At 52.4% G+C, this 57,671-nt stretch carries 45 protein-coding genes and 2 riboswitches (1 of these 47 running past the window's edge); of the genes, 34 read left to right on the top strand and 11 right to left on the bottom strand.

The features are described 5' to 3' along the window. Positions 1 to 64 carry the start of an AAA family ATPase gene (locus tag AC0LWT_RS29165; RefSeq protein WP_474684810.1) on the bottom strand. The gene continues 4,328 nt to the left of window position 1, outside the view, so 64 of the gene's 4,392 nt are visible here — the first part of the coding sequence; its start codon is at positions 62 to 64; its stop codon lies beyond the left edge, outside the window. A gap of 460 nt (positions 65 to 524) precedes the next feature. On the opposite strand from AC0LWT_RS29165, the gene AC0LWT_RS29160 reads away from it, so the two are divergent. The 20 genes from AC0LWT_RS29160 to AC0LWT_RS29065 all read left to right on the top strand — a co-directional run bounded on the left by AC0LWT_RS29160 (position 525) and on the right by AC0LWT_RS29065 (position 28,516). Next, a complete protein-coding gene (locus AC0LWT_RS29160) occupies positions 525 to 6,065 on the top strand; it encodes an invasin domain 3-containing protein (RefSeq protein ID WP_474684809.1) in 5,541 nt (1,846 codons plus the stop codon). Between the two features lie 168 nt (positions 6,066 to 6,233). Continuing rightward, the gene (locus AC0LWT_RS29155) at positions 6,234 to 8,003 is read left to right on the top strand and encodes a sensor histidine kinase (protein ID WP_474684808.1); all 1,770 of its coding nucleotides are present in this window, start codon (positions 6,234 to 6,236) and stop codon (positions 8,001 to 8,003) included. Then, positions 7,996 to 9,609, top strand: coding sequence for a response regulator (locus tag AC0LWT_RS29150; protein ID WP_474684807.1), 1,614 nt, complete (start codon positions 7,996 to 7,998; stop codon positions 9,607 to 9,609). Before AC0LWT_RS29155 ends, AC0LWT_RS29150 begins: the two co-directional genes overlap by 8 nt. Before the next feature lie 120 nt (positions 9,610 to 9,729). Next, positions 9,730 to 11,076, top strand: a complete 1,347-nt coding sequence (locus tag AC0LWT_RS29145; RefSeq protein ID WP_474684806.1) for an ABC transporter substrate-binding protein — start codon at positions 9,730 to 9,732, stop codon at positions 11,074 to 11,076. Positions 11,077 to 11,142: 66 nt separating this feature from the next. Then, positions 11,143 to 12,015 (top strand): carbohydrate ABC transporter permease, encoded by an 873-nt coding sequence (locus AC0LWT_RS29140; protein ID WP_474684805.1) that lies wholly within the window; start codon positions 11,143 to 11,145, stop codon positions 12,013 to 12,015. Beyond that, positions 12,016 to 12,834, top strand: coding sequence for a carbohydrate ABC transporter permease (locus AC0LWT_RS29135; protein ID WP_474684804.1), 819 nt, complete (start codon positions 12,016 to 12,018; stop codon positions 12,832 to 12,834). It begins immediately after the preceding gene. 209 nt (positions 12,835 to 13,043) lie between these two features. Continuing rightward, a complete protein-coding gene (locus AC0LWT_RS29130) occupies positions 13,044 to 14,201 on the top strand; it encodes an ABC transporter substrate-binding protein (protein ID WP_474684803.1) in 1,158 nt (385 codons plus the stop codon). Positions 14,202 to 14,304: 103 nt separating this feature from the next. After that, positions 14,305 to 15,159, top strand: coding sequence for an ABC transporter permease (locus AC0LWT_RS29125; RefSeq protein ID WP_474684802.1), 855 nt, complete (start codon positions 14,305 to 14,307; stop codon positions 15,157 to 15,159). Beyond that, positions 15,156 to 15,983, top strand: coding sequence for an ABC transporter permease (locus AC0LWT_RS29120; protein ID WP_474684801.1), 828 nt, complete (start codon positions 15,156 to 15,158; stop codon positions 15,981 to 15,983). Before AC0LWT_RS29125 ends, AC0LWT_RS29120 begins: the two co-directional genes overlap by 4 nt. A 1-nt stretch (position 15,984) precedes the next feature. Continuing rightward, on the top strand, positions 15,985 to 17,025 hold the full coding sequence (locus AC0LWT_RS29115) for an ABC transporter ATP-binding protein (protein ID WP_474684800.1): 1,041 nt from the start codon (positions 15,985 to 15,987) through the stop codon (positions 17,023 to 17,025). 2 nt (positions 17,026 to 17,027) lie between these two features. Further along, positions 17,028 to 17,846 (top strand): DeoR/GlpR family DNA-binding transcription regulator, encoded by an 819-nt coding sequence (locus tag AC0LWT_RS29110; RefSeq protein WP_474684799.1) that lies wholly within the window; start codon positions 17,028 to 17,030, stop codon positions 17,844 to 17,846. Beyond that, positions 17,843 to 18,673 carry an alkaline phosphatase family protein gene (locus tag AC0LWT_RS29105; RefSeq protein ID WP_474684798.1) on the top strand — a complete coding sequence of 277 codons (831 nt, stop codon included), beginning with the start codon at positions 17,843 to 17,845 and terminating at the stop codon, positions 18,671 to 18,673. The genes AC0LWT_RS29110 and AC0LWT_RS29105 overlap by 4 nt, the downstream gene beginning before the upstream one ends. 32 nt (positions 18,674 to 18,705) lie before the next feature. Beyond that, positions 18,706 to 19,698 carry a PHP domain-containing protein gene (locus AC0LWT_RS29100; RefSeq protein WP_474684797.1) on the top strand — a complete coding sequence of 331 codons (993 nt, stop codon included), beginning with the start codon at positions 18,706 to 18,708 and terminating at the stop codon, positions 19,696 to 19,698. Between the two features lie 775 nt (positions 19,699 to 20,473). Then, the gene (locus AC0LWT_RS29095; RefSeq protein ID WP_474684796.1) at positions 20,474 to 21,256 is read left to right on the top strand and encodes an inositol monophosphatase family protein; all 783 of its coding nucleotides are present in this window, start codon (positions 20,474 to 20,476) and stop codon (positions 21,254 to 21,256) included. Positions 21,257 to 21,436: 180 nt separating this feature from the next. Continuing rightward, on the top strand, positions 21,437 to 22,234 hold the full coding sequence (locus tag AC0LWT_RS29090) for a helix-turn-helix domain-containing protein (RefSeq protein ID WP_474684795.1): 798 nt from the start codon (positions 21,437 to 21,439) through the stop codon (positions 22,232 to 22,234). Between the two features lie 396 nt (positions 22,235 to 22,630). After that, entirely contained in the window at positions 22,631 to 23,758 is a 1,128-nt protein-coding gene (locus AC0LWT_RS29085; protein ID WP_474684794.1) for a GntR family transcriptional regulator, read from the top strand. Between the two features lie 96 nt (positions 23,759 to 23,854). Next, on the top strand, positions 23,855 to 25,147 hold the full coding sequence (locus AC0LWT_RS29080) for a glycoside hydrolase family 125 protein (protein ID WP_474684793.1): 1,293 nt from the start codon (positions 23,855 to 23,857) through the stop codon (positions 25,145 to 25,147). A gap of 140 nt (positions 25,148 to 25,287) precedes the next feature. Beyond that, complete coding sequence (locus AC0LWT_RS29075) at positions 25,288 to 26,682, top strand: extracellular solute-binding protein (RefSeq protein ID WP_474684792.1); 1,395 nt, start codon at positions 25,288 to 25,290, stop codon at positions 26,680 to 26,682. A 69-nt stretch (positions 26,683 to 26,751) separates the two neighbouring features. Further along, positions 26,752 to 27,669 carry a carbohydrate ABC transporter permease gene (locus AC0LWT_RS29070; protein ID WP_474684791.1) on the top strand — a complete coding sequence of 306 codons (918 nt, stop codon included), beginning with the start codon at positions 26,752 to 26,754 and terminating at the stop codon, positions 27,667 to 27,669. 19 nt (positions 27,670 to 27,688) lie between these two features. Further along, entirely contained in the window at positions 27,689 to 28,516 is an 828-nt protein-coding gene (locus tag AC0LWT_RS29065; protein WP_474684790.1) for a carbohydrate ABC transporter permease, read from the top strand. Positions 28,517 to 29,722: 1,206 nt separating this feature from the next. Here the strand turns inward: AC0LWT_RS29065 and AC0LWT_RS29060 are convergent. The 7 genes from AC0LWT_RS29060 to AC0LWT_RS29030 form a co-directional block, all read right to left on the bottom strand. Then, positions 29,723 to 30,643: a BadF/BadG/BcrA/BcrD ATPase family protein gene (locus AC0LWT_RS29060; protein ID WP_474684789.1), complete on the bottom strand. Its 921-nt coding sequence runs from the start codon at positions 30,641 to 30,643 to the stop codon at positions 29,723 to 29,725. A gap of 12 nt (positions 30,644 to 30,655) precedes the next feature. Next, entirely contained in the window at positions 30,656 to 31,573 is a 918-nt protein-coding gene (gene murQ / locus AC0LWT_RS29055; RefSeq protein ID WP_474684788.1) for an N-acetylmuramic acid 6-phosphate etherase, read from the bottom strand. A 36-nt stretch (positions 31,574 to 31,609) separates the two neighbouring features. Further along, complete coding sequence (locus tag AC0LWT_RS29050) at positions 31,610 to 32,434, bottom strand: carbohydrate ABC transporter permease (RefSeq protein ID WP_474684787.1); 825 nt, start codon at positions 32,432 to 32,434, stop codon at positions 31,610 to 31,612. Continuing rightward, positions 32,431 to 33,354, bottom strand: coding sequence for a carbohydrate ABC transporter permease (locus AC0LWT_RS29045; RefSeq protein WP_474684786.1), 924 nt, complete (start codon positions 33,352 to 33,354; stop codon positions 32,431 to 32,433). Before AC0LWT_RS29045 ends, AC0LWT_RS29050 begins: the two co-directional genes overlap by 4 nt. Before the next feature lie 144 nt (positions 33,355 to 33,498). Continuing rightward, entirely contained in the window at positions 33,499 to 34,800 is a 1,302-nt protein-coding gene (locus AC0LWT_RS29040; protein ID WP_474684785.1) for an ABC transporter substrate-binding protein, read from the bottom strand. A gap of 34 nt (positions 34,801 to 34,834) precedes the next feature. Beyond that, positions 34,835 to 35,824 (bottom strand): serine hydrolase domain-containing protein, encoded by a 990-nt coding sequence (locus AC0LWT_RS29035; protein ID WP_474684784.1) that lies wholly within the window; start codon positions 35,822 to 35,824, stop codon positions 34,835 to 34,837. Continuing rightward, entirely contained in the window at positions 35,808 to 36,689 is an 882-nt protein-coding gene (locus AC0LWT_RS29030; RefSeq protein WP_474684783.1) for a MurR/RpiR family transcriptional regulator, read from the bottom strand. Before AC0LWT_RS29030 ends, AC0LWT_RS29035 begins: the two co-directional genes overlap by 17 nt. Positions 36,690 to 37,026: 337 nt before the next feature. Between AC0LWT_RS29030 and AC0LWT_RS29025 the strand changes: the two genes are divergently transcribed. From AC0LWT_RS29025 to AC0LWT_RS29015, 3 genes are all read left to right on the top strand, one after another. Continuing rightward, positions 37,027 to 38,310, top strand: coding sequence for an ArsB/NhaD family transporter (locus tag AC0LWT_RS29025; RefSeq protein WP_474684782.1), 1,284 nt, complete (start codon positions 37,027 to 37,029; stop codon positions 38,308 to 38,310). A 164-nt stretch (positions 38,311 to 38,474) separates the two neighbouring features. Then, positions 38,475 to 38,705: a hypothetical protein gene (locus AC0LWT_RS29020; RefSeq protein WP_474684781.1), complete on the top strand. Its 231-nt coding sequence runs from the start codon at positions 38,475 to 38,477 to the stop codon at positions 38,703 to 38,705. A gap of 2 nt (positions 38,706 to 38,707) precedes the next feature. Continuing rightward, positions 38,708 to 39,466, top strand: a complete 759-nt coding sequence (locus AC0LWT_RS29015; RefSeq protein ID WP_474684780.1) for a type II toxin-antitoxin system VapC family toxin — start codon at positions 38,708 to 38,710, stop codon at positions 39,464 to 39,466. A 388-nt stretch (positions 39,467 to 39,854) separates the two neighbouring features. Here AC0LWT_RS29015 and AC0LWT_RS29010 read toward each other — a convergent pair whose 3' ends face one another. The 3 genes from AC0LWT_RS29010 to AC0LWT_RS29000 form a co-directional block, all read right to left on the bottom strand. Continuing rightward, positions 39,855 to 40,733 (bottom strand): haloalkane dehalogenase, encoded by an 879-nt coding sequence (locus AC0LWT_RS29010; RefSeq protein ID WP_474684779.1) that lies wholly within the window; start codon positions 40,731 to 40,733, stop codon positions 39,855 to 39,857. Between the two features lie 15 nt (positions 40,734 to 40,748). Further along, complete coding sequence (locus AC0LWT_RS29005; protein ID WP_474684778.1) at positions 40,749 to 41,198, bottom strand: MarR family winged helix-turn-helix transcriptional regulator; 450 nt, start codon at positions 41,196 to 41,198, stop codon at positions 40,749 to 40,751. A gap of 236 nt (positions 41,199 to 41,434) precedes the next feature. After that, positions 41,435 to 42,307 carry a putative RNA methyltransferase gene (locus AC0LWT_RS29000; protein WP_474684777.1) on the bottom strand — a complete coding sequence of 291 codons (873 nt, stop codon included), beginning with the start codon at positions 42,305 to 42,307 and terminating at the stop codon, positions 41,435 to 41,437. Between the two features lie 305 nt (positions 42,308 to 42,612). Between AC0LWT_RS29000 and nikA the strand changes: the two genes are divergently transcribed. From nikA to hpt, 11 genes are all read left to right on the top strand, one after another. Further along, on the top strand, positions 42,613 to 44,220 hold the full coding sequence (gene nikA / locus AC0LWT_RS28995) for a nickel ABC transporter substrate-binding protein (protein ID WP_474684776.1): 1,608 nt from the start codon (positions 42,613 to 42,615) through the stop codon (positions 44,218 to 44,220). Between the two features lie 8 nt (positions 44,221 to 44,228). Further along, complete coding sequence (gene nikB / locus AC0LWT_RS28990; RefSeq protein WP_474684775.1) at positions 44,229 to 45,164, top strand: nickel ABC transporter permease; 936 nt, start codon at positions 44,229 to 44,231, stop codon at positions 45,162 to 45,164. 4 nt (positions 45,165 to 45,168) lie between these two features. Next, positions 45,169 to 45,999, top strand: coding sequence for an ABC transporter permease (locus AC0LWT_RS28985; RefSeq protein ID WP_474684774.1), 831 nt, complete (start codon positions 45,169 to 45,171; stop codon positions 45,997 to 45,999). A 16-nt stretch (positions 46,000 to 46,015) separates the two neighbouring features. Continuing rightward, positions 46,016 to 46,948 carry an ABC transporter ATP-binding protein gene (locus AC0LWT_RS28980; RefSeq protein WP_474684773.1) on the top strand — a complete coding sequence of 311 codons (933 nt, stop codon included), beginning with the start codon at positions 46,016 to 46,018 and terminating at the stop codon, positions 46,946 to 46,948. Beyond that, positions 46,945 to 47,748 carry a nickel import ATP-binding protein NikE gene (gene nikE / locus AC0LWT_RS28975; RefSeq protein ID WP_474684772.1) on the top strand — a complete coding sequence of 268 codons (804 nt, stop codon included), beginning with the start codon at positions 46,945 to 46,947 and terminating at the stop codon, positions 47,746 to 47,748. The genes AC0LWT_RS28980 and nikE overlap by 4 nt, the downstream gene beginning before the upstream one ends. Before the next feature lie 458 nt (positions 47,749 to 48,206). Next, positions 48,207 to 52,037, top strand: a complete 3,831-nt coding sequence (locus AC0LWT_RS28970; RefSeq protein ID WP_474684771.1) for an S-layer homology domain-containing protein — start codon at positions 48,207 to 48,209, stop codon at positions 52,035 to 52,037. A 46-nt stretch (positions 52,038 to 52,083) separates the two neighbouring features. Beyond that, a riboswitch (cyclic di-AMP (ydaO/yuaA leader) is annotated at positions 52,084 to 52,223 on the top strand. Positions 52,224 to 52,447: 224 nt separating this feature from the next. Further along, positions 52,448 to 53,596 carry a KamA family radical SAM protein gene (locus AC0LWT_RS28965; protein WP_474684770.1) on the top strand — a complete coding sequence of 383 codons (1,149 nt, stop codon included), beginning with the start codon at positions 52,448 to 52,450 and terminating at the stop codon, positions 53,594 to 53,596. A 161-nt stretch (positions 53,597 to 53,757) separates the two neighbouring features. Then, complete coding sequence (locus AC0LWT_RS28960; RefSeq protein WP_474684769.1) at positions 53,758 to 54,270, top strand: hypothetical protein; 513 nt, start codon at positions 53,758 to 53,760, stop codon at positions 54,268 to 54,270. 352 nt (positions 54,271 to 54,622) lie between these two features. Continuing rightward, positions 54,623 to 54,725, top strand: a riboswitch (purine riboswitch). Positions 54,726 to 54,841: 116 nt separating this feature from the next. After that, positions 54,842 to 55,402 carry a phosphoribosyltransferase gene (locus AC0LWT_RS28955; protein WP_474684768.1) on the top strand — a complete coding sequence of 187 codons (561 nt, stop codon included), beginning with the start codon at positions 54,842 to 54,844 and terminating at the stop codon, positions 55,400 to 55,402. 32 nt (positions 55,403 to 55,434) lie between these two features. Continuing rightward, positions 55,435 to 56,946 carry an IMP dehydrogenase gene (locus tag AC0LWT_RS28950; protein ID WP_474684767.1) on the top strand — a complete coding sequence of 504 codons (1,512 nt, stop codon included), beginning with the start codon at positions 55,435 to 55,437 and terminating at the stop codon, positions 56,944 to 56,946. A gap of 25 nt (positions 56,947 to 56,971) precedes the next feature. Further along, the gene (gene hpt / locus AC0LWT_RS28945) at positions 56,972 to 57,514 is read left to right on the top strand and encodes a hypoxanthine phosphoribosyltransferase (protein ID WP_474684766.1); all 543 of its coding nucleotides are present in this window, start codon (positions 56,972 to 56,974) and stop codon (positions 57,512 to 57,514) included. Positions 57,515 to 57,671: the final 157 nt, after the last annotated feature.

Below are 57,671 nucleotides of genomic sequence, written 5' to 3'. Positions count from 1 at the left end.
CAAGCGGGAGAAACACATCCGGCTTCATGCATGTTTGTTCATTCATAAAATCCCTAAGAGTCATGCCAGTTCGACTCTCGATATAATTGTTCGCATTCATTCTGGTACACCTCGGACGTCAACTTACTAGCGGTTACCTTCTATTGTAATGGAAGAAGGGCTCATATTACAGATAAAAATAGGAATCCGGCAAGCAATTCAGCGCTTATTTTCATGTAAATACTCCTTTATAGGTATAGAGAATTTGAAGGTTTTGCTTTATCTTATTATTATCTTATTAACTGCATTAACAAATCCAGAGAGGTTTTGGTGGTTAAATGTTTAACGCCTTTATTGCTTTTATCAGCATTATGCTTCTTGGAGTGGTCATCTTCATTAAGCTATGGTGGGACGGCTCGTCTACGAGCCTTGCATTTACAAAATGGTTTTTTGTCATTTTTTTCATAGCGGCGCTGATTGTCGGGGCGTGTACTTTCGCAGGAATGATTCGATTTTAGGGTTCTGCAGTAGAATGGAGGATATGGATGAAAGGCTTGAAGCAAGGAAAACGATGGATTTCCATGATGCTTATCGTCATGGTTATTTTTGGGGTGTTGCCCGGCGGGTATGCCATTGCTGCGGATCCGGTTGTCCTGGATCAAGAGCAGGCAAGTGGGAGCGGGAATAGTTGGGTCAACCATGACTATCAGCGTTATCAAACATTTACTCCGGCAATTAGCGGCAATCTCAGCAAAATCGATCTCAACACAGCCGGCTCATACGGCTCGACCGGGGCCTTTCAGTTGAGCATTTATAAAGAAGGCGATCTTGCGACTCCGCTTGCAACAGCGCAAACGGCGGCTGGATCAGGCTGGGTATCGTTCGATTTCTCCGGGGCGGCGCCATATTTGAAGAGGGAAACAATGTACAGAATGGTTGCCTCAACGGAAAACGGAGGATCTGCCGGTTTTGGATGGTACATGATCGGCGGCGATGTTTATACAAGAGGGTTCTCTCCGGCTTTTGGTTACGATTACTCCTTCAGAACGTACATGATTGCAGATAATTCGATATCCCCGGCAGAGAGCGGGATCTCAAGCGCGCAATCCAGCCTTGCAGCGGACGGGACAAGCCAGACGGCCATTACCGTGAAGCTGAAAGACGCGCAGGGCAATGCTTGGACGACTGGAGGCTCGGCGGTCGCGGTTGCGACGACACTGGGTACGGTAGGCCCAGTGACGGATAACGGCGACGGCACCTATACGGCGACATTGACGGCTCCGACGACGACGGGCACCGCGACGGTGAGCGCGAGTATCGGCGGAAGCGCGCTGACGTCGACGTCGAGCGTGCAGTTCGTGCCCGGAGCGGCATCGGCGGCGAAGAGCACGCTGGCAGTAGGCAGTGCGTCGATGACTGCCGATGGGACAAGTCAGACGACGGTTACCGTGAAACTGATAGACGCGCAGGGGAATGCTTTGACGACCGGTGGAGCGTCGGTCGTGGTTGCGACGACATTGGGCACGGTAGGCCCAGTGACGGATAAAGGCAACGGCAGCTACACGGCGACGCTGACGGCCCCGACGACGGTCGGCGCCGCGACGGTGAGCGCGAGCGTAGGCGGAAGTGCGCTGACGGCGACGGTGAGCGTGCAGTTCGTGCCCGGAGCAGCGTCGACGGCGAAGAGCACGGTCACCGTGGGCAGCGCGACGCTGACAGCCGACGGTGCAAGCCAGACTGCGGTCAGTGTGAAGCTGAAGGACGCGCAGGGGAATGCATTGACGACCGGCGGAGCGGCGGTCGTAGTTACGACAACACTGGGCACGGTAGGCACAGTGACGGATAACGGCGACGGCAGCTATGCGGCGACGCTGACGGCCCCGACGACGGCGGGCGCCGCGACGGTGAGCGCGAGTGTCGGCGGAAGTGCGCTGACGGCGACGGTGAGCGTGCAGTTCGTGCCCGGAGCGGCGTCGACGGCGAAGAGCACGGTCACCGTGGGCAGCGCGACGCTGACAGCCGACGGTGCAAGCCAGACTGCGGTCAGCGTGAAGCTGAAGGACGCGCAGGGGAATGCCTTGACGACCGGCGGAGCGGCGGTCGTAGTAGCGACAACACTGGGCACGGTAGGCCCAGTGACGGATAACGGAGACGGCAGCTACGCGGCGACATTGACGGCTCCGACGACGACGGGCACCGCGACGGTGAGCGCGAGCGTAGGCGGAAGTGCGCTGACGTCGACGGCGAGCGTGCAGTTCGTGCCTGGAGCGGTTTCGGCGGCGACAAGCACGGTCACCGTGGGCAGCGCGACGCTGACAGCCGACGGTGCAAGCCAGACTGCGGTCAGTGTGAAGCTGAAGGACGCGCAGGGGAATGCATTGACGACCGGCGGAGCGACGGTTGTAGTTGCGACAACACTGGGCACGGTAGGCCCAGTGACGGATAACGGAGACGGCAGCTACGCGGCGACGCTGACGGCCCCGACGACGGCGGGCGCCGCGACGGTGAGCGCGAGCATAGGCGGAAGCGCGCTGACGGCGACGGTAAGCGTGCAGTTCGTGCCTGGAGCGGCGTCGACGGCGAAGAGCACGGTCACCGTGGGCAGCGCGACGCTGACAGCCGACGGTGCAAGTCAGACTGCGGTCAGCGTTAGGCTGAAGGACGCGCAGGGCAATGCATTGACGACCGGCGGAGCGGCGGTCGTAGTAGCGACTACACTGGGCACGGTAGGCCCAGTGACGGATAACGGAGACGGCAGCTACGCGGCGACGCTGACGGCCCCGACGACGGCGGGCACCGCGACGGTGAGCGCGAGTGTCGGCGGAAGTGCGCTGACGGCGACGGCGAGCGTGCAGTTCGTGCCCGGAGCGGTGTCGGCGGCGACAAGCACGGTCACCGTGGGCAGCGCGACGCTGACAGCCGACGGTGCAAGCCAGACTGCGGTCAGCGTTAGGTTGAAGGACGCGCAGGGGAATGCATTGACGACCGGCGGAGCAACGGTCGTGATCGCATCGACACTGGGCATGGTAGGCCCAGTGTCGGATAACGGCGACGGCAGCTACGCAGCGAGGCTGACGGCCCCGACGACGGCGGGCACCGCGACGGTGAGCGCGAGCGTAAGCGGAAGCGCGCTGACAGCGACGGTGAGCGTGCAGTTCGTGCCTGGAGCAGCGTCGACGGCGACAAGCACGGTCACCGTGGGCAGCGCGACGCTGACAGCCGACGGTGCAAGCCAGACGCCGATCAGCGTGAAGCTGAAGGACGCGCAGGGCAATGCCTTGACGACCGGCGGAGCGACGGTCGTGATCGCATCGACACTGGGCACGGTAGGCCCAGTAACGGATAACGGAGGCGGCAGCTATGCGGCGACGCTGACAGCCCCGACGACGGCGGGCACCGCGACGGTGAGCGCGAGCGTAGGCGGAAGCGCGCTGACAGCGACGGCGAGCGTGCAGTTCGTGCCCGGAGCGGTGTCGGCGGCGACAAGCACGGTCACCGTGGGCAGCGCGACGCTGACAGCCCCGACGACGACGGGCACCGCGACGGTGAGCGCGAGCGTAGGCGGAAGCGCGCTGACAGCGACGGCGAGCGTGCAGTTCGTGCCCGGAGCGGTGTCGGCGGCGACAAGCACGGTCACCGTGGGCAGCGCGACGCTGGCAGCCGACGGTGCAAGCCAGACTGCGGTCAGCGTGAAGCTGAAGGACGCGCAGGGCAATGCATTGACGAGCGGAGGAGCGACGGTCGTGATCGCATCGACACTGGGCACGGTAGGCCCAGTGACGGATAACGGAGACGGCAGCTACGTGGCGACGCTGACGGCCCCGACGACGACGGGCACCGCGACGGTGAGCGCGAGCGTAGGCGGAAGCGCGCTGTCGGCGACGGCGAGCGTTCAGTTTCTCCATGGAGAGGTGAGTTCATCTCGCTCAACGGTTGCCGCAAGCGATCTTGTCGTACGGGCGGATGGCAGCAGCAGAGCCTCGATCTTCGTGAAGCTGAAGGACGATTACGACCATCCGATTGCCGGAAAACGGGTACTGCTCGAAGCGAATGGCGGACGATCGGTCATCGATGTCGTTTACGGATTGACCAATGCGGATGGTCTTGCCGTATTTGCGGTAAGCAATACAACGGCAGAGAACGTGACTTATTTTGCAAAGGAAGAAGCAAGCGGTCTATCGTTGGACCAAACCGTGAATATTAGGTTTACATACGATCAGCCTCCGAATATCGTGTTGCAAGCGGCTCCTGCCGGTCCAACCTTCGGAAGCGTGACCGTTACCGTAACGGCGTCGGTTTATGGTCAATTCAATAACGTCTCTTCGATCAAATGGGCAGCAGGAAACCGTCCTGTCTCGTATTTTGGGACGCAGGGCGTAGAAATCACGGACCATTTTACCGTACAAGAGAACGGGGTTTATTCAGTCTATGTGGCCGATACGGCGGGCAACGCGAACGTTAGCTCGATTGAAGTCCGGAACATCGTTCCTTTGAGCGGCAATGCGAGCTTGAGCAGCTGGCAGCTTATGGGATTGGGCGGGACGGTAAAGTTCGATTTTGACCCGGGGACAGTGAACTATACGGTAGACGTAAGCCATTCGGTTTATGGCTTGAAAATGGTGCTGACAGCCTCGGACGTCTATTCTGCCGTCTACGTGAACGGATTGCAGGTTGCGGGCAGCCCGATGACCGGTGAATATTCGCTTGCAACAGGCAAAAACACGTTCGAAGTCAATGTCAGAGCGCAAGACGGTTCAGTTAAAACATATACGCTGAGCGTGATTCGTTCGGCTGCAAGCTCCGGTTCCGATTCTGGTTCGACTTCAAGCTCGTCAAGCCATTCGTCGCCCGGCAATTCGATCGCGGCTTGGATCAATGATGCAAAGGTGTCCGGGATTGCCACACTTCAAACAGATTCCAATGGAGTGAAGTCCGTTGATGTTCGATTGGATAAGGATACTTTAAAGGAGGTGCTTGACTCTTTATCCTCCTCGCCTGAACGGAATCTCTCGGTATCGATTGAAGATGAGGCGGACCAAACAGCGCTGCGGCTTCCCGGCGAAGCTGTCAAGCTCCTTGCTGGGAAAGCGGATAAGATCACTTTAAAAACTCAGCATGGCCAGTATCGCTTGCCTCTGGCGGAAGTCGTAAATCAGGAGTCCGAGTGGACGAACGATGCGGAAGTTCAAATAACGATCGAGCGCGGCAAAATTGAAGCGATACCCGGACTGCAGGATGCGGCGAATAAAGGCGGTTTCCGGTTGGCGGCGGATCCGATTCATTTTAACGTATATGTGACGCATCATGGCGAAAAAAGCGAGATTTCCGGCTTCAACCGCTATGTACAAAGGGTTCTCTATTTGCCGGCGGATGCCGGAACGGCTGCAACGGCCGTGGTATGGGATCCGACATTCGGTGTGCGTCCGGTGCCGACGGAATTTGCCAAAGTTGACGGACATCAGGCGGCCGTTATTCGCAGCCTCACGAACAGCGTTTATGCATTGGTGTCCAAAACGTCCCAATTTACAGATATTCAAGGACATTGGGCCGCGGCTGAAATTGGCAGGATGAATAGCAGAATGATCGTACTTGGCGTAGATGAAAACCGGTTTGCTCCCGAAGCCGTTATTACGCGGGCTGAACTCGCCGCTTTGCTTGCGAGAGCGTTGGGCTTGCCGGAGGGCGGAGATCGTGCCGGTTTCCGAGACGTGAGCGAGTCGATCTGGTACAGCCGGGCCGTGAAAGCAGTTCAAGCATACGGAATTATGGACGGTTTCGGTGACGGAACGTTTGGGCCCAAACGGGAGGTTTCGCGGCAAGAAGCGATCGTAACGATCGTTCGGGCGCTGCGTATGGCCGATGCCGCTTCGGTGACAAGCAATGCCGGGGCGCAAGTGAACTTGGCCGCCTACACTGACAGCAATCAAATCGGCGGCTGGGCGAGCGATGCGATGCGGACAGCCATTCATATAGGCTTGGTGAAGGGGTATGGCAATGAATTGCGTCCGCAGAAGCCGTTAACTCGTGCCGAGACGACCGTACTTCTTTACCGGATGCTGCAAAAAGCGGGATTAATCGATAAATAAGCTTAAATCAGGAGACGGGCCTAGGGGCTCGTCTCTTTTGTGTGCATATAAGATCACCCAAGCCCAAAGAAAGCGCCGCCACTAATTTGTTGGTCCGCCGACAAATCTCTAAAGTTATTGCTGAATAGTGAACCAGCAGATACAATTTCAGGAGAGGGGGGACATTTGATGAGAATAAAGCCGCATACGTTCAACAGTGTCAAATACAAGATTTTGTTTGTCAACCTGATTTTGATGATTTCATTCAATCTGCTTATCATTTATTTCTGGAATTACCGGACTTCGGAGGATACCCGGGAGTCGGCGGGCAACTACATCAACGACATGTTGAGAGTTTCCGGCAACAATCTGGAAGTGGCTCTCAAAGATATTTATGCGCTGGTGTCGATTACATCGACAGAAAGCGATATTGTCGCCATTTTGTCGAAAAGAGAGGAATCGACAGGACTTTCCTATTTGCAAGAAAACAGGAAAATTGACGATTATTTGGTCAATTTGTTCACATACAAGCATTATTTGAACGATATTATGATTGCTAATTTAAACGGAAGGACGTTTTCGAACGGAAATACAATTTCCTGGGAATTCCTTACCAAGCAGAGATGGTATCCCCGATTGATCAATGACGAAGGGGCGTCTGTGTTCATTCCTCCCCATTATAATTCGGATAATCCTTATATCACGCCTTACCGGGACGATAGAGTGGCTTCGATCGCCCGTCCCATTAAATATCAAGACAGCGTGATCGGGTTCGTGATCGCCGATATCAAAAGCGATTTGCTGCGCGACATGTTCGCAAGCAACCTGAACAAGGTGAACATTTTGATCGCCGACCGCAGTTCGAACGAGATCGTCTACAATTCGCAGAAGGAGAAGATGCCCGATCCGGATATCAGCGCTATGATCAGCGGCATGCAGGGGAACGAGGGCAGTTTCTACAGCAAGATCGATCATGAGGATAATTTGATCGTATACCGTTATTCGCCTACGACTAATTGGATGCTGATCGGCATCGTTCCGAAAAGGATTTTGCTCGAGGAATTCAGTAAAACGAGAAACAGCTCGCTGCTGCTTTCCATCGCATTTTGCCTGATCGCCCTGCTGGTTTCCACGGTGGCGTCCTCCTATTTGACCAGACCGATTCTGAGATTGAACCGCGCAATCAAACAAATTGACGGCAACCATCTGGATGTGCAATTGGAGATTGATTCGAACGATGAGATCGGCCAGTTGTCCCGGCAATTCAACTCCATGGTGCATCGGATCAAAGATTTGATCCAGGATACGAAACAGCGCGAGCAGGATAAGCGCAAAGCGGAGATGCGTGCATTGCAGGCGCAAATCAACCCTCACTTTTTATATAATACGCTGAATACGATCAAATATTTGTCCATTTACCAAGGGGCCGATAACATTCACGATGTGGCCGAGTCTTTATCGAGATTGATGCACATCAACATGCAGGACAAGGTATTCATCACGATTGAGGAAGAAATCGAGTACCTGAAGAGCTATTTAAATATTCAAGAGTACAAGTACAGCAACAAGTTCACCTACAGCTTTTCCATCAGCGAGAGTGTGAAGCCTTATTTGATCCCCAAATTGCTGCTGCAGCCTTTCATAGAAAATTGCCTGATCCATGGCATTGGACCCAAGAAGGACATGGGAGCCATTCTCATCAAAGGATACGCGGAGGACAAGAAGCTTGTTTTTAAAATTCAGGATAACGGCGCAGGCATCGGGGAGAACACGATAGAAGACATCGTTGCGAACAGCAATTCCGCAGGCCATGTAGGCATCCGGAACGTCATCTCCAGAATTAAGACCAACTTTGGGGACGATTACGGCGTAAGCATCGTTAGCGAACGTAACCTCTACACCATTGTCGAGGTCACCTTACCTGTCATTACCTTCGAGGAGATGGAGCGATATGTTTAACATCCTGATTGTGGACGATGAATTGCTGCCCCGGACCCACTTGAAATTTATGATCAATTGGGAACAGCACGGCTTGACGATTTGCGGCGAAGCGCCTAACGGTGCGGAGGCGGTGGCCTTTATGGAGCGGCAAAAGGCGGATATGATCATTTCGGACATTCGGATGCCGCATATGGACGGTATTGAATTATCGGGCGTCGTTCATAGAAGGTGGCCGGACACGGTGCTGATTATGCTCAGCAGCTACGACGACTTCGACCTTGTGCGGGAGACGCTGCGCAACGGCGCAATGGACTATTTGCTGAAGCATCGTCTGAATAAAGATATCTTGCTGGAGACGCTGGAGCGGGCCAAAGAACGCATTCGCCGGCGCAGTCCGCTGCAATTGGAAAGGCCGCGGGCAGACCAACTGTATGCGCTTCGTGAAAAGTTCATCATCCAACTGCTGAGCGGCTATTATCACGATAACGATGAAATCCGCGATCATATGAAGGCGCTCCAATTGAATCTTGGCACTGCGAACCTGGTGTCGATTGTGATGGAGGTCGACGATTTCCACGGCATCGTGGCCAAGCGGGGGTTAAAAGAAGAATCCATTCTGAGATTCGCCATCGTCAACATAGTGGAAGAAATATTTGGCGACCACGGGAACGGGGTCGTCTCTCATATCGCGGGCGGCAGGTTTATTATGCTGCTCTCTTTCGTTACTGTGCGAAGCCGCCATGCCGTCGACCATGCGTTGACCGAAATTTTGAACCGCACGAGCATCTGCTTGAAAAAATTCGTCAAAGTTTCCGCGAGTTTCAGTATCGGAAGCTTGTGCGCCGATTTAGGGCAAGTGGCCGGCAGCTATGAAGTGGCGGCGCAATCTTTGCAGGGGAAATTTTTTATGGGGAAAAACAGCATCGTCAAAAGCTTTCGTCCCGTAAGCGGCGAGCATGCCATGACGGGCCTGGCGATTGAGGACGAAAAAGAACTGATCGCCAGCATAAAACGGATCGACGAAGAACAAACGATGCGCGTGTTGGACAACATTTTCACGCAAGTTAAGCGGAATCAAGCGAGTCTTGCCAGCTCCAAAATGATGTTCAACGAACTGCTGGGCATCGTCAGCCGCCAATATAAAGAAAATTCGCTTGATGTCCGGGCGATTTACAAAAATAATGAAGTGCCGCACGAGGTGCTGGCCCAATTGGAAACGTTGCAGGAAATCCGGGAATGGATTACCGGCTTATTCCGCGAACTGCTGCGGCTGCTGCATTTGAGCACCAAAGAGCAGTACTCTTTTCATATCCAAAAGGCGGTTCGACATATGAACCAGCACTATCACGAAGCTTTATCTCTAGCCGGCGTCGCCGAATCGATCGGTATTAGCAGCAACTATTTAAGCTCGCAGTTTAAAGAGGAAATCGGCGTCGGGTTCGTCGATTACCTGAACGATTTGCGGGTGGAGAAAGCGAAACAGCTGCTGAAGGACGGCAAAACCGAGCTGAAGGATATCCCGGGACAGTGCGGATTCAGCAATTACAACTACTTCCTGCACGTGTTCAAAAAAAAGCTGGGCATCACGCCCAAAGAGTTCGTGAATGTCAGAGATAGCGAGTAACGATGCCTGAATCGGAAAATATCGTAGCGAATCGGAAGATATCATAATTTTTTCCGCGTGCGGCTGTCGTATAGTTGTTTTTAGAAATAACGTTCTTATACATGAAGGAGGGGCAATATCATGAAAAAGATTGCAGGAAGCCTGATCGTTCTTTCACTGGCTGCATCGCTTTCCGCTTGCGGAAACAATGCGGCTCCCAGCGGCGGCAGCAGCGCGCCGGCCGGCACGGCGGGTCAGAGCAAAGCAACGGCCGAAGCTTCGAAGAAAGTGAAGGAGATTTCGCTGTTGATGTTCACTGACTGGTACAAACCGGGGATACAAGCGATTGAGAAAGATGTGAACGACCATGCCGATCAGCTCGGATTCAAGCTCAATATCGAGAAGGTGGCCGGCGGCAAACAGGGCGAGGATTTATACAAAGCGAGAGCCGCTGCCGGCGAACTGCCTATGTTGATCTCCAATTACGGAGTCAACTGGCTGAATGGAAACATGGGCGGCTTGGACCATTTTCAGGAAATCGGCGGTGATTGGACCAAAAATATCCCGGATTCGATCATGAGCGCGCCGCAGTTCACGTATCAAGGCAAAGTATACGGAATCCCTTTTGACAGCATTAACGTTTCAGGTATTTTCTACAATAAGAAAGTTTTTGAAAAGCTGAACATTGCCGTACCGCAAACGTATCAGGACTTCCTGGCCGCGTGCGAGAAAATTAAAGCTGCCGGCATTACGCCGATTTATTTGCCTGCCAAAGATACGTGGACGGTCAATATTTTCGATCACGAAGGCTGGTTACGGGAGAATAAGCCGCTGACGGACGTTTTTGCCAAAATCAATGCGAATCAGGCGCATTATGCCGATTTTCCGCTGGTCAAGGATGCGTTGGTCAAGCACAAAGAGCTGCTGGATAAAGGCTACATTCAAAAAAATTATTTGGCCGATACGTATGACGGCTCGCAAAAAGCGCTAGTCGATGGAACCGCTGCGATGACGATTAATGCGACCTGGATTATGGATGAAATCAAGAAGAAATTCCCCGACCAGGCCAAAGATATCGGCGCTTTCCGGGTACCTTTCGACGAAGATAAGAAAACGAGTTTGTTCGTTCCTTTTAATTTATCGGTGACCGATCAATTCAAGGATAAAGAGCTGCTGAAAAAGTTCATCGATTACTTCACCTCAGTGCCGACGCAGCAAAAGTTTTTTGACGCGCAAGGCGGGATTACGTATCAGAAGGGGGTTACGGCCAGCATTTTGCCCGCGCAGGAGGATCTTAAGAAAATCATCGACGCCGGCAACGGGGACAGCTTCTGGGGGAATTTGAACTTGTATGATTTTGGCGATCAGAATGCCGACATTTTGGACTATTTCCTCGGCGGCAAAACGCCGGATCAAATTTTGAAAAATATGGACGACGCTACAGCCAAAAGCGCGAAAGCGAAAAACGACCCGAATTGGAAAAAATAAAGAAATAAGGACGGGGAGCCGGTTCTTTCTTGAGACCGGCTTCTTGCAAATAAAGAAGGTGGAGAAATGAGCAGCAGCCTGAAAAAAAGCTACCCGCTCACGATGTTGATTCCGGGATGCCTTATCTTTTTCGTGTTTTTCGTCATTCCCACGCTGCAGGGGGTATATTATTCCTTCACGGACTGGGACGGATTCCACGCACGCTGGATCGGGTTGGACAATTTCGCATCGTTTTTTTCCAATCCCAGCCTCAAGCATATTGTCGGCAATACGGTCATTTTCACAGCGGTAACAACGGTGAGTAAAGTGGCGCTGGGCCTTTTGTTGGCTGTTTTTCTGAACCGGGAGCTGAAAAGCAGAGGGTTTTTGCGGACTGTTTTTTATTCCCCGGCCATTCTCAGCAACGTTGCCGTCGGCTTGATTTTCGTCGCTATTCTGCATCCCGAAACGGGGATTCTCAACAAATTTTTGAATGAAATCGGGCTAGGGGCGCTCGCGCACGATTGGCTGCACGATCCCAAGATTGCGCTGTACGCTGCTTCGGCGGTGGAGATCTGGAAATGGACGGGATTCAATATGGTCATCATTTTGTCCGGCTTGCAGACGATTTCGAAGGATTATTACGAAGCTGCAGAGATCGCAGGGGCTACATCCGGTCAAAAGTTCGTTCACATTACGCTGCCGTTAGTTATGCCGGCCTTCAATAACATTCTCATTTTGAATCTGATAGGCGGTTTGAAAGTGTTCGATATGATTTCTGCGACTACGGGCGGAGGACCGGGAACGACAACCGAAGTCATCAATACGTGGATTTACAAATCCTACGGCGCCTCAAGGCTCGGCGAGTCCAGCGCCGGAAGTGTTGTGCTGGCAGTGTTGGTAGCGCTTGTATCCGTGTCCACGTATTACGTGCTCAGGAAGAGGGAGGTGGAGCTTTAGATGGAGCGGAAACTCGGCAGAAACGTATCCGAATTTGCAGCTTTGATCATCGGGCTGCTGGTTCTAATCCCCTTTTACATGCTGCTCGTCAATTCATTGAAAGACCAGACGCAAGCCTCGCTGATGGGGCTGTCGCTGCCATCGGCGATTCATTTTGATAATTTCGCCACCGTCATTCGGGAAGCCAAGATCGGCAATGCTTTTAAAAACAGCCTGATTATTACTATCGTTTCCGTCACGCTGCTGGTCGTGTTCTCGGCCATGGCCGGGTATGTGATTCAGCGCAAGAAATCGAAAATAACGGAACTGATCAACCTGATTATCGTATTCGGCCTGGTCATTCCGCAGTTTATCGTGCCTACCTACATTCTTGCGAAAAAGCTGCATCTGACGGGCGGATTGGAAGCGATGATCCTGGTTTGCGTCGCTCTTAATTTCCCGGTAGGTGTTTTCTTATACAGCGGTTTTTTCAAAACGATTCCAAGAGAAATCGACGAATCCGCTTTATTGGACGGGTGCGGACCCTACACCTTGTTTTTCCGCATTATTTATCCGCTGCTGACGCCCGTTACCGTGACGAATATCGTCATTCAATTCCTGGCGGTATGGAACGATTTCAGCACTTCCGTCTACTTTCTTAACTCGCAGTCCAAATACAATCTGGTTATGACCACTTTTCTGTTTTTCGGAGCGCATTCGGCGAACTGGAACTTGGTATTTGCCGATCTGGTACTCGTATCTTTGCCGGTTTTGGTCGTATACGTGTTTTTGCAAAAGTATGTGATTTCCGGTTTAACGAGCGGTGCCGTGAAAAGCTAAACGGTTACAAGCTGGAGATGCAAATGTTATTTCAAGACCGAAAGGGCAGACGAACGAAACATTCGTCCGGCCCTTTTTTTTGCTGCGCTAAAATTTACAAGCTCTCAACACCCAGTTGAAACACGACAAACATTTCCGTCTTATAGTTGAATCAGAAAAGAAACAACAGGATCAAACAACAAATAACATGACTATAGGGAGGAAGAAACATGCATAAGATTTGGACAAGAACCGCTTCGCTTCTTGCAATCGTCACTTTGGCGGGCAGTTTGGCCGCTTGCGGGGCGAAAGAGGCGGCAAAAACGGGGGCGGCGCCCGCAGAAAGCAAAGCTCCGGCTGCAAGCCAGGCGCCTGCGAGCAGCAGCCCGAAAGCAAATGAAACGGTATCGCTGGACGACCTGCAAAACAAAGCGAAACAAGAAGGTGCCATCGTCAGTGTAGGCATGCCGGATGATTGGGTGGATTGGAAAGATACGTGGAACGATATCACGAGCAAATACAGCCTGAAACATACCGATACCGACATGTCGAGCGCCGAGGAAATCGCCAAGTTCGAAGCCGAGAAGGACAAGCCTACGGCCGATATCGGCGATGTAGGGATGGCTTTTACATCCGTTGCCGTTGAGAAAAATGTGACGCAGCCTTACAAACCGACAACTTGGGACAAAATCCCCGATTGGGCGAAAGATAAAGACGGACATTGGGTGGTTGGCTACCAAGGTACGATCGCCATCATCACGAATACCAAACTGGTGAAAAACCCTCCGAAAAGCTTTGACGATATTGCCAAAGGAACTTACAAAGTAGCTATCGGCGACGTTGCCAAAGCGTCCCAGGCGCAAAATGCGATTCTGGCGGCAGCGATCGCTTTCGGCGGAGACGAGAAAAACATTCAACCGGGCATCGATTTCTTTGAAAAGCTGTCCAAGCAAAAGCGGATTTCTTTATCCGACGTCAAAGTGGCTAATTTTGAAAAAGGTGAAATCGAAGTCGCTTTGGTGTGGGATTTCAACGCACTGGGCTACCGTCAACAGTTGAACCCTGCCGATTATGATGTGGCTATTCCCAAAGAAGGCAGCGTCATCGGCGCCTACGCGACGATCATCAACAAATACGCTCCGCATCCGAATGCCGCTAAATTGACAAGAGAATACATTTTGAGCGATGCAGGACAAATCAACCTGGCCAAAGGCTTCGCCAGACCGATCCGCGACGATGTCAAGCTCCCTGCGGACGTAGCCGGCAAGCTGATTCCTACCGAGCAGTACAAGAACGCCAAGCCGATCAAGGATTTCAAAACTTGGGACGCTACTTCGAAAACCCTCCCGCAATTATGGCAGGAAAAAGTTTTGGTTAACCTCAATTAGTACGAAATAGCGGACAGTTACCTTCTTCTCGGGGAAGGTAACTGTTTTACTAAGCGAATGCATGCGCTGCAAGTTTTCCAATGAAAACTCTGAGGGGTAAACGATGAAAAACAGAGTGCCTTCGAAGCTTTTATTACTTACCGTGCTTCTGCCTTTTGTGATCCTGATCGTCGGATTTGAGCTGCTGCCTGCGGCTGTGCTGGTGATCAACAGCTTTTTGTCGGACAACGGCGATCAATTTACACTGCAGCAGTATATCACTTCGCTGACAAATCCTTTCTACTTAAAAGCGATTCGCAACAGCCTGCTGATTTCGCTGTATTCCAGTTTGGCAGGCATCATAGCGTCCCTGCTCCTTGCCTATGCGATTACCCGGACGTCGGAGCGGACGCGAAATTTCGTGCTGATGATTTCCAACATGACCTCGAACTTTGCAGGTTTGCCGCTGGCCTTTGCTTATATTATTTTGCTCGGCAACAACGGCGTTCTCACGATTTTGTTCAAAACGTGGGGCTGGTCCTTGTTTGCCGGCTTCGATCTGTATACGTGGACAGGGCTCGCCTTTGTCTATGTGTATTTTCAGGTGCCGCTCGGCGCGCTGCTGCTGTATCCGACCTTCTACGGCATGCGTGAGCAGTGGTGGGAAGCCGCTTCCTTGCTGGGCGCGGGCATGTGGCAGTTTGCCCGGCGAATTGCGCTGCCCGTGCTGCTCCCCGGCATCGCCGGGACGTTCACGATTCTTTTCGCCAATTCGATGGGGGCTTACGCAACGGCTTATGCGCTGGTCGGCGGGAATTACAATTTGCTCGCGATCCGCATCGGCTCTCTTGTGGCGGGCAATGTCGTGACGCGTCCGCAGCTCGGCTGCGCGCTGGCCGTGCTGCTCGGCGGCACGATGGTGCTGGCGATGTGGATCAACGAGCGCTTGATGCGCAGGGTGAGGAGGGATTTACAGTGAAGCGCAATCGTGCCATTCCCCGCGTCATTATTTTGCTTGCTATGGTTTATTTGTTGATTCCTTTGCTGGCTACCTTGCTTTATTCAATCGCCGGCAACTGGCAGACGACTATTTTGCCGGAATCTTGGACGCTGCGCTGGTTCGGAGAGCTGTTTCGCGATGCCCGCTTTGCCGACGCGCTTGGACGAACGCTGTACGTTTGCCTGATCAGTGTGGCGGTTAGCGTGCTCGTCATGCTGCCGACCATTTTCGTAGTGACGATGTACTTTCCCAAATGGGAACGCTGGCTGAATCTGACTGCGCTGATTCCGTACGCGATTCCGGGCGTTGTAGCCGCAGTCGGCTTGATCAAGCTGTACTCGTCCGGGCCTTTGGCGATTTCCGGTACGGTCGGCATTTTGATTGCCGCCTATTTCGTGGCGATTCTGCCCTATATGTACCAGGGCATCCGCAACAGCATCCGGACGGTCAACGCTCCCGAGCTGATGGAGGCTGCAGAGCTGCTGGGCGCAAGCAAAATGACCGCCTTCCGCCGCATCATTGTCCCGAACATTTTGCCGGGTATTCTCGTTTCGACGCTGCTCTCCATCTCCGTGCTGTTCGGGGAGTTCGTACTGACCAATTTGCTGGTTGGCGGCCATTTTGAAACGATCCAAATTTACTTGTACCGGCGGCTCAGCGAAAGCGGCCATTTGGCGAGCGCCATTGTGATTGCTTATTTCGTGTTTATTTTGCTGCTGTCGGGATTGCTGCTCGGCCTCAGCAAGCGGCTGCTCGGCAGAGGAAATCCTGTGGAATGGGAAACAGCCAAGAAAGGAGCCTAGCATGAGCTATTTGCATATTGAGAACGTATCGAAGAGATTCGGAGCCTCTTCTGTGCTTCGGGAGCTGAATCTGCGCGTGGAAAAAGGGGAACTGGTGACGCTATTGGGGCCGAGCGGATGCGGCAAAAGCACGCTGCTACGCTGCATCTCGGGGCTCGCTTCGTTTGAGGAAGGCGAGATTTATCTTGAAGACAAGCCGATCACCAACCGCCTGCCCAAGGACCGCGGGGTCGGTATGGTGTTCCAGTCCTACGGCTTGTTCCCCAATCTGCATGTCGGCGATAATGTCGCTTTCGGGCTGCAAATGCAGCGGCTCGGCAAGGCCGACATCGCGGGCCGGGTGCAGGAGATGCTGCGTCTCGTAGGTCTTGAGGATAAAATGAAATCGTATCCTCACGAATTGTCCGGAGGCCAGCAGCAGCGGGTCGCGCTGGCCCGGTCGCTGGCCGTGCGGCCGAAGCTGATGCTCATGGACGAGCCGCTCAGCGCGCTCGATGCCAAAATCCGCAAATCTCTGCGCATCGAGCTGCGCCGCATTCAAAAAAGTCTGGGCATGACGACGATTTTCGTCACGCACGATCAGGAAGAAGCGCTGATCATTTCGGACCGGGTCTGCGTGATGCATCAAGGGCAGATCGTGCAGATGGGAACGCCGGAGGAAATCTACACGAATCCGCGCAATGAGTTTGTCGCCCGTTTTATCGGCAGCTACAACGTGTTGAGCGCGCAGGAGCTGGAGCGCTTGACGGGCAATCGGGACAGGCGGGGCGGCTGCTTCGCCATCCGCCCGGAAGCGATCCGCCTGGCGCGCCAAGATGCCGAGCCGGGCTGGCCCGCAGGCGAAGGCTTCGAGGCCGCCGGCCGCATCGAGGAAGTCATTGTGCTCGGCAATGTGCTGCGCTTTAGTGTAAACGTTAAGGATCTGGCGTTGAACGTCGATCTTTTGAATGGCGGCGAGCGGCCGGAGCTGGAAGCCGGCGGTGAAGTCAAGCTTTGGATTCCCCGCGAAGCCTGCAAAGTACTCGATGATGGTGGTGCATAATATTGTCCGTATTAGCTGAAGAGAGAAAACAGGTCATTATGGAACGGCTGCAAAAGGACGGCAAAGTGATGGTGATTCCGCTCTCCGATCATTTGGAGGTGTCGCCGGAAACCATTCGCCGCGACCTGCTCGTGCTGGAGAAGGAAGGCAAGCTGAAGCGGGTGTACGGCGGCGCCATTAAGCCGACTTTTTTGAACGATGAAGCGCCTTACACGCTCCGCCAAAGCATTCATCCCGAAGAGAAAAAAGCGATCGGCGGGCGCGCAGCCGAGCTGATCCAGGACGGCAGCACGATCGTCATCGATGTTGGGACCACTACGCTGGAGATGGCCCAGGCCATCCAGGGCAAGAAGCGGCTGACGATTTTGACGAATTCGATTCCGGTCGCATCGGCCTTGCTGGAATCGATCAGCCGGGGCGTATTCGGCGGACGGGTGATCATGCTGGGCGGCGAAGCGAATCCGGAGCAATGGTCGATCTTCGGCACGCTGTGCGAGCAAATGATGGCGCAATTCCATGTGGATCAAGCTTTTCTTTCGGTCGGAGGCATTTCGCTCCAGGACGGAATTACCGATTACGATTTCAACGAGGCGGCGGTGTCGCGCGCTTTTGCCGCGGCGGCGCAGGAAGTCATCGTGCTGGCCGATCATTCCAAGCTGGGCATAACGACATTTGCCCATGTCATACCGCTTGAGCAGGCCGATATTATTATTTCGAGCACCGGGGTTCCGGATGAGTGGAGGCGGGAGATCGACCGCTGCGGAGTGCTTTGGATCGATGCCTGTTCGACGAATACTGAGGAGAGAGGTGAAATAAAATGAGCAAAGTGATCATGATCGTATTGGACGGATTGCGCTATGATACGGCCCGCGCTTCCATGGGCTACTTGAACCATCTGGTCGAGGCGTCCAAAGCGGCTTGCCATAAAGTAAAGTCCGAGCTGCCCAGCTTATCGCGGCCGCTGTATGAAGTGCTGCTGACGGGAACTCCCAGCTCTGTGAACGGAATTACCGCCAACCATATCGTGCGTCTGTCCAACAGACGCAGCATTTTTCACCTGGCGGCCGAGCAGGGCCTGACTACAGCTGCGGCGGCTTACTATTGGGTCAGCGAGCTGTACAACCGGTCGCCGTTCGACCGGATTGAAGACCGTCAGCAGCATGATCTCAGTAAGCCGATTCAGCATGGCACATTTTATTTTGACGATGCTTACCCGGATTCGCATTTGTTTGCCGATGCCGAAATTTTACGGCGCAATCATGACCCTCACTTTTTGTACATCCATCCGATGGGCATCGATGACACCGGGCACAAGCACGGCGGGGAGTCCAAAGCGTACCGCGACAAAGCGATTGAAGTCGACAGTATTCTAGCTTCATTGCTGCCATTTTGGATCGAAATGGATTACGAAATTATTGTCACTTCGGACCACGGCATGAATGCGGACGGCAGCCATGGCGGCACGGGCGCAGCGGAGAGGGAAGTTCCTTTTTATCTCATCGGCTCTTCTTTCGCACCGGGCTATTACGAGGAAGTCATTCCGCAGTTGGCTGTAGCTCCGATGGTATGCAGACTGCTCTCCCTTCCGCTTGGGGAAGGCATGACGGAATCGGAAATCCCGGCTTTTAAACATACGATTATGCTGTGAGTTTTGCATGAAATTTCTCAGGAGGTACGTCTGTGAAGGTAGATTTTCATTTTCATCTGGAGGAAGGGCCTTATTCTCTGCGATGGCTGCAGCGTACGGGACGGGCGCTCGTCAACACCGCAAGCGGTGATACAATCGGGGATGCGCATACGCGGGATTGGATGGAGCGCGTTTTTCAAATGCTGCAAACGAGAATGGAGCAGGGCTGCTTTCACGAGGACTGGATTCAGCGTTATTTACAAAAGGGCCGCGAACGGGGCATTCAGCGCTTCGGCGTGGTCGATCATTTGTACCGCTTTGTTGAATGCAAAAGCTATTACGAGCAGTTCATGCTTTTGGATGACACGCCGCTCGGCCGGCTGCAGCGAAAATGGCTGGATCAGGTCAGCGTTTATTCGATCGAGACCTATATGAAGGCGATGCGCAAAGCGGCTGAGCGCGAGGAGGATTTGTCGATCGGCGTGGAGGCCGACTTTTTCATCGGGGGAGAGGACCAGCTCCGGGCGCTGCTAGCTCCTTTAGACCTCGACTACGTCATCGGCTCCGTGCACATGCTGGACGGCTGGGGCTTCGACAACCCGGAGGTGCAGGATCGGTTTCAAACCGCCGATTTGGAAAGCTTGTATAAGCGGCACTTTGACACCGTCAAGCTAGCGATTGCCAGCGGAATGTTCGATTTTATCGCCCACTTGGACAATTTAAAAGTGTTCGGCTACCGGCCGGACGAAGCGGGGCTGCTCCCGGCATACAGAGAAATCGCCTCGGTGTTAAGCGCCGCCGGCATCGGTTCCGAGATCAACACAGGCTTGCTGTACCGTTACCCCGTCAAGGAAATGTGTCCCAGCCCGTCGTTTTTGCAAGCGCTGTACGAGCAGCAGGTGCCGATTACGCTGTCGTCGGACGCTCATTTTCCCGATGATATCGGCATGCATTTGGACGATGCACTGAAGCTGGCGATAGACACGGGGTACCGGGAGATCGCCGTGTATAGGAAGCGCCGGCGCGTGATGCTGCCGATCTCTTGATCGGAGGGGAAGGGTCGTCCTGCGATGGGGGGATTCCTTTGTTTGGCGCGGGCGTTCAGGAAGCGGGCCGGGAAACTCTCATGATGCCGCGAACATCACCCCACAGAATGAAAATAAGCAGCAGGTCTACTGGCTTTTTCAGCGAAAGTAGTTCGTTGCGGCGAAAAATCTGCGATTGTCAGGCTGCCCGAGAAAGTCGTGAGACAGCTGCCTTTTCTGGGTGCGCGCCTCTCCCGGTGTAGGTCGTGGAAACCACGCGGCTGGGCAGGAGGCAGCTTGGAAGGGGAGAAAACCTGCGAATGTGCAGGTTTTTTCCATGAAATCGGCTTGTTTTGGCGAAAAGCCTGCAAAAGTGCAGGGATTTTCGCTGAAAGTGAATCTGGGTCCATCTGTTCGGCGAAAAGCCTGCACTTTTGCAGGAATTGTTTGTGGCCAGCGATTTAGGACGCAAATTCATGTGTTTTTGCAGGTTTTTTTCTTTTCGCACCGCGCGCAGCTCCCAGCGCGCGGTGTTGCGCTGCATGACGGCGGTCGGTCGACCACAGTGCACAGTGCAATGGGCAGATTGGTGCTATCGGCCTCTGACCCGCGGGGTGGTGGTGGGCAGCCTGCGATATGGGGGCCCGGCAAGCGAGCCGGAGCTCCTGTTTCGTCTTTCGCCGCTTCAGCACGAAAATATTGACGAAACGGATTAATTTTGGTAAATTTATACCAAATAATAGATAAAATTATTACTTATTTTAAGTGAATTTTTTCGTTAAGGGAGATGTGCAGTATGTTGGAGCAGCAAGCTTACACGAACGCCTTAAGTTGGGTAGCGGAAGCGGCACAAATCATTAAAGAACTTATGAAAAACGGCTTGACCGTTCAAACAAAATTAAGCCATTCGGATTTGGTGACCGTTGTCGACAGAGAAGTGGAACGATTTTTTGTGGAAAAAATCAAAACGCATTACCCGGACCATATGATTATGGGGGAAGAGAACATCGGCAATACGTCCTCGGAGGGGGAGTACATCTGGATTATAGATCCTATTGACGGCACAACCAATATGGTTAACCGGCAGCAGGATTTCGCCATTTCGGTTGCTTTTTGCAGCACTTCCGCCGGGGTCTTCGGAATTGTATACGATGTGGCCGGGGATCGTCTGTTCCGTTCGTTTAAAGGCGAGGGTGCATATTTGAACGATACGAAGCTACAGCCGCTTTCGCAGGAAACACGGCTCGAAAATGAACTTCTTGCCATCACGCTTCCCTGGAGCCAAGCGGATAAAATCGATCAGTGGGGGCCTTATTTGAAGCTCGTGGCTAAATCGAGAGGGATCCGGGTTTTCGGTGCGACCACGATTGAGCTTTGCGATATTGCCATGGGGAAACTTGGGGCATATTTGCAGTACAAGGTAAACGCCTGGGACTATGCCGCTTCCAGAGTGATCCTGGAGGAACTCGGGTGCAAGTTTTCGGATTTGGAAGGCAATGAGATTGCCTGGACGCATCATGGCGGAGTGATGGCTTCGACCCCGGCAATCCATGCGCAAATGGTTTCCGTTTTAAAATAACGCAAGCCGATAACCCGCCTTGATCCTTGATGATCCAGGGCGGGTTTTTAGTATAAAACAGCCATTCCCAAAAGAAGAAATATGTGATAAAATAAATGCGAACAATTGTTCTGTTAGTTGTTTGTTAATACTCCCGTTCGACTGAAAACCGTACATAAAATAAGTGGAAGGAAGGGTAGAATGGCAACTGTCAGGAACTCAGAAATCGACGAAGTGATCGCCTATATTCACCGGCATATTTATGAACCGCTTCCGCTTTCCCGTCTGGCCGGTCATGTATCCTATAGCCCTTACCATTTCACGCGTATTTTTAAAGAAAGAATGGGTCTTTCGCCTCTCTATTACGTGTCCGCACTCCGGCTGCAGAAGGCCAAAGACTTATTGCTGCATACGAATTTGAGCATTCGCGATATCGGCTTGGAGATCGGTCAGCAGAGCCTGGGGACTTTCACCACCCGGTTTACCGAACGGGTAGGCGTGACGCCTTCGCACTTTCGGAACTCAAGGCTACAGGTCGACAACCATTTCCGTTCCTTGCAGCAGCTTGGTAGTTGGCTTGCGCCGCTTCCTGTTACCAACCCATACGGCAGGATTGAAGGGACCGTCCGGGCGGAGATCCCTTTTGAGGGCGTCGTTTTGATCGGCTTGTTCGCCAAGCCGATTCCCGAGGGGCTGCCCATACACGGAACGCTGCTGTCTTCTTTGGGAGACTTTTGCTTTAATAATGTGAAGCCAGGCATTTATTATTTGATGGCTACGTCGGTTTGCTGGAAGATGAAGGCTATGGATTTTTTGCTCCCGCACACGACGCTGCGCACCCGTTCCAGGGAACCTGTCATAGTCAGACCCTATTCCACGGTTCCGCATCAACAAGTTACTCTCTATTTGCCTCGCTTGGACGACCCGCCGATTCTGATCTCCCTGCCCCTGTTGATGAATAATTTCCTCAGTCGCATTGCCCAAAGCAGCAATCGATAAGCCTGGGCGGAAATGCGGAACAATAAATTCCGCGGGAAGCTGCCAGATCATTCCGGTGTTGTTCGCAGATGTTCTGGAACCGAATCAGCTTATTCGGAGTAAGGCTTTTCCGGAGAACTTCCGCTCGATCAGACTGAGGGCGACGGCTCCAATATCGGTCCACGGCGCCTCCACTTCGATCCGGGGGGTTAACCGTCCGGATGGTTCATGATTCCCCTTCCCGGCACAATTGAACGATACAAAAACGGCCTGTATTCGCACTCGTTGCGGAGAAGGCTGTTTTTTGTCTGAAAACGGGCTCCCGCAGCGCATAAACATCGAGTTGAAAAACCGCTATCTTGCTAACTCACCTGAGTTATAATATAGTTGATATATCAAGTCATGGGAGGCTATATCATGGAAGGCCCGTTATACGAACAAATATATAACTATGTGTTTAATCAAATTCACAATAAAATATTGCGGCCAGGGGATCGCGTCCCTTCGGAAAAGGAACTGTCCGAGCAGTTTAAAGTCAGCAGAATAACTTCGAAGAAAGCGCTGGAAATGCTGGCGAACGCCGGAGTCGTAGAGAGAGTGCGCGGCAAGGGCTCCTTCGTGAGCCACCGGCAGCCGGCCCAGCTGCCTCAACTTGCGGGTCATGCTAAAGACGCGGTCTCCCCGCAGGACAAGCCCCTGGAAGAAAAATTAATTGGGGTTATTCTTCCCGATATTGGAGAATCCTACGGATTGAAGTTATTTCGGGCTATCGAAGAGCGTTGTTCGGAGTTAGGTTTTGGCTTGATTGTAAGACTGACCAATGACGAGCGGGAAGAGGAGCAAAAAGCCATTCGTTTCCTGACCAAGCTGGGCGTGGACGGGCTGATTGTATTTCCGGTCCATGGCGAGCACTACAACGAAGAATTGGTGCGTCTCGTGCTGGACGGCTTCCCGATCGTATTGATCGACCGCTATCTGAAAGGGATTGCCGCCTGTTCGGTCTGTACGGACAATAAGAAAGCGTCGTTTGAATTGACGAGCTTTTTGCTGGAGCAGGGCCACGAGCATGTTGCTTTTATTTCTACGCCTCCGGAAAATACGACGACGATCGAGGAGCGGATTCAAGGCTTCCAGAACGCGCTGGCGGCGCATGGGCAGACGTTTAAAGCCGAGCTGCTGCTGACCGATTTTTCCAGTACGCTGCCAAGGTCCTTGACCCGGGAAAATATGGCCGCCGATCAAAAGCTGATCCGCCATTTCGCGGAGCGGCATGCGGAAGTTACCGGATTCGTGGCCTGTGAATATAATCTGGCCGTCATTTTGGACCAGGAGCTTCGTTCCGTTCACGCCTCCGCTTCCAACGACAAGCCGTTCGAAATTGTCTGCTTCGACTCCCCGGATTCCGTTATGGCCAAACCGCCGTTCATCCATGTGAAACAAAATGAGGAAGAGATGGGGATCCAGGCCGTGGACCTGCTGGTCGATCAATGGAGTGGTATCCAGCCGCCGCTGCTGAACATGGTTGAATATATTTTTGCAACATGAATTCTCTAATATATTGACATAATGATATGTTGTTGATATATTAAATCCATAAAAGATATATTAACATCATATGTTTTGTGAAGGGAATTCTGAAGTATGTACGAGACATTACAGCGTTATATCGACTCCGTCGCGGCTAATTTGACAGAAGTTTATCCGGTTCTCGCTCCTATGTTCAAGCAGTGTTATCCGAATACTTTGCAAACGACTACAAAGCTGCTTGACGACGGGACCACGTTCGTTTTTACGGGAGATATTCCTGCCATGTGGCTGAGGGATTCATCGGCTCAAGTAAGGCCATACATGCCGCTGGTCAAGCATGACGCCGATCTGCAAAGAGCGGTTAAAGGTCTGATTCAGCGGCAGGCCCAATGTCTGATCATCGATCCGTATGCCAATGCTTTCAACGAGGAAGCTAACGGGAACGGCCATCAGACGGATGATACGCAGATGGGCCCGTGGATCTGGGAAAGGAAATTCGAGCTTGATTCCTTGTGCTATCCGGTGCAATTGTGCCAGGATTACTGGGCAGCCACGGAAGATTCGACTGTCTTTACAAAAGAAGTTCATGAAATGCTGCGCAAAATTGTCGATACGATGAAAGTCGAACAGCATCATGACGAGCAATCTCCGTATTCGTTCGAAAGGGAAGATATTATTCTTCCGTCCGACACGCTTCCTTTTCAAGGCAAGGGGACAAGGTCCAATTATACGGGCATGGTTTGGTCGGGGTTTCGTCCCAGCGACGACGCTTGCAAGTTCGGGTATTTGATCCCGGCGAATATGTTCGCGGTTGTTATACTTGGACATATCAAGCAATTTGCGGAGCAATTTTATAACGATGAGGCGCTGGCGCTTGACGCTGCGAAGCTGAAATCGGAGATCGAATTCGGAATTGAAACTTACGGCGTGTATCACCACCCGAGCTATGGCCGGATTTACGCATATGAAACCGACGGTTTTGGAAATTATAACCTTATGGACGATGCGAACGTGCCGAGCTTGCTTTCCATTCCATATCTGGGCTATCGCCCTATTGACGATGATCTCTACCGGAGAACGCGTTCATTTCTTCTCAGCAAAGATAATCCGTACTATTTCGAAGGCCGCTACGCCAAAGGGATCGGCAGTCCGCATACGCCGGGCAACAATGTATGGCACATCGGCCTGATCGTGCAGGGGCTCACGACAAACTCGCTGAGCGAACGCAATGCAATCATCGACATGCTGGTTGCAACGACGGCGGGCACGGGCTATATGCACGAGAGCTTTGATCCCGACCAGCCGGAAACATTTACGCGGCCATGGTTTGCCTGGGCAAACAGCTTGTTCGGCGAATTCGTCGTCAAATGGCTGGAACAGCGCAATAGTAAGGTTAGCCAGTTATAACTGGCTAATTTGACTATAATGTAAGCGGTTTATTGCGAAGTTTACATGCTGCGGGAGGTGATGTGCGGAAGATCTGCATGGTATATCCCAACGAATCAGGGACGGTCTGCAAACAAATTACAAAGAGGAGTTGTACGTGAATGAACACATCGAAAATGTGGAAAATTGGAGCTGCAGGACTTCTGCTTGCTTTGTCTTTATCCGCTTGCTCCAGCGCAAAAACAGATAATACGGCACAGCCAGCCGGTACGGCAGCGGCACAGAAAGGCGCAGAAAGCAAAAAGCTGACCATCGTATATCCAAAATGGAACGAAGGCCACCCGCTTACCGTATGGTTCCCGGAACTGAAAACCCAGTTTGAAAAAAGCCATCCGGGCGTGACCGTAACGCTGCAAGAGGTTCAGGGCAAAGACTACGGCACCAAGCTGCCGCTCATGCTTTCGACCGATAAGAACTCGCCGGATGTCATTGTAGAGGACACCTTCATGGTCAACTCCGACAGCACGGCAGGCTACCTGACGTCTCTGGACGATCAAGTCAATGCGTGGAAAGATTGGCCGAACTTCAACAAATCGATTATCCCGGCGGTAACGGGCAAAGAGGGCAAAATTTACGGCGTTCCTTACAACACGGATACCCGCGGGCTGTATTATAACGTAAACATTTTCAAAAATGCCGGACTTCCGGTTCCATGGGAGCCGAAAACATGGGATGACATTTTGACCGCCGCCAAAACTATCAAGGAAAAAGCGCCTGACGTTACGCCTTTCTGGGCGTTCTCCAGCAAAGCGGCCGGCGAAGGCACATCGATGCAAACGTTTGAGATGCTGCTGTACGGAACGAACGATACGCTTTACGATCAAAGCTCCGGCAAATGGGTTGTGAAAAGCAAAGGCTTCCAGGATTCCTTGTCTTTCATCGATCAAATTTATAGCAACAAGCTCGGCCCGGACCTGTCCAAAATTTTGAATGCACAGGCGGATTCGATCAACCAGAACGAGACGATGCCGAACCAAAAAGTGGGAATCGTGCTGCAAGGCAACTGGGTTCCTGCGACATGGCTGCCGACAGGCTCCAAGCCTTGGCCGGAAGGCATCAAAACGTATGAGTTCACGGCGATGCCGACGCAGAACGGTCAAGCTCCAGGACACGTATCGATGTCCGGCGGTTGGGCGCTCTCGATTCCGAAGAACTCAACCAGCAAGGACTTGGCTTGGGAGTTCATTCAAATGGCGACCAACTTCGACAATATGAAAAAACTGACCATGACCGAAGGCAGCGTAGCGACGCGTACCGACGTTGCTCAAGACCCCGAGTATGCCAATACGCCAGGGCTGCTGCTCAAAAAAGCTTCCGAATTCATCTCCTTTACGCACGTAAGACCGGCATACCCTGAGTATCCGCAAGTTTCCAGTGAAATTCAGGATGCGGTAGAGAAAGTCGTCGGCAAATCGCTGACACCTGAGAAAGCGATGGAGCAATACGCGAACAAAGTGAAGAAAATCGTGGGCGACAGCAAGATCGAAGAGAAATAAAGCGATGGGGAGGGAATCGCCGTAATCAACTGCGGCGGTTCCCGCATCCATGGATTGGAGAGTAAGACCATGTCATACAGTGCTCAGCATACGGGTAAAAAAGGCGTTTCAAGCAGCAAATGGATCTCGGGCGTCAACATAAAGGGCTTGTTGTTTTTGCTGCCCGCGTGGATTTTGCTCATATTCTTTTTCTTCACTCCTTCTGCAATGACGTTTTATTTATCTTTTACGGACAAGACGTTGACAGGAGCTTCCACACATGGGCAGTTCATCGGTTTTGACAATTTCGTCACCATGTTCCAAGACGACACATTTCGCACCAGCGTTAAAAACACGATCGTTTTTCTTGTTTTCTCATCTCTGATCGGCCAGCAGGTGCTTGGCTTTATTATCGCTTTGCTGATGAATGAAAGACCGCAGTTTTTGCGGAGCCTGATCGGCGCTATCGTCGTGGCGGGCTGGGTCATTCCCGAAATCATTTGCGCATTCGTATGGTTTGCATTTTTTAATGATCAAGGCACGGCCAACATCGTCCTCAATTATTTTCATCTGGAGTCGGTGACCTGGCTGTATACATTTCCTATGACTTGCGTAGTTATCGCGAACATCTGGCACGGCACTGCCTTCTCGATGCTGATGTACCAAGCGGCGCTGGGCGATGTTTCGAAAGACATGCTGGAAGCGGCATCTATGGACGGCGCAACGGCGTGGCAAAGAATTTGGAAAATAATTCTACCGCATATCAAAAGCTCGGTAGTTACCAATATGGTGTTGAACACGCTCTCGACTTTGGGCGTATTCACGTTGATTTATGCGATGACCGGCGGCGGACCCGGCTCCGCGAGCGAAACGATGCCGCTCTATATGTATCATCAAGCGTTCCAAAATTACCAATTAGGCTACGGCACAGCGATATCCATGGTGCTCTTGTTGATCGGCATCGTTGCCAGCTTTATTTACATTCGCGTGCTGAAAGTAAAACTTTGAGCGAGAGGAGAGACGAGAGATGACCAAACGCTCCAAATTAAGCGGCTGGCTGCCGAATATCATTCTTATTCTGATCGGAGCCATATTTGCGGTCCCGCTTCTGTGGCTGCTGCTCGCGGCTTTCGACGCCGAGGCCACGCTGGCGGTTCATGTGCCCAAGCATTTTACCTTGAGTAATTTCAGCTCGATATTGGGGGATTCCGGGAACCAACGGTCGTTTTTGAACGGTATTTATTTGTCGCTGGGGCAGGCGATATTGGTGCTGGTTGTATCGGCATTGGCTGCATATCCGTTATCGCGCTATGAAATGAGCGGCAAACGCACTTTTCTTTACGTTATCCTGTTTTGTACGGGGCTGCCGATTACGGCCGTTATGGTGCCGGTGTATCAGCTGTTCGTATACTTTAATTTTCAGGATTCGCTATTTTGGACGTTAGTATTCCAGGCTACTTCCGTGCTTCCATTTTCGATCTGGATGATGAAAAATTTCATGGACTCGATTCCGGTCGACCTAGAGGAGTCCGCATGGGTGGACGGGGCATCCAGCTTGCAAGCGCTGGGCCGGATTATTATGCCTTTGATGCTGCCCGGCTTGTTCACTGTGCTGATCTCGGCCTTTTCAAGCAGTTGGGGCAACTTTCTCGTCCCGTTCATACTGATTCAAAGCCCGGAGAAACTGCCGGCGTCCGTCACCATTTTCCAATTTTTCGGCCAGTACGGCATGGTGCAATACGGCAAGCTGGCTGCGTTCTCGACACTGTACACGTTCCCGGCAATCGTGCTGTACGTCATCGGGCAAAAGTACATGTCCACCGGCTTTACAATGAGCGGCGCGAACAAAGGGTAATCGGCATTGCATGCGCGGCAAGGCCGTCCTGCAAGGGGACGGTGATCGTAACGCGAAGACGCCTTCAAAACCACGGTACAAGTGGGGATGAGGGCGTCTTTTTTAATGTGAATTTACGCTAGAGTGGGGTGGAGGTTATGTTCGATTTCTTCGAATAAGGAACGTTACCAAAATGAATAACGACGTAACCAATACGCCTATCCAACCTATTGCGGGCGCGTAGGTTATATAATTTTGCCCCAATAAAGCGAACAATATAAAGACTACATTCAGGGTCATGGCAATCACAACGATCCGCTCTGTTTTCATAACCATCCCCCGATCCGCGTATGTTCTAAATCCCCCGACTACAGCAATTGCCCAGGATTCTGGCGGGCGGAGTTGCTTTTGTGCATACCGGGGATACTGCCGCTAACGCTGCATCGACACTTTCTACGTCGCTCGTCGGACAGACTCACAGCCGAAAAACCTGCGAAAGTATGGGCTGCCCAGAGACCCCGCGTAGGAGGCGATAGCCACAATCTGCTGGCTGCGCCAAGAAAACTTGAGATAATACAGGCTGCCCAGAAACCTCCGCGTAGAAGGCGATAGCCACAATCTGCCTGGCTGTGCCGAGAAAACCTGCGAAAGTACAGGCTGCCCAGAAACCTCGGCGTAAGAGGGTGATAGCCACAATCTGCCTGGCTGTGCCAAGAAAACTTGTGATAATACAGGCTGCCCAGAGACCCCGCGTAGGAGGCGATAGCCACAATCTGCTGGCTGCGCCAAGAAAACCTGCAAAAATACATGAATTTGCGTCCTTGATCGCTGGTTAAGAACAATTCCTGCAAAAGTGCAGGCTTTTCAGCGGGGACACGGGCTCAGGTTCACTTTCAGCGAAAATTCCTGCACTTTTGCAGGCTTTTCGACCGAATAAGCCAATTTCGCAGAAAAAACCTGCACTTTCGCAGGTTTTCTCCCTGCCAAGCCGTCTCCTGTCCAGTTGCGCAGTTCCACGACCTGCACTAGGAGAGGCGCGTGTTGGCCTCTCTGGTTCTCCGAGCCGAACCCTAAACAAAGTGTCGAGACTTTCTCGGGCAGCCTGGAAAGTGCAGGTTGTAGCGGACTATTTTCCAAATTAATGGTAATTGTTTATTTGGAAATCGTCAAGTTTTTGTTGGCGGCTTGCCCCGACGTATGGGTCCGCCGCGTTCCTGCCCAAGGCCTCTAATCCGCCAAGGATTGCAAGGCAATCAGCGCCGCCCCGTATGCCGCGCTGCGGGCGGGTTTGACAACCGTTATCCGCGGGTAAGCCGCGCGGACAAGCTCTGTAAGCTTCTCATATATATAATCAATATGAGTGAAAATGCTGCCGTTGGCGACCATCGTAACGTCGCGATCCTCAAAATGAAGCGCCCGAACAAGTGTACCCACCATCAAATAAAGCTCGTCTACCGCATCGTCCAAAATCGCCGTGGCTCTAAGGTCTCCCGCAAGGTGGGCTGCCAAGACGACTTTGGCTAAAGCGGCAATTTGCGGCTTTTCCGCCGTTTTGTACACATACTGCAGAAATTGCTCCGGACGGTCGATGCCGATCTCCTTCATAATCATCGGGAGCAGGAGGGTCGGAGCTTCGCGGCCGTCATGGCTGCGGACGGCTGCTTTAACGGCATTAATGCCGATGTAATAGCCGCTGCCCTCATCTCCGAGCAAGTGCCCCCACCCGCCGGTGCGGGTGCGATGGCCGGCCAGATCGCAGGCGAATCCTAACGAGCCCGTCCCGGATACGAGCACGATCCCTTCTTGCTTGCCGCTCCCGGCTACAAGAACGGTTTCGGCATCATGGGTAATCGTGAGCTGGCCCATTACGCCCAATTTGCGGAATATATCGATGAGCACCTGCTTTTCATCAGGCCGATCAACGCCGGCGCTGCCCAGACATAATGCGGCGCAATCGGCGATATTTCTCCCCGAAGCCTCCGCCGTACGGGCAAGCAGCTCGGTCAGCTCCCGCTCAACCGCCTGCACGCTCGTAGCATACATATTGGTCGGTCCGCCTTGCAGCTCAAACAGCGGATTTCCCGCCAAATCCATCATGTGCAGGAGGCTTTTGGTCCCGCCGCCGTCAATCCCAATGACGTATTTCATTCGTCCATCGACCTACTTTCCAAGCTCCGCACGCGCACGGGCTATCGCTTGAGTGACAAACCCATTCGTCTCATCCAGATAACGGGATGCCTCCGGTTTGCTTACGCCTGCTTCGATCATCACGATTGCCGTCTTCACATGATTGTCCGCTTCGAGCAGTTTGCCCGCCGCTTCCTCGGCAGTCGCGCCCGTTGCCTGCATCAAAATATTACGCGCTCTCTCTTGCAGCTTCTGGTTGCTGACATGCAGATCGATCATCAGATTCTGGTAAACTTTACCTCTTTTGATCATGGCCGTCGTCGTCAGCATATTCAGGATCATTTTCTGAGCCGTTGCCGCCTTCAGCCTCGTAGATCCCGTCAGCACCTCGGGGCCGACCTCGACTTCGATGGGCAAATCGGCGTATTCGCTCAGGTGGGAGTTCGGATTGCAGGTGATCGTTGCCGTGACCGCTCCGACTTCCTTGGCGTAAAGCAAAGCGCCTTTGACATAAGGCGTTCTGCCGCTGGCCGCCAGCCCGACAAGAACATCTTTCGCCGTCAAATTCTTATTTTGCAAATCGCTGGCTCCTTGCTGCTCGTCATCCTCGGCGCCTTCCACCGCGGTGATGAACGCACGCTCTCCACCGGCAATCAGCGCTTCGACAGTATGATAATCTACGCCAAAAGTAGGCGGGCATTCGGCGGCGTCAAGCACACCCAATCTTCCGCTCGTCCCGGCCCCGACATAGATCAATCTGCCGCCTTGCTCCAATGCCTTCACAATTTCAGTGATGACAAGTTCTATTTTAGGCAGTACTTGCCGAACCGCCCCGGCCACCTTGCCGTCTTCGTCATTCATGATTTCAACAATTTCTTTGATGCTGAGTTCGCTCAAATCAAGCGTTCGTTCGTTGCGTTGTTCGGTCACAAGATGCTGTAAGGTATCCATCCCATATTCCTCCTGTTGTCTTTCCGGTCTTTCTCTTTATTTAACTGCGCCGGCCGTCATTCCATCCATGAACTGCCTGGAGGCAATAATGAACATGACGATCATGGGCAGCGAAGCAAGCGTAAGCCCTGCGAACAATGTGCTCCAATCGGAGGCATATTCGCCGAACAGCGACATCATTCCGACAGGAATCGTCTTCTTGGTCTCGCTTTGGATGAAGATGAGCGGGAAGAAGAAGTCGTTCCAAGCGTTTACGAAGTTAATAATCATGACGGTGCCTAACGCCGGACGCATGAGTGGTGTGATAATAAGCCGCAAAATTTGCATATCGGTGCAGCCGTCGATTCTGGCGGCTTCTTCCAGTTCTTTGGGCAGCGTTCGAAAGAAACCCGAAAGAATCAGGACGCCGAGCGGTATTCCCATAGCCGTATAGATGAATATGAGCGACCAAGCCGTGTTGATCAAGCCGATGCCTTTCATTAGCAGAAACAAAGGCACAATGCCCAGCTTGATGGGAATCATCATGCCAAGCATGAAAATAAACAGCAAAGCTCCGTTCCATTTGAAAGAGGTTCGAGAAATATAATAAGAAGCCAAGGAGCATGAAATCAAAATAATAACGACACTGATTCCGGAAACGAAAATGCTGTTCCATAAAAACTTGCCGAACGGCAGTTGATCAAGCAGCTTTTCATAAGCGGCGAATGACAGTTTTGAAGGCAATGCCAGCGGTTCCTTGAATATCTCGACAGTTGACTTAAAGGATGAAGAAACCATGAGAAATACCGGGTACAGGCTGAGCAAGGCAAACAGATAGCCGATCCCATGCTGTGTGATGCGTATCGATATGCTTGGTTTCATTCCTGGGTCACCTTCCTTGTCAAAGCCATGAAACCTGCTGAAATAACGGCGATAATCGCGAACATGACGACAGCCAGCGCAGAACCGAGACCGATTGCGACCGAGTCGCCGGAGGAACCTCCGAATGCGGTACGGTAAAAGAAGACAGCCAACGTATCGGTCGAGTAATACGGTTCTCCTGTCGAGCCCTGCATGGCATACACAAGCTCAAAGGCTTCAAACGATTGGATAAAAGTCAGCACCGTAACCATAATAATCGATTGGGCCATTAAGGGAACAATCATAGTCCGAATGAACTTGAACCCTTTGACTCCGTCAAGATGGGACGCTTCCAGAACCTCGGTGGGAATAGCTTGCAGGCCGGCGAGAAAAATAAGCAGAGACAATCCGACGCCAAACCAGCTGTTGACGAGAATGATGGAGATGAGTGCGGTGCTCGGCTCGCCCAGCCAAGACATGGTCCATGCTTCCAGGCCTAACTTTTTCAGCAGAACGTTAATCGTGCCATACGTCGGATTTAGAATTAATTTCCATAAAAAACCGATGACAATTACGGATAACAGCCTGGGCAAAAAATATGCCACTTTGAGAAATCCGGACCCTTTAAGCTTTTTGAACACGAGATAGGCAAGGAGGAACGCAATGCCGTTCATCACGACCATTTGCACGACAAAATAGATGACATTGTGTTCAAGCGCGTTCCAGAACATCGTGTTAAAAGGCTCAAGCGTAAATAAATCTTTGAAGTTCTTGGCTCCGATAAAACCAAGCTTCTTAATGCCTTGCCAATCATACAAGCTATACAAGAAGGCGGCGCAAATTGGATAGATGATGAACAGCAAATAGATGGCGAGGGCTGGAATGGGCAAAAGGTGGATGGACCAACTGTTGCGTTGGAGACGTTTGGGTTTGTCGGCCATGGTAAGTTTACACCTCGCTTACATGAATAGAACGCAAGAGCAGCCCCGAAAAGTTCCAAGCGCGTTAGCGGACGAACGTTTCCACACGGACGTTGAGACTTTGATTTCCGGGGCTGGCCATGAATTGCGGTTTACAAGATGAGATTACGGCTTAAACCAGGTGTCTGCGTTTTTCTGCAGGTCTTCAGCTACTTGCTGCGCGTTCTTTTTGTCAAAATAAAAGGCTTGCAGCGAATTCTCCAGCGTAACTTTGGTTGTCGGATTGCCGCTGTTGAAGTTCGTAACCATCAAATAGGGGGTTGAATTTTTGGCGGCATATTCGGCGAATTGCGCAATGACCGGATCGTTGACCTTAACTCCCGGAATCGGGCTGACCCGTTTCATTTCATTGGCGAACAAGTTGCCGAAAGTACTGCTTGTTGCGAATTCCAGGAATTTTTTGGCTTCCTCTTTGTGCTTGGATGCGGCATTAACCGCATAGGAGCCGTCTACATAGGTCGTTACCGTCGGCGAACCGCCGGCAGTTTTCGGAGGAATCGGGAATACGCCCAGATCCAGATTAGGATTCATGGAGCGGATGACGCTTACATCGAAATCTCCCAGCACATACATAGCTGCTTGCTCGGTTGCGAATAACGTTCTCATATCCTCATAGCTGATGCCGGTAAATTTGTCAGGGAAGTAGGGGGACAGATCCTTCATCATTTGCAAAGATTGCACATATTCCGCATCCGTAAATTTCTTCTGGCCTTTTACGAGCTTGCCGGCGAAGTCGTTGCCTCCGTATCCCGCCGGACCGATTGCGCCCTGCGTCATCGATAAAATCCAGCCGTCTTTCGCTCCGAAGCCGAACGGAACGATCTTTTTATCTTTGAGGGTTTTGGAAACTTGCAGCAGTTCATCCCAGGTTTTGGGGATTTCGAGATTGTTATCTTTGAAAATTTTCTTGTTGTACATGACCGCTACCGTGTTGAGCGCCATAGGCACACCGTAGATTTTGCCGTCTTTGCCTGTAGCTGCAGCCAGCACATCGGCCGGGAACGCATTCAAGCCAGGCAGTCCGTTAATCGGCTCGATATAACCGGCGTCGCCGAGTCCGATTCCCGCCGCATAAGGACGCAGATGAATGATGTCGGGGCCTTCGCCCGTTTGCAGAGCAACGCCTAGAGCCGTGTTGTATTCCGTGCTTTTCGTAGGCGAAAATTGAATTTCGATATTCGGATATTGCTTGTTGAATTCCGCAAATACTTTTTCGTACACAGCTTTGTCGTCGGTTCTCCAACTGCCCATAACCAGCTTCACTTTTTGGCCGGAACTTGCCGAGGCTTTAGGTGCGGCGGAACTGCCGGGCGACGACTCGCTTGCATTTTTGTTGTCCCCGCACCCCGTCAAGACGGCCGATGTTAAAAGCAGCGTAATCGTAGCTTGCGTGAATAAGTGTTTCATTTATTAGATTCCTCCCTTGGAGTAAAAATGCTTGTTATTCATCTATAAATGAGGAGATTATGGCATCGTGAAGTATAGGTCTAAGCTGCCTAATGGGATTGTCTCTGCCGTAATGAACCGCATTCGTAAGAAACACAACGACGAGCTCCCGTACGGGGTCGATCCACAGACTCGTACCGGTAAAGCCCGTATGGCCGAAACTGCCGATGGACCAGTTCGGTCCGCAAGCGAGTGTCGAATCGCGGCCGTCCTGTATTTGCCATCCAAGGCCGCGTCCCTCAAACGGGAATTTCGTGCACGCGTCTACATTCGTTCGGGTTAAGAGCGGGAAACGTTCGGGGTAGAGCCAGCACAACGCATACCGTGCCAAGTCTTCGGCTGATGCGAACAAGCCTGCGCTGCCGGACACGCCCCCAAGGCGACAGCAGGTTTCATCGTGAACTTCGCCTATGATGTATTTGCCGCCGTCCCATTCCGTCGGGGCAATCCGATCTTTCCAATTCCCGGGCGGATTGAAGCGGCAATCCGTTAGGCCGAGCGGCGCGAATATTTCATCTTTAGCGAAAACGTCCAAATTTTTGCCGGTGACCAGCGAGACGATCCATCCGAGAATGATCATGCCCACATCGCTGTATTGCACGCGACTGCCCGGTTCGAATTCCAGCGCCTGCGAGAGGATTTCCTGCCGGACATCCCTGTCCGCATACCGTTCCCGATAACCGGGAAGCGAGGCCGGCAATCCGGAGGTGTGCTGCAAGCAGTGTCCGATCGTCACCTCCGCGTGGCGAAATTCCGGTATAAACTGCTGTACCGGGTCGCTCAGAGACAGCTTCGACGATTGGACCAGCAGTATGACAGCAGGCAAAGTGACGACCACTTTCGTCAGAGAAGCGACATCAAACAAGGTCGATAGTGAAGAACTGCCGAACGAGCATTGGACCCTCTTCTTATTCTTGACTCGAATATCCAGCACGGCGCCAGGAATCCGCTTCTCCCGAATCCAACTGTTAATTAATCGGTTCAATGTATCCATTGCGCTTTGAAGGGCTCACGGCTTTTCTTGTTCTTTCCAGCAATTTTACCGTTTCATCGTAATGCAGTTGGGCGATGCCCACATACAAAATATCGATGACATTTAATTGCGTAATGCGGGAAGCCATCGCTCCGCTCCGTATGCTCTTCTCCAATGAACTGGTGAACAATCGGACGTTTGCCAACTCGGAGACGGGATTGCTGCCGAACTTGGTGAGGGAAATAATCGTAGCTCCGTTTTGCTTCGCAATCGAGAGTGAGCCGATAATGTCTTCCGTCTGCCCCGAATATGAAACGCCGAACGCCACATCCCCCTCCTTCAAATTGGCTGCGAGCGTAGCTTGCGAGTTAAAATCAAACGCAGCCTCGCACCATCGGTCGATACGCGTCAGTTTTTGCATGAAATCCTGGGCGATGACGGCGGAAGCGCCTATGCCAAAGACGCATATTTTTCTGGCTGCGCCGATTGCTTCAATAGCTCGTTCTACCTCTTCGGCCGACAGAACCGACAGCGTATCCTGAATAGACTGGGCGTTGTTGTGAGAAATCGAGTTAATTAAAGCCGTCACCGAGCTATTAGGCTGAATTTCCTGATAAGTGTCCGCTTCCTTGGAAGCTTGCGCCGATTGTGCCAAATCCGCGACAATCCGCATTTTCAAATCCTGGAACCCTTTGAAATGAAGCGAGCGTGAAAGTCGAACAATGGTAGCTTCGCTGACACCAGTCAGCTCTGCAAGCTTTTGAACGGATAGATTCACGATTTGCTCCGGATGCTCCAGAATAAAATCGGCTACAATCCGTTCCTGGGGTTTTAACGTGTGGATAACTTCCTTGATACTCACGAGCCCACCATGCATAGCGGATCCCACCTTTAATTAATCAATCGTTTGGAACTGGATGATCGTTGTTTACCGGTAACAACTCATGGGATAATAATAAATCAATATTTCATAAATATCAATAAAATTATAAAATAAAATTTCATAATCTGCTTTGATGGTGTTATGTATATGTCATTTTAAGTGTTAATAAAGTAATTTTGTGTTAGTTTAACTCACGTAAAATCATTATGCTTTACTTTCCTTACGAAAAAAGGTACAGTAAAACGTATATATGGGATTACCGGAGGAGCCTGCCAACAGCGGGCTCTTTTTGTCTTTTTTTCAAAATCAACGGGTTTATAAGGGGGAGTATATGGAACAGCAAGCTATTTGGGCAATTGGCATCTTTTTGGCTATTTATGCAATGATTATTTCTGAAAAAATTCACCGTACCGTTCTGGCTATGCTCGGAGCCGTTTTGATGGTCGTTCTGGGCATTGTGGACCAGGAAACGGCGCTGCATCACATTGACTTCAATACGCTGGGGCTGCTTGTCGGGATGATGATTATTGTAGGCGTGACCGCCGAAACCGGACTGTTCAAATATATAGCCGTGAAAGCGGCCAAGTCCGCCAAGGGGAAGCCGGTCAGCATCATGATCGCGCTTGTTGCCATTACGGCAGTCGGCTCGGCGTTTTTGGACAACGTCACGACCGTCCTGCTCATGGTCCCGGTCACGCTCGGCATTACGAGACAGCTTCGCGTAAATCCCGTCCCATTTCTGATCACGCAAATCATTGCGTCGAATGTAGGCGGTACGGCCACTCTAATCGGCGATCCGCCCAATATTATGATCGGCAGCGCGGTCAAAGAGCTGACTTTTATGGCGTTCATCTATAATTTGGCGCCACTGGCGGTCATTATTATGTTGACTTATATCCCTTTGTTCATATGGATGTTCGGCAAGCAAATTCGTACCACGCCCGAGCTGCAGCGGAGCATGATGGACATGGACGAAAATTCCATGATTACCGACCGCAAGCTGCTGATCAAATGCCTCGTCGTGCTCGGACTAACGATGCTGGGTTTCTTCCTTCATCAAGCTTTGCATTTGGAGTCGGCGACCGTAGCGTTAAGCGGCGCGTTCCTGCTGCTGCTTTTGACCGGGGAGACGATGCTGGAAAAAGCGTTCCATAGCGTCGAATGGATGACCCTGTTTTTCTTTGTCGGTTTGTTTGTACTTGTCTCAGGACTGGTGGAAACCGGAGTGATCGCCCGGCTGGCGGCAAAGGCCATACAATTTACAGGGGGCGATCCGCTTGCGACCTCTATGCTGATTCTCTGGCTAAGCGCAATTGCTTCCGCATTCCTGGACAACATTCCTTTCGTCGCCACGATGATTCCGATGATTCAAGAGATGGGGAATCTGGGGGTTATCCATCTGGAGCCAATATGGTGGAGCCTTGCCCTGGGCGCATGTCTTGGCGGCAACGGGACATTGATCGGAGCGAGCGCCAACTTGATCGTAGCCGGGATGGCCGGAAAAGAGGGGTATCCGATCACATTTGTAAAATATATGAAGTACGGATTTCCGTTGATGATTCTATCCATACTGCTGTCCAGCGCGTATATTTATTTCCGTTATTTTGTTATTTGATGTAAAATACGAGCTCGTTAAACTCTTGTGGTCATTGGCCGGGCATCACCCGGTCTCTTTCTATTCCCAGGCACATCAAGTTTAAAAGGGGGGAGGATTGGGGAGAAAGGATACTAAAAAGCTTAAAAAAACCGCAATTTCCACGGTTTAGAAAAGGATTAAACATGGACAAACCTTCCCAAAAGAAGTATAGTAATGGCATAAACATCGTAAAAAACGAGGAGTTGATGGCCATGGCAGTAGTCGAGAAAAACATGGCATCGCGGACGAAGCAAATAACAGAGAGTAATACAACACGTGTTCCGCTTTCCCAAGCTATTAAAAAAATTGGTGTACGATCAGCTTTTGGTGTAACGGCTGTTGATCTGCATCGTTATGATCGGAAGGGAAAGTAAGGATGAGTTTTGTTGTAACTGCTGAGAGTGTTCTCCGAGAGAATGTTACACAAGCATCCGTTTACTTGGATGCTTGTTTTATTTTGGCCGCTATAAACGTTGAGGATAGGCGACATGATTTAGTGCTGGATGTATTAGACCATATGGCAGACCAAGGGGTATGTTGGATTACCAATATACACGTAGCTTCTGAGGTTGTCAGTAATTTATTTAAAATCAAAATTCTACGCGCTTTACAAGTGTATCATGAAAAGGTTGTTTCTATCCCGGAGAATCGTCGAAAGCCACTAACTGCGGAACAAAAGGATGAAATCATCGATCAAAGTGCGATAGCCTCGATTTACACACAAGCAAAGGCGAAGGATTATTTGACCATAAAAGGTCGCTATGTTAGTGTGAAGCCGTATGAACTTGTGAAATTTTTGAAGCAGCTTCCCCGTCAGAGGGCGTTGCTTGCAAGTTTTTATAAAAGCGCAACGCAAACATTTGAAGAGTTTAAGGGGCTTCTTCGTGAATATGGTTTCCATGTTCAGTATGTTCAATCAGATGAATCTACTGAGCAATTGGCACTTGCGTATTCATATTTATTTCAGGTTGATATGCCCGATGCCATCCATCTTGCGAGTGCCCGTTGGAACCATTGTGATTTATTTCTGACATTGGACGGAGATTTTGAGGTTGGTAACTACAACGAAGAGGACGTTAGTTTGCTGCCTAAGGATTTAATCGGCAGGAGCATAAGGATTTATAAAGTGGCTTAAGTAGACGGGAGAATAAATTTCTCAGCGTCTTTTTTATTTTTGTAATAAAGGATAAAATGTTCAGTTCCTTTCTATCCCGAATCCGCCGCAGTCGATTTGCTAAGGATCTCTTGTTGCCATATGTTGTTGTATAAGCAAGACTCTCCGCCGGTATCCTTTCAAAAGATTCCTGCTTCGAGGCTTACCCAAAGTAAGTTTGGAGGTCGGGTGGCTTTCGCTTGCCCATAATTTGCTGAAGGAAGCAGCAGTAAACGCAAAAAGCAAAGGAGTTAGGCACATGCAAGCCGCTTAACTCCTTTGTTTATTTTAAAAATCATTTTTTGAGTATCAAACGTATCCTACGCCTCTTTAATTTTTACTTATGGAACAACCTCGTACCCGCGTAACGTTAATCCAAATTTTTCAGCCATGCGGCAAGCGCTTCGCCAACTTCATCGGGTGCGTCTTCTTGGGGATAGTGGCGGCCTGGCACAGTAACTTCGATCTGCGATGGCCATGTACGGCAGAAATCGATGTGGGATTGCGGCAATAAGCCGGGGTCGCATTGAACGAATAGTTTGGGAACAGCGCTTTGCGCCAGCCATTCTCCATACTCGGTGACAATCTCCGTTATATCAGCCGGATCTCCGTCGAACGGAAGTTGGCGTGCCCAGCTGAGCATAGGACGGCGGCTTTCGCCCGGCTCCAGGAACGGTCGACGGTACTGTGCCATCTCTTCATCCGTCAGCTTGCGCAATATGTTGACCGGCAAGTTGAACTCGATGAACGAATTTTGCACTAACACCATTCGCTCTCCTTCCGGCGTCCGGAGCGTCTGGAAGATTTTGCGTCCAGTCTCCGGAATTTCACTCCAACTGCGCGGCTTAATAATCGCCTCCATGTATGCGATGCCTTTGACCGCGTCGGGATGCCGCTTACTCCAGTCGAAGCCCAGTGCCGATCCCCAATCGTGCACCACGAAAGTCACACGCTCGCTCACGCCAAGCTGATTGAGCAGCTCGTCAAGATAGCGGCGGTGCTCGGCAAAGGTGTATGCGTGAGGCCCGCTGTCCGGAAGCTTTGCGGAATCGCCCATTCCAATGAGATCGGGCGCAATGCAGCGGCCAAACTTCCGGGCATAAGGAATAATGTTGCGCCAGAGATAGGAGGATGCCGGATTGCCGTGCAGGAAAACAATCGGGTCACCGCTTCCTTCCTCCACATACGCCATCTCTAACCCGAATACTTGATTTCGCTTTTTCTCATAAGGGAATGCCTCGTTAATCATGTTTCATCTCTCCTCCTACTCGGTCAGATTGCGAAGCACGATGTTCAGCAGGCTCAGTAAAAAGTCATACTCCTCATCGGTAATGCCTTTCCGGGTTTTGTTCTTAACGCGGGCCAGTGCTTCCTGCACCTTAGGTACCACCTCACGTCCCGAGTCCGTCAAATAGAGCAGATGATAGCGGTTGTCGGCGGGATCGGCTTCTCTCCGCACGTAACCTTCTGCTTCCAGCTTGGTAATCGCCTTAGCGGTAGTCGTTTTGTCGATGAGCAGTTTCTCGCTTAGCGCCTTCTGAGTGATTGGTTGCTGAAACGCAATCGCCATCAGAAAAATATACTGTCCGCTTCCGATTCGATATGGCGCCAACTCGGCTGAGATGAATATCTGCATGTGCCGATAGATGGCTGAAATGTATTGACCGTGCGATTCCGCTGGACCCTTGTCATTTTGTCTCCAATGCTCGCTCAAATTAGCCTCCTCCTTGTTTGTGAAAATAGGATGTTATTGCGACTAATTTCACTATACGGCAAATAGGATGTTATTGCAACTAATTTTTTTGTGAGACTTATCCAGTTAGCCGATAATTATGCTATCGCCTTGTTGGATTGTTGCACAATCTCCCGTTACTTCAACGAACTGGAGCAGGCGCTGCGGCACCTGCTCCAATCTCCTCGCTGTCAGTAACGGCAACGCTTCACGCTAAATCAGCCGCGCTTTTTGCCGACCAAAACGGTCAAATCGATTGTGACCTCCATAATCTCCATTGCACGAACTCTTTGCAGGCGCTCTGCCCGCGCTCCCCATGTTAACGGCGTCATGCGCACCAAATGTTCAATAAGGGGCTGGCGCAGATGAGCTTTGTAGTGCAAACGCTTGGTTTCCAGCAGTTCGAAATGCATGCCGAAGCGCTCCTGCGTGTCGCGATTGGAGTACGCCTGTTTGCCGGTTTGATCGTAAAAAAGGGCCCGCAGCTCTTGCAAATAACTGCTCCCGGGTATGACCTTGATCAGCTTCCCGCCACCTTTGAACAATCTTTGAAATTCCGAATAGTTGGAAGGTGAGAGGATGTTAAGAATAAAATCGAATTGCTTATCGGCGAGCGGGCATTTGGCCAGATCGGCTGCGCACCAAATCGAATCGGCGTCGTTTTTGGCGGCCAGGACGATTGCTTCTTTGGATATATCGAGGCCGACTCCGAGCACGTCTTTCTCGGTCGCACGGGCGATTATCTTTTTGATGCACGATAAATGAGACCCTTCGCCGCAGCCGGCGTCGAGCACTTTTGTCGTATCGCATTTTGTTCCAAGCGCATGAATGATCTGCTCGGAAATATACGCATCCACCGGCTTCCAAAAGCCGCTGGCGCCAATGGCCCTGCGGGACTCGAAAAGCTGCTTGTCATATTTCGTTGCGACAGGGCGGGGCAGCAAATTGATATACCCGCGTTTGGCCAGATCGAAGCAATGCTTATTCGGACATACGAAACTTTTACCGTCGTTCGCGGCATTCATTGAAGCGAAGCATAGCGGACATCGGAAAATATCGCGAAAAGAAGCGATAAAATGAGCGGTATTCATAAAAAAAAGCACCCCATTCATTCGGATTCGGTGAATGAAAAAAGGCACAGACAAATAAACCTGACCTTTGAATTTGAAAAAAAGGCCGGTTTTATGATCTGCACCTCACATTACCGCAAACGAATGAATTGGATGATCATAGCTGTGAATCGCTCCTGTTCTGCAAGTCAATCTGGGGGAATCCCCATCTCATCATATATCATTAGAGGCTTGTAAATAAAGTATTGCAATATATGTCCGTTTTCATATAATAGTAATTATTACTATTAATATTTTTGCGTAGAAAGTGTAGGGGAAAGAGAACGATGAAACGACGGGTAACTCAATTAATTGTGGCGGCCGCCGTAAGTGCGATAGCATTGACCGGCTGCGCCAAGTCTGCGGGAGATTCCGCTGCGGGAGCGGATGCGGCGAAACCGAAAGCCATCACGCTGTCCTGGGCCAAAGATGTCGGCAGCCTGAATCCGCATCTGTATGCGCCGAACGAGCTTTTCGCCCAGGCGATGGTGTATGAGCCGCTTGTGAAATACGGAGCGGATGGCAGCATGCAGCCTGCGCTGGCTGAGAGGTGGGACGTTGCGCCGGACGGCAAAACTTACACGTTTCATTTGCGCCAGGGCGTGAAATTTTCCGATGGCTCGGCATTCGATGCGGCGATTGTGAAGAAAAATTTCGACGCCGTATTGGCTAACGGCAAGCGCCATAGCTGGCTGGAGGCGGTAAACGAAATCCGGCAAACGGAAGCGGTGGATGCGCAAACTTTTAAGGTGGAGCTGAAAAATGCATACTATCCGTTCCTGCAGGAGCTGTCGCTTATTCGTCCGCTTCGCATCCTCGGCAATGCCGGCTTTCCCGATGACGGGAGTACGGCCCAGACGATCAAACAGCCGATAGGAACGGGCCCTTGGGTGCTGACCGACTATAAAAAAGACGAACAAGCGGTATTTACGCGCAATGAACATTACTGGGGCGAGAAGCCGAAGTTGGAAAAGGTGACGATCAAAATCATTCCCGACCCGCAGGCCAGGGCGATGGCGTTGGAGAATAAAGACATCGATATGATTTTCGGCAGCGGTCAGTTGACCCCGAATGCGTTCAAATCGCTGAAGGATATGGGCAAATACCAGACGTACGTCTCCGAGCCGCTGTCCACGCGATCGCTGGCGATCAACTCGAACAGAGGTCCGACGCGGGAATTGGGCGTGCGCCAGGCTCTTGAATACGCGCTGGACAAAAAGACCGTGATCGAGCATGTGCTCAATGGCATCGAGAAGCAGGCTGACACGCTGTTTGCGCCGACTTTGCCTTACAGCAGCGTGAACTTGAAGCCGTACGAGTACAATTTGGGAAAAGCAAAATCGCTTTTGACTGAAGCGGGTTGGGTAGAGGTGGCCGGCAAGCCGTTTCGCGAAAAAGACGGGAAAGTGCTGGAGCTCGATCTGGCCTATGACAGCAACGACCAGGTTCAAAAAACGATTTTTGAGTACATGCAGGGAGAATGGCGCAAAATCGGGATCAAAGGCAGCATGATAGGCGAAGAGAAGCAAGCTTTTACGAACCGGCAAAAAGAAGGCGCATTTAATCTCGCTTTCAACGAAACGTGGGGCATTCCTTACGATCCGCATACGGTCGTGGCCTCGATGCGCGAGTCGGGTCATGCCGACTATCAGGCGCAGGCGGGCTTGCCGATGAAAAAAGAAATCGACGATAAAATTACGCAAGTGATCACGAGCACCGACGAGAAAACGAGGCAGGAACTGTATACATACATTTTGACGACATTGCATGAGCAGGCGGTGTACCTGCCGATCTCCTACACGGTCAATGTGGCTGTTGCGAACAATCATGTGAGCGGTGTTTCATTTTACCCGATGCAGTTTGAAATTCCTTTCGATGCGTTCGACATCAAATAGGTGCGGTCATGGTATCCTTTGTGGCCGGAAGAATCGGCAGTATGCTGGTTGTCGTCTTGGGAATAACGATCGTAGCTTTTTTGTTAATCCGGCTTATCCCGGTTGATCCGGCGGAAGCTTACCTGAATTTGTCCAAAGTGCCCGTTACGCAAGCTGCGCTTGAGGCGGCACGCAAGGAGCTCGGGCTCGACCGCTCTTTGCTCGAACAGTACGTTCAGTGGATGCGCGATGCGGCGCGTCTGGATTTCGGCGTTTCTTTTATATCGAAAAAGCCTGTATTGGCCGAGCTGGGAGCGCGCTTCGCAGTGACGGCTCAGCTTGGGGCCGTATCCTTCGTTTTGATGCTGCTGATCAGCGTGCCGGCAGGCATTTGGTCTGCGATCCGCAAAAACGGCTGGTTCGATCGGATAACCCGGCTCGGCGTATTTGCAGTCGCCTCGATGCCGAGTTTTTGGCTGGCGTTTATTTTGGTGTATTGGCTCGGATTGAAGTGGGGCTTATTTCCGCTCATGGGACGGGGGACGGTGGCGCATATGGTGCTGCCGTCTCTCGCGCTGGCGCTCACCTACAGCACGTATTACATCCGGCTCATTCGCACGGGCATGCTGGAGCATATGGAACAGCCGCACGTCCGGTACGCGCGGTCGCGCGGAGTGCGGGAACCGCTCGTCATCGTCCGCCATGTGCTGAAGAGCGCGCTGCTGCCCGTCGTGACATCGCTCGGGATTACGCTGGGCCATCTGCTCGGGGGCACCGTCATCGTTGAAAACGTATTTGCCATCCCGGGCATCGGCCGATACTTGATCGAGTCGATGATGAACCGGGATTATGCGGTTGTGCAATGTTTTGTGCTGCTGATCGGCGTCTTTTTCGTCGTCGTCAATTTGCTGGCCGAGATCGTCTGCGCCATCATCGATCCGCGCATTCGCACGAAAGGAGCGTGACGGCATGGGCGAACGCTTTAACCTCAAGCTTCGACGTCCGGCGGCGCTGATGATCAGCGGGATTTGCCTGCTGGCGCTCGTGATGATGGCCGTGCTCGGTCCGTACTTGATGCCGCACGATCCGTATGAGGTCGATATCGTCCGCAAATTGCAGCCGCCTTCCTGGGAGTACCCGCTGGGTACGGACCATCTGGGCCGCTGCGTCTGGTCGCGGATCATCGCCGGCGCGCGCGTATCGCTCGCTGCGGCTTTTGTCGTTACAGCGATCACTCTTGTGCTGAGTCTGATCGTCGGAATCGCTGCGGGCTATAGGGGAGGCCGGTTGGACCGGCTTTTGATGCGCATTTGCGATTTGTTTCTTGCTTTTCCGAGCTTGATTTTCGCACTGGCTATTGTCGGTTTGCTGGGCGGCGGCGTGGTGAATCTGGTCGTTGCGCTGGTCGTCGTCAATTGGGTCGGCTACGCGAGGATGATCCGGACGTCGGTCGTCAGTTTAAAAGAGCGGAATTATGTGCTGTCTGCGCAAATCACGGGAGCTTCCGGCTTCGGAATTGTGCTTCGGCATATTGTGCCGTTCGTGCTGCCGCAAATGATGGTGGTTCAATTTTTGCAGATGGGTGCGGTCATTTTGCAAATTTCGGAATTGTCGTTTCTCGGTTTGGGCGTGCAAGCGCCGATGGCCGAATGGGGGATGATGATCAACGACAGCAAATCTTTGATGGGCAGCCATCCGCTGCTGATGATCGCGCCCGGGATGATGATCTTCGCCACCGTGGTGGCGTTCAGTTGGTTCGGCGACGCGCTGCGCGATACGCTTGATCCGAAATCCGTCTAAACGATAGGAGTTGTGTATGGGACTACCAATATTGCTGGATATCCGGCGATTGCAAGTTGATTTGCCTGTCCCCGGAGGGGCGGCGAAGCGCGTTGTGAACAATGTAAGCTTGGCGCTCGGTCAGGGGCGGGTGCTGGGGATCGTCGGAGAGAGCGGAAGCGGCAAAACGATGATATGCTCGGCGATTGTCCGCTTGCTCGGCGCAGGGCAGCGGGTCAATGGCAGCATCCGCTTTCGCGGCGAGGAATTGCTGGACCTGCCCGCCGAGAAAATGCGCCGGCTGCGCGGGCGCGACATAGCCGTTATTATGCAAAATCCGATGTCCGCCTTCAATCCGATGATGACGGTGGGCGGCCATTTTATCGAGACGATTCGCGCCCATTTGCCCATGCGAAAAGCGGAAGCTCGCGAGCTTGCGGCGGCGCAAATCCGGCGGTTCCGGCTGCCGCATGGCGAAAGGCTGCTGAGCATGTACCCCTTCGAGCTGAGCGGGGGGATGCTGCAGCGGGCGATGATCGCCATGGCCGCTTGCCTGAATCCGGCGCTGCTGATCGCCGACGAGCCGACGACCGCGCTCGACACGACCACACAGGCCGCTATCCTGGACGAGCTGCAAATGCTGCGCGGGCAGAGCGGCATGGGCATGCTGCTCGTGTCCCACGATCTTGGCGTCATCGCCAGGCTTGCGGACGAAGTGGCCGTGATGCGTAAGGGGCGGCTGCTGGAAAAAGGCCCGGCAGCGCTGCTGCTGAACCGCCCGCGCCATCCGTATACGCAGGCGCTGCTTGGGGCGCGGGAAGGCGGTGTCGACGGCAGCGTCGGCGTGGCGGCCGATTGGCACGAGGCCCAGCCCGCAAACACAGAAGGGGATGGCGCTGCGGACGATGGTTTGTTCGAGGCGGCGCCCGGGCATTGGGTGTCGAATTTCGGGGGCGGGGTGAAACGATGAACATATTGGAACTGAATCACGTGTCAAAAACGTACCGCTCCCGCCGGCTTGGCTGGAACCGCCGCACTGTGATCGAGGCGGTAAAAAACGTCTCCCTTCGCCTCGACGAAGGGACGTGCCTTGCGCTCGTCGGCGAAAGCGGCTCAGGCAAAAGCACGCTGGGCAAAATCGTGCTCGGACTGGAGCGCCCGGACAGCGGGGAAGTGCTGTTTCTGGGCCGTCGGCTGCATGACGTCTCGGCCAAGGAGCGCAAGCAGCTGCGACGCGACATGCAGCTGGTGTTTCAGGACGTTCACAGCGCGGTCAATCCGCGCATGAACGTGCAGAGCATCATCGCCGAGCCGCTGCGCGTTCACGAGCGAATGACTGCGCCTGCGCAGCGGCAACGCGTCCGCGAGCTGCTGGAAGCGGTCGGCCTGCACGGCGACGACGCCGGGAAATACCCGCACGAGTTCAGCGGCGGGCAGCTGCAGCGGGTCGGCATCGCCCGCGCGATTGCCCTCCGGCCGAAGCTGATCGTGCTGGACGAGGCGGTCAACAGCCTGGACGTGCTCGTGCAGGCCGGTATTTTGCGGCTGCTCGGCCGGCTGAAGGAGCAGTTCGGCCTGTCGTATTTATTCATCTCCCACGACTTGTCGGCCGTGAGGGTTCTTGCCGACCGCGTAGCGGTCATGGAGCGGGGCGAAATCGTCGAGACGCTGGATGACGCATCGCGGCTTGACGAACTGCGCCACCCGGCCGGCCGGCGGTTGCTCCAGGCGGTGCTGCCGATCCGCCCGCAGCGGCCCGTTCCGCTATGACGAATCCTAGGGCTTTGCTGCCGCCGGATAATAAACGCAGGCCGTGCCGGATTTGCCGCCCCGGCCCTGCAGATCGCCGCCGCAAATATTCGTGCGTCAGGAAAGCTTATAGCTACGAGTTAGACATCCCTTGAACTCGAATGATTAACATGCCCTCCCTTATAGGGGGCGATGGAAGTTACCGCCTAAGCCGGTGCCGGTGGTTACAATTCTTCGATTTTTCGGAGCGGCGCAAACTATCTCCTCGAATGTCTCGCTATCATCGTTGTCCTGTGATTTTTTGAATGCCCCGCTATCGTCGTTGTCCTGCGATTTTTGGCATGCTTGTACTTTGCTCACATTTGAATGCGCTTTCATTTTGTTGTTGAAGGCACATTTGTGAGAATTTTGAGAGAGATGCCTGGTAAAATGCAGGAGGGATTGCGTGTAAGTTCAGCTAGAGGAGGAGAATGGGAGTTATGAATCGGAGATATGCAAAACCGGCTGCAGGAAAGCTATGGGTGTGGGGCCTTGTATTTATTATGGTCTGTAATACATTACTCACATTTCCTGTGCAAGCAGCGGAACTATGGAGTCAATATGCCAAGATCGGATCGACCGGCAATAATGCGCTCGGCGGGTTTTCGAATCCGACCGGAGTAGCGGTAGACAGCAGTGGGAATGTATATGTGGCGGATAACAATAACCATCGTATCCAGAAGCTGGATACAGCCACCGGAGTGTGGAACGAGTGGAAAAAGAGCGGGGATGGGCCGGCGTATGGAAGCGGTTTGGGCGAGTTTTCCAATCCGGCAGGCGTAGCGGTAGGCGTCAGCGGGAACGTGTATGTGGCGGATACCAGTAATCATCGCATTCAGAAGCTGACGGTATCCACAGGAGTATGGAGCGAATGGAAGAAAAGCGGAGGGGGCGCGGGAAGCGGCCTGGGCGAGTTTAATAATCCGAGAGGCGTGGCTGTAGACAATAGCGGGAATGTGTATGTGGCGGATGCCTGGAATCATCGCATTCAGAAATTGGATGCAGTTACTGGCGTGTGGAGCGAGTGGAAGAAGAGCGGGGGCGGCAAAGGGAGCGGGTTAGGCGAGTTTAATTTTCCATCCCGCGTTGCGCTGGACAGCAGCGGCAATATGTACGTGGCGGATACCGGCAACCATCGCATTCAGAAGCTGACGGTAACCACAGGAGTATGGAGCGAGTGGAAGAAGAGCGGAGGGGGCGCGGGAAGCGGTCCGGGCGAGTTTAATAATCCGTACGACGTTGCCGTAGACAACAACGGGAATATATACGTGGCCGAGTATAGCAACCATCGCATTCAAAAGCTGACGGTATCCACAGGAGTATGGAGCGAGTGGAAGAAGAACGGCGGTGGTTCGGGCAGCGGCCTGGGAGAGTTTAATCAACCCAAAGGCATAGCGGTGGATGGAAGCGGGAATGTGTATGTGGCCGATTCTGGCAATGAGCGCATTCAGAAGCTGACGGTATCCACAGGAGTATGGATCGAATGGGTATATAGGGGAGCGGTTGCCGGCAAAGGCTTGGGCGAGTTTAGTTATCCGAGCGGTGTGGCGGTGGACAGCGAGCGGAATGTGTATGTGGCCGATTACGATAATCATCGCATCCAGAAGCTGACGGTTTCCACAGGAATATGGAGCGAGTGGAAGAAGAGCGGAGGCGGTTCGGGTGACGGTCTTGGAGAGTTTGAGAATCCGACCGACGTTGCTGTAGACAGCAATGGGAATGTATACGTGGCCGATCGTGATAACCACCGTATCCAGAAGCTTACGGCATCCACGGGAGCATGGAGAGAGTGGAAGAAGAGCGGAGGCGGCAAAGGAAGCGGCCGTGGGGAATTTGATTATCCGAGCGGAGTGGCGGTAGATCGCAGCGGGAATGTGTACGTGGCGGATACGAATAACAGTCGTATTCAGAAGCTGGATGCAGTCACGGGAGTATGGAGCGAGTGGAAAAAGAGCGGAGGGGGCGCGGGAAGCGGCCTCGGAGAATTTTATGGACCTTCCGGCATCGAGGTGGACGGCAGCGGAAATGTGTATGTAGCGGATACCAATAACCACCGTATCCAGAAGCTGACGGCAGCTACAGGAGTATGGAGTGAGTGGAAGAAGAGCGGCGGCGGTTCGGGGAAAGGCCTTGGAGAATTTGACGAGCCTTACAGCGTGGCGGTAGATGCCGGCGGGAATGTATACGTTGCTGACATGAGCAACAATCGCATCCAGAAGCTGGACGTTTCCACGGGGGTGTGGAGAGAATGGAAGAAGAGCGGAGGCGGAGAGGGAAGCGGCCTTGGGGAATTTATTAGTCCAAGCGGTGTAGCGATAGATAGCGGAAACACTGTATATGTCGCTGATTTCGGCAACCACCGTATCCAGAAATTATCTGAGATAACTACCCCTCCGGACGTACCGACCGATGTAAAATCGGAGGTGGCAGTAGGCCAATCGCAAGCAACGGTGAGTTTTACGGCCCCGCTCAACGATGGAGGCAGCCTCATAACCGGCTATACGGTAACTTCAAGTCCGGGAGGATTGACGTGGACGGGTACAAGCAGCCCAATCACGGTTACGGGCTTAACGTATGGGACGGCATATACGTTTACGGTTGTAGCGACGAATAGCGCAGGAAACTCCGGCCCTTCGGCCGCATCGAACAGCGTGACACCGACAGCGCCGGGAGTGCCTGCTGCGGTACCTGACGCCCCGACGGGCGTAACCGCCGTTGCAGCCAACGGCGGAGCGAAGGTAAGCTTCAATGCGCCATCCAGCAATGGAGGCAGTGAGATCGTCGGCTACACCGTGACCTCGATTCCGGGAGGACTGACTGCAACCGGAACCGGCAGCCCAATCACAGTTACGGGCTTAACGTATGGCACGACCTATACGTTTACTGTGGCGGCGATTAACAGCGTTGGCAGCAGCCCTGTTTCTGCCGTTTCTAATACCGTAAGACTGGAGATCCCTTCCGACGGCGACAGTGGTGGAAGTACGCCGCCACAGTCGACGCCTTCGACTACATCGCAACCTGATAAAACGGGCGTTACCGTTCTCATTAACGGCAGATCGGTGAATGTTGGGACAGCCAAGGTGACGAGCGTAAATTCACAGACGGTAACAACCATCAGCATTGACCGGGACAAGCTGGGGGATCTACTCGCGAAGGAAGGGCGATTCGCTGTGGTGACGATGCTGGCGGATGCCAAATCCGATGTCGTGCGCGGAGAGCTTGACGGACAGATGATCAGCAAAATGGAACTGCAGCAAGCGGTATTGGAAATAAAAACAGATAAAGCGACCTATAACTTACCGGCCGGGCAGATCGACATCCAATCGATTTCGAATCAGTTGGGCAAATCGGCAGCCTTGGAGGATATCAAGATTCAAATCGAAATTGCTGTGTCAAAAACGCCGGCGCAAGGGGTTCTGAAAGAATCCGGGGAGGGAAAAATTTCGGTCGTTGTCCCGCCGCTTGATTTTACGGTAAGAGCTCTTTATAAGGACAAGACGATTGAAGTCAACGGGTTCAAAGCTTATGTTGAACGTACAATAGCGATTCCGGATGGCGTTGATCCTGACAAAATCACAACTGGTGTCGTGGTTGAAACGGATGGAACGCTGCGCCATGTGCCGACCAAAATCGTGCGGCTGGACGGCAAGCTTTATGCCAAGATAAACAGCATAACGAATAGCGCCTATTCTGTCGTATGGCATCCGGTTGAGTTTAAGGATGCGGAGGCGCACTGGGCCAAAGAAGCGATAAACGATATGGGATCGCGTATGATCATCAATGGCGTCGGCAAAGGCTTCTTCAATCCCGATCAAGATATTACACGAGCGGAGTTTGCGGCAATTTTGATTCGCGGATTAGGACTGCAGCCAAAAGCAGGGGCACTGTCTTTCTCTGACGTTAATTCGAAAGATTGGTATGCCGGCGCGGTTGGAACGGCCTTCGCGTACAACCTGATTAGCGGTTTTGAAGACGGCACCTTCCGCCCGAATGATAAGATTACACGCGAACAAGCGATGGTGATCATGGCCAGAGCAATGGCTATTACAGGGCTCAAAGCGAAGTCTTCCGCAAATGCAGGACAGCTATTGAACTCCTTCACCGACGCGGGTACGATATCGAATTGGGCGAAGAACGGGATTTCCGACTGCTTGGCATCCGGGATCTTTTCCGGACGAAACGGCGCCGTGCTGGATCCTGGAGCATTCATATCGAGAGCGGAGGTTTCCGTTATTGTTCAAAGACTTCTGCAAAAGTCGGATCTGATTTAGTGCGGAATCCCGCTGCGTCATTGACTCTCCGGCGGTGTTTGTGTAAGATAAAAATACGCTTAATTTCCGGTTTAACGAATCGGAAAGCGGGGGAACCAATCTTTTTGGGGCGAATCATGATGTTTATGTAGGGAACCATCTTTCCCGAGCCCGGCAGCTAACCTCGTCAGCAGTAGGTGGGTCATAGTTGCATTGTGTTATATTCGCATTTGCTGACCCGTTTATTCGGGTCTTTTTGTGTTCATTTGGACCCGACGTATAGTTTCGGCCCGGAGGCATCGACATGTCCTCTTGCCGGCTATAAGACGGGTCATTTTTATTTCGCAGCTTTGATCCGCGGAAGGAGGAGATAGACAGCCGTCTTGGATTCGTTGAAAGCCAACATTCTGTCTTTTCAAGGAGGATGAAATATGCCGCAACCGAAATATATTACCGATATTGATAAAATCCTGGAGATTCCCGAACGCGATCGAACAAGGTTGAAGCAAATAACGGAAAAATTCGTGTTTCGCGTAAACGATTATTACTTGAAACTGATAGATTGGAACAACCCGGAAGATCCGATCAAGAAATTGATCATTCCCAATGACGGGGAGCTGTCCGAATATGGAAGGTGGGACGCGTCGGATGAGGACACGAATTATGTCGTTCCCGGCTGCCAGCATAAATACAGGACGACGGCCCTTTTGATCGTATCCGAGGTTTGCGGCGCTTACTGCCGCTATTGTTTCCGCAAGCGGTTGTTCCGCAACGATGTCAGCGAGGCGATGTCGAACGTCGACCCGGGGCTGGCCTATATCGCCCGGCACAAGGAGATCAACAATGTGCTGCTGACGGGAGGGGACAGTTTGATCCTTTCCACGGCAAGGCTGAACGGCATCTTCGAACGGTTGAGAGCGATCGACCATGTGAAGATCATTCGGCTCGGCTCGAAAATTCCCGTGTTCAATCCGATGCGGATCTACGAAGACGAGAAGCTGCTGGAGTCCATCCGGAAGCATTCCGACTCGGAGCGACGCATCTACGTGATGGCGCATATCAATCATCCGCGCGAAATTACGGCGGAAGCGAAGAAGGGATTTGAAGCGCTCCATCAAGCGGGAGCGATTGTCGTGAACCAAACGCCCGTTCTAAAAGGGATCAACGATCGGCCCGAGGTGCTTGCGGAGCTGCTGGATGAGCTTTCGTGGGCGGGTGTCACGCCTTATTATTTTTTCATTAACCGGCCCGTCGCCGGCAATAAAGATTTCGTACTGCCGCTGGAACGCGTGTACCGGATCGTGGAAGAGGCGAAGGCCCTCACGTCCGGCCTGGGCAAGCGTGTCCGCCTATCGATGAGCCACACTTCCGGCAAAATCGAAATTTTAGCCATCGAGAATGGGAAGGCTTATTTGAAATACCATCAATCCCGGGACGACCAGTACGGAAAATTTATGGCGCTCGACTGCCCTGAGCATGCGGCCTGGTTCGATGATTTGCCCGGAAATGAGCAGTTCTGGAACAAGCCGAAAAAGAAAAACGATAACATTGTCTCCGCCAACGAATTGCTAAGCCGCTAACCGTTTTCTCATGCGCCGCCGCTAACCGTACCTGTACCCGAGAGGGGGCCGCGCCTCCGTCTCGGGACGTAGGGAAAATCGTTCCAGGGGTGCTGGCGGAGCAAACCGATTTATTCTAGAATGAAGTAAATATTGATTTTATGGAATAGCGGAGGTATACGGTGGATAAGAAGACGCTGCTTGGAGCACTTCTCGTCTTGGCGGGAATTTTCTTCTTCTTTACGAGTCAGGGAAATGCGATGGATCCTGGGATGGTGTTCGCCTATTTTTGGCCAAGTTTGTTTGTCATTCCTTTGGGGCTCCTGTTTCATTGGATGTATTTCTATGCGACTCGGCGGCGCGGGGCCGGATTGTTGATTCCGGGAGGGATTCTCCTTGTGGCCGGAGGCGTATGCCAGATTTCCATGCTGTTCGACATCTGGGAGTATACGTGGCCGGGATTCCCGCTGGCGGTAGCGTTCGGGCTGCTGGAGTTTTACTGGTTCGGCGGCAAAAACAGATGGATCCTCCTTCCCGTCTTTATTCTGGGAAGCGTTTCGGTGATCTTTTTCGCCATCTTCACGCTTGGGAGTATCATCAGCCTGAACATTATGGGGCAGTCTTCGCTGGCGATCGGGTTGATTGTCGTAGGGTTGATCGTTATGTTGACCAAGAAACAAGGGTACGACGCATAAGTGCTTTTGCCGGCAGGCCGCTTCCAATCGGGAGCGGCTTTTTTGCCGTCGCGTTCGAGCGGTTTTCGGCGAGCCTGGCATGCTCTTGCCGGAGGGTGACCAGGCGGCGGGAGGTGGCTGGGGCGGAGCTGAGGCTGCTTGATAGCATGCACCGCGCAGCTCCCGGCGCGCGTTGATGCGCTGCTTGATGGCGGTCGGTTGATCATATTTGTTGTGATATTTGTGTTACATATACAAAAACAAGGCTTCTTTTTGTGCAGATTTATGTAATGTATTTTAACGTGTAGTTAGTTATTGACAGCGAAAAAGTGCGGTGATACTATGTAAAAAATAATAAATGTTAGAAATTATAACATTAAAGCGCGATAACTCTTGTATAAGCTCATTAATATGGTGTGAGCGTTTCTACAGGCAACCGTAAATTGCCCCAGGCTATAAGAGGCAGCAGTTAACGAATTCCTTTCCCTTTGGGCGCATCGCTGTGTTCAGGTAGGGGATTGTCCGTACTGCGCCTCTTGTCTCTGGGGTTATTTGCAATACGCGCAGGTGACCTCGGAAGGAGTGAACGAATATGAACAACATGTGTGCCAGGCTGAATGAGTCGATCAGCAGCGCAAAAACAGTAAAGATTATGAAAGACCGCGATACCGTCTACGATTTTAAGTTGTATCCCTTTGGGGAGCGGGGGACGTATATCGTTCCCGAGCTGCTGACGGAGATTACGGACAATCTCGCGGAGAGCATTTTGGAGCAATTTCCGGAATTCGACTATATCGTTTCGCCGGAGCCGGGCGGTCATACGTGGGGGATGCTGACGGCCTACAAGCTGCAAAAACCGATGAACATTCTCAGGCTAAGCACGGGATTGTACGAAGATTTCCAAATTTGCATAAAACGGGAGACCGCATATAACGAAAATTATATTTATTTTGACGGTTTCCAAAAAAATGACCGCGTGTTGATCCTCGACGATGTAATCAGCTCGGGCTCTACGATTCGCTCTATTGTCAAGCAATTGGAAGAAATGGAAGTCAGGCTTGTCGGCGTGCAAGTCATTCTCGTCAAAGGCGAGCATTACCGGAAGCTCGAGGATGACTTCGGGATTCCGACGCGGTTTTTAAGTAAGGTATAATCGGCAGAACTTTATTTTGGGAGAGGATGGACATGGCGTTTTATTACGAGCGGCCCTCAAGAACTTTCAGCGAATTTTTGCTTGTTCCCAATCTGACCGCGAAAAATTGCATTCCGGAAAATGTAAATCTCCGAACCCCCGTAACAAAATTCAGGAGCGGCGAGCGGCCCGCGCTGGAAATGAATCTTCCTGTCACTTCGTCGATCATGCAGGCCGTATCGGATCATGAAATGGCGATCGCTTTGGCCAAATGCGGCGGCATTTCGTTTATTTACGGCTCGCAGCCGATCGAGCAGCAGGCGGAGATGGTGAAGAAAGTTAAAAAGTTTAAGGCAGGCTTTGTCGTCAGCGACTCCAATCTGAGGCCCGGGGACACGCTGAAAGATGTGCTGCGGCTCAAGGCGGACAGCGGTCATTCCACCATCGCCATTACGGAAGACGGGCTGCCGACCGGCAAGCTGATGGGCATCGTTACCAGCAGGGATTACCGCGAAAACCGGACCCCGCACCACACTCCGATCTCTCAGCTCATGACCCCGTTCTCTTCCCTGATCTATGCCGAAGAAGGCATTACGCTGTCCGAGGCTAACGATATGATCTGGGAGCACAAGCTCAATTGCCTGCCTGTTGTCGACAAAAACGGCAACCTGCTGTATCTCGTTTTCCGCAAAGATTACGACAGCGGGTGGGAACACCCGCTGGAACTGCACGACGAGAACAAGCAGCTGATTGTGGGGGCTGGCATCAATACCCGAGACTTCCGCGAGCGGGTTCCGGCGCTGATCGAAGCCGGGGCGGATATTTTCTGCATCGACTCCTCGGACGGCTATTCGGAGTGGCAGGCGGATACGATCCGCTATATCAAGGATACGTTCGGGGATCGGGTCAAGGTCGGCGCCGGCAATGTCGTGGATAGCGACGGCTTCCTCTATTTGGCGGAGGCGGGCGCGGATTTCATCAAGGTCGGCATCGGCGGCGGCTCGATCTGCATCACCCGCGAGCAGAAAGGCATCGGACGCGGCCAGGCGTCCGCGGTCATGGAAGTCGCCGAAGCGAGACAGCGGTACTTCGAGGAGACGGGCGAATACGTCCCGATCTGCTCCGACGGCGGCATCGTCCACGACTACCACATCGTGCTCGCTCTGGCGATGGGGGCGGATTTTGTTATGCTGGGCAGATATTTCGCCCGCTTCGACGAGAGCCCCGGACGCAAAGTTCTGATCGGCGGCAATTTTGTCAAGGAGTATTGGGGCGAGGGCTCAAGCCGGGCGCGCAACTGGCAGCGGTACGATTTTGGCGGCGAAGGCAAGGAATCCAAGCTGGAATTCGAGGAAGGCGTCGATTCGTTCATCCCTTACGCCGGCAGGCTGAAAGACAATCTGGATATCACCGTCAGCAAAATCAAATCCACCATGTGCAACTGCGGCGCGATTTCTATTCCCGAGCTGCAGCAAAAGGCCAAAATTACGCTAGTCTCCTCGACCAGCATTGTTGAGGGCGGGGCGCATGATGTCATCCTGAAGGAACAGGACCGGTCGAACTGATACCGGCATCGGAAAAGGGGGCTGGATGGTGACGGAAGCAATCAAAAAAGTGCTGGTCAGCAAAGCGGAACTGCATCGCAAGGTGCAGGAAATGGGCAGGGAGATAACCGCGGATTATCGCGGCAAAGACCTGGTGCTTATCGGTATTTTGCAGGGCGGCGCGGTGTTTATGGCCGATTTGATGCGGGAGATTGCGTTCCCTGTCGAGACGGACTACATGTCGGTTTCCAGCTACGGCAGCGGCTCGCAAACTTCGGGAGAGATCACCGTCAAGAAAGATACCGATGTGGATGTAGTGGGCAAGGACGTTCTTATTGTGGAGGACCTGGTCGAATCCGGGTTCACCCTGAAATTTCTGAGAGAGCTGTTTCTGGCCCGCCAAGCCCGCAGCGTCAAAATATGCACGATTCTCGACAAGCCTTCCGGCCGCCGGGTCGAAGTCCATGTCGATTACAAAGGCATCGAGATTCCCGACGAGTTCGTCGTCGGATATGGCCTCGACTATGCCGGCAAATACCGCAATTTGCCGGAAGTATGCGCGCTCGACGCGAGCGTGCTGGCGAAGTAGGGAAGCGGCGAGAGGCCGCCTCTTTCCCGGAGCGGGTAGCCGGGGGTTAGATCAATGTTGTCAGGTTAGTAGATTTTGGTATAGTAGAGGTAAACGATAGAAACGGATGATAGCGCGTGAAAAAAACGGAAAAACGGCCTTATCCCGTGTGCTTAAC

This window comes from Paenibacillus sp. sgz302164 (assembly GCF_056120505.1).
Note: the sequence above shows the minus strand (reverse complement) of the source record. Positions and strands in the feature narration are given on the sequence as shown.

Excerpts from the sequence above, each read along its gene's own strand:
- AC0LWT_RS29090 (WP_474684795.1), top strand. The coding sequence starts at position 21,437 with ATGGCAACTGTCAGGAACTCAGAAATCGACGAAGTGATCGCCTATATT.
- AC0LWT_RS29105 (WP_474684798.1), top strand. The coding sequence starts at position 17,843 with ATGAGCAAAGTGATCATGATCGTATTGGACGGATTGCGCTATGATACG.
- AC0LWT_RS29045 (WP_474684786.1), bottom strand. The coding sequence starts at position 33,354 with ATGGCCGACAAACCCAAACGTCTCCAACGCAACAGTTGGTCCATCCAC.
- AC0LWT_RS29025 (WP_474684782.1), top strand. The coding sequence starts at position 37,027 with ATGGAACAGCAAGCTATTTGGGCAATTGGCATCTTTTTGGCTATTTAT.
- AC0LWT_RS29000 (WP_474684777.1), bottom strand. The coding sequence starts at position 42,307 with ATGAATACCGCTCATTTTATCGCTTCTTTTCGCGATATTTTCCGATGT.
- AC0LWT_RS29075 (WP_474684792.1), top strand. The coding sequence starts at position 25,288 with ATGAACACATCGAAAATGTGGAAAATTGGAGCTGCAGGACTTCTGCTT.
- AC0LWT_RS29060 (WP_474684789.1), bottom strand. The coding sequence starts at position 30,643 with ATGAAATACGTCATTGGGATTGACGGCGGCGGGACCAAAAGCCTCCTG.
- AC0LWT_RS29085 (WP_474684794.1), top strand. The coding sequence starts at position 22,631 with ATGGAAGGCCCGTTATACGAACAAATATATAACTATGTGTTTAATCAA.
- AC0LWT_RS29130 (WP_474684803.1), top strand. The coding sequence starts at position 13,044 with ATGCATAAGATTTGGACAAGAACCGCTTCGCTTCTTGCAATCGTCACT.
- AC0LWT_RS29115 (WP_474684800.1), top strand. The coding sequence starts at position 15,985 with ATGAGCTATTTGCATATTGAGAACGTATCGAAGAGATTCGGAGCCTCT.
- AC0LWT_RS28950 (WP_474684767.1), top strand. The coding sequence starts at position 55,435 with ATGGCGTTTTATTACGAGCGGCCCTCAAGAACTTTCAGCGAATTTTTG.
- nikB (WP_474684775.1), top strand. The coding sequence starts at position 44,229 with ATGGTATCCTTTGTGGCCGGAAGAATCGGCAGTATGCTGGTTGTCGTC.
- AC0LWT_RS29125 (WP_474684802.1), top strand. The coding sequence starts at position 14,305 with ATGAAAAACAGAGTGCCTTCGAAGCTTTTATTACTTACCGTGCTTCTG.
- AC0LWT_RS29095 (WP_474684796.1), top strand. The coding sequence starts at position 20,474 with ATGTTGGAGCAGCAAGCTTACACGAACGCCTTAAGTTGGGTAGCGGAA.
- AC0LWT_RS29065 (WP_474684790.1), top strand. The coding sequence starts at position 27,689 with ATGACCAAACGCTCCAAATTAAGCGGCTGGCTGCCGAATATCATTCTT.
- AC0LWT_RS28965 (WP_474684770.1), top strand. The coding sequence starts at position 52,448 with ATGCCGCAACCGAAATATATTACCGATATTGATAAAATCCTGGAGATT.
- AC0LWT_RS29135 (WP_474684804.1), top strand. The coding sequence starts at position 12,016 with ATGGAGCGGAAACTCGGCAGAAACGTATCCGAATTTGCAGCTTTGATC.
- AC0LWT_RS29155 (WP_474684808.1), top strand. The coding sequence starts at position 6,234 with ATGAGAATAAAGCCGCATACGTTCAACAGTGTCAAATACAAGATTTTG.
- AC0LWT_RS29020 (WP_474684781.1), top strand. The coding sequence starts at position 38,475 with ATGGACAAACCTTCCCAAAAGAAGTATAGTAATGGCATAAACATCGTA.
- AC0LWT_RS29160 (WP_474684809.1), top strand. The coding sequence starts at position 525 with ATGAAAGGCTTGAAGCAAGGAAAACGATGGATTTCCATGATGCTTATC.
- AC0LWT_RS29140 (WP_474684805.1), top strand. The coding sequence starts at position 11,143 with ATGAGCAGCAGCCTGAAAAAAAGCTACCCGCTCACGATGTTGATTCCG.
- AC0LWT_RS29145 (WP_474684806.1), top strand. The coding sequence starts at position 9,730 with ATGAAAAAGATTGCAGGAAGCCTGATCGTTCTTTCACTGGCTGCATCG.
- AC0LWT_RS29030 (WP_474684783.1), bottom strand. The coding sequence starts at position 36,689 with ATGCATGGTGGGCTCGTGAGTATCAAGGAAGTTATCCACACGTTAAAA.
- AC0LWT_RS29040 (WP_474684785.1), bottom strand. The coding sequence starts at position 34,800 with ATGAAACACTTATTCACGCAAGCTACGATTACGCTGCTTTTAACATCG.
- AC0LWT_RS28980 (WP_474684773.1), top strand. The coding sequence starts at position 46,016 with ATGGGACTACCAATATTGCTGGATATCCGGCGATTGCAAGTTGATTTG.
- nikE (WP_474684772.1), top strand. The coding sequence starts at position 46,945 with ATGAACATATTGGAACTGAATCACGTGTCAAAAACGTACCGCTCCCGC.
- hpt (WP_474684766.1), top strand. The coding sequence starts at position 56,972 with ATGGTGACGGAAGCAATCAAAAAAGTGCTGGTCAGCAAAGCGGAACTG.
- nikA (WP_474684776.1), top strand. The coding sequence starts at position 42,613 with ATGAAACGACGGGTAACTCAATTAATTGTGGCGGCCGCCGTAAGTGCG.
- murQ (WP_474684788.1), bottom strand. The coding sequence starts at position 31,573 with ATGGATACCTTACAGCATCTTGTGACCGAACAACGCAACGAACGAACG.
- AC0LWT_RS29015 (WP_474684780.1), top strand. The coding sequence starts at position 38,708 with ATGAGTTTTGTTGTAACTGCTGAGAGTGTTCTCCGAGAGAATGTTACA.
- AC0LWT_RS29070 (WP_474684791.1), top strand. The coding sequence starts at position 26,752 with ATGTCATACAGTGCTCAGCATACGGGTAAAAAAGGCGTTTCAAGCAGC.
- AC0LWT_RS28955 (WP_474684768.1), top strand. The coding sequence starts at position 54,842 with ATGAACAACATGTGTGCCAGGCTGAATGAGTCGATCAGCAGCGCAAAA.
- AC0LWT_RS29080 (WP_474684793.1), top strand. The coding sequence starts at position 23,855 with ATGTACGAGACATTACAGCGTTATATCGACTCCGTCGCGGCTAATTTG.
- AC0LWT_RS28970 (WP_474684771.1), top strand. The coding sequence starts at position 48,207 with ATGAATCGGAGATATGCAAAACCGGCTGCAGGAAAGCTATGGGTGTGG.
- AC0LWT_RS29050 (WP_474684787.1), bottom strand. The coding sequence starts at position 32,434 with ATGAAACCAAGCATATCGATACGCATCACACAGCATGGGATCGGCTAT.
- AC0LWT_RS28985 (WP_474684774.1), top strand. The coding sequence starts at position 45,169 with ATGGGCGAACGCTTTAACCTCAAGCTTCGACGTCCGGCGGCGCTGATG.
- AC0LWT_RS29010 (WP_474684779.1), bottom strand. The coding sequence starts at position 40,733 with ATGATTAACGAGGCATTCCCTTATGAGAAAAAGCGAAATCAAGTATTC.
- AC0LWT_RS29150 (WP_474684807.1), top strand. The coding sequence starts at position 7,996 with ATGTTTAACATCCTGATTGTGGACGATGAATTGCTGCCCCGGACCCAC.